Here is a 56,820-nt window from a genome sequence, read left to right as displayed (position 1 = left end):
CGCATCGCCGAGGAGAAGCCGAAGGCGGCCACCCGTGTGTCGAGCCAGAAGACCCTGGAGGTGCTGGTGCCGGCCATTCCGGAGATGATCGGCGGCTCGGCCGATCTCACCGGCTCCAACAACACCAACGTCAAGGGTGTGCCGGTCCTGTCGCCGGACAATCTGGGCGGCCGCTACATCCATTGGGGCATCCGCGAGCACGGCATGGCCGCGGCGATGAACGGCATGGCGCTGCATGGCGGGGTCATCCCCTATGGCGGAACCTTCCTGGTCTTCGCCGATTACCTGCGGCCCGCGTTGCGCCTCGCCGCCCTGATGCGTACCCGCGTCATCCACGTGCTGACGCATGACAGCATCGGCCTGGGAGAGGACGGGCCGACGCACCAGCCGGTGGAGACCCTGGCTTCTCTGCGGGCGATCCCGAACCTCTGCGTCTTCCGCCCCGCCGATGCGATGGAGACGGCGGAGTGCTGGGACCTGGCCATCCAGCGCACGGACGGACCCTCGGTGCTGGCGCTGTCGCGGCAGAACCTTCCCGCCCTGCGCGGCGAGGCGGGCGAGAACCGCTGCGCCCGCGGCGGATATGTGCTGGCCGAGGCCGAGGGGCCGCGCCGCGCCACGCTGGTGGCGACGGGGTCCGAGGTGCATCTGGCGATGGCCGCGCGCGAGACGCTGCAGGCCGAGGGGGTGCCGACCGCGGTGGTCTCCCTGCCCTGCTGGGAGCTTTTCGCGTTGCAGGATGAGGGCTACCGTGGCGCCGTGCTCGGCGAGGCGCCCCGGATCGGCGTCGAGGCCGCGCTGGACTTCGGCTGGCAGCGCTGGCTGGGCGCGGACGCAACCTTTGTGGGCATGACGGGGTTCGGCGCCTCGGCACCCGCGGACGATCTCTTCCGCCACTTCGGCATCACGGTCGAGGCGGTGGTATCGGCAGTCCGGCGCAAGCTGGCCTGAAACGCAGCGTTCAAGACCACTTTTCACAGAGACGAGGGAAACACACCATGGCTGTTAAGGTCGCGATCAACGGCTTCGGACGCATCGGGCGGCTGGTGCTGCGCGCCATCGTGGAAAGCGGTCGCAGCGATGTCGAGGTTGTCGCCATCAATGACCTCGGCAGTGTCGAGGCCAATGCCCACCTCTTCCGCTACGACAGCGTGCACGGCGTGTTCCCCGGCGAGGTCGGCGTCGAGGGCAACGCCATCACCATCAAGCACAACGGCCGCGTCTACGGCCCCATCAAGGTCAGCGCGGAACGCGATCCGACCAAGGTGCCGTACCAGGGCGTCGACGTGGCGCTGGAATGCACGGGCCTCTTCACCAAGCGGGATTCGGCGGCGCAGCTGCTGCAGGCCGGCGCCCGCAAGGTGCTGATCTCCGCCCCCGGCGACGGTGTCGATGCCACCATCGTCTATGGCGTGAACCACAAGACGCTGACCAAGGATCATGTCATCGTCTCCAACGCCTCCTGCACCACCAACTGCCTGGCTCCGGTGGCCAAGGTGCTGCATGAAAAGTTCGGCATCCTGCGCGGCTACATGGTCACCATCCACGCCTATACCGGCGACCAGCGCACCGTGGACACGCTGCACAAGGATCTGCACCGCGCCCGTGCCGCGGCGGTTTCCGCCATTCCGACCTCGACCGGCGCGGCCAAGGCCGTCGGCCTGGTGCTGCCCGAGCTGAAGGGCAAGCTGGACGGCACCGCCATCCGCATCCCGACCCCGAACGTCTCCCTCGTCTCCCTGGACTTCGTCCCGGCCAAGACCGAAGGGCTGACGAAGGAGGCCGTCAACGAGGTGATGAAGGCCGCCGCCGAGGGCGAGCTGAAGGGCATCCTCGGCTACAACACGGCGCCGCTGGTCTCCATCGACTTCAACCACAACCCGCATTCCTCGACCTTCGACGCGACGCAGACGCAGGTGGTCGATGGCGGGCTGGTCCGCGTGATGTCCTGGTACGACAACGAGTGGGGCTTCTCCAACCGCATGTCGGACACCGCCGCCCTCCTCGGCAGCCTCTGAGGGATCGGCACGGCATGGCCCGCTTCCGCACCCTCGACCAGCTGGATGCCGCCGGGAAGCGGGTCCTGCTGCGTGCCGACCTGAACCTGCCGGTGCGCGACGGCAAGATCACCGACCGCACGCGCATCGAGCGCCTGGTGCCCACCATCCGCGAGCTGGCGGAGAAGGGTGCCCGGGTCATCGTCTGCAGCCACTTCGACCGCCCGAAGGGAAAGCGGGTGCCGGAGATGTCGCTGAAGCCGATGGCCGAGGCGCTGTCCGAGGCCCTCGGCAAGCCGGTCGCCTTCGCCGACGACTGCATCGGCGCCGACGCCGAGAAGGCCGTCGCGGCGCTCGGCGATGGCGAGGTTCTCGTCCTCGAGAACACGCGCTTCCATGCCGGGGAGGAGAAGAACGACCCGGCCATGGCCGAGGCCCTGGCGAAGCTGGCGGATGTCTTCGTCAACGACGCCTTCTCCGCCGCGCATCGCGCTCATGCCAGCACCGAGGGCGTCGCGCACAGGCTGCCCTCCTACGCCGGCCGCCTGATGCAGGCGGAGCTGGAGGCGCTGGATGCGGCGCTCGGCACTCCGGCGCGGCCGGTGATGGCGATCGTCGGCGGCGCCAAGGTTTCCACCAAGCTCGACCTGCTCGGCAACCTGTCGAGGAAGGTGGATGTGCTGGTGATCGGTGGCGCCATGGCGAACACCTTCCTGGCCGCGCAGGGCAAGCCCATGGGCAAGTCCCTGCAGGAGGCGGAGATGCACGAGACGGCGCTCCGCATCCTCGACGAGGCCAAGGCGGCCGGATGCGAGGTGCTGCTCCCTGTCGACCTGGTGGTGGCGGAGGCCTTCGCCGCCAACGCGCCGCATCGTACCGTATCGGTCGACGCGGTGCCGGCGGGGATGATGGCGCTGGATGTCGGGCCGGACACGGTCGCTTCCGTCGAGGCACGGCTGAAGCGCGCCTCGACCCTGGTCTGGAACGGCCCCTTCGGCGCCTTCGAGATCCCGCCCTTCGATACGGCGACCGTGCAGGTGGCGCAGGCGGCGGCCGCGCTGACGACCTCCGCCGGGCTCAAGACCATCGGCGGCGGCGGGGACACGGTGTCAGCGCTGCGCCACGCCGGCGTGGCCGAGAGGATGACCTACGTCTCCTCGGCCGGGGGCGCGTTCCTCGAGTGGCTGGAGGGCAAGACCCTGCCAGGCGTTGCGGTACTCGAGGCCGCATGATGGAACGGGCCCCTCCCTGGAGGGGCCCTTCTTCGTTGTGCCGGGCAAAAAGCTGCGGCGCCGGGGTGGCACAGGTCACGGCATGGCGCCACATTCGGGCCAGGTTAGACTCCGAGGAGACGCTTCGATGAATCATGACGTCCTGCTTCACATCGACGGCCAGTGGCGCCCGGCAACGGGCGGCCGCACCATTCCGGTGCTGAACCCCGCGACCGAGGAGCAGATCGGCACGGTGCCGCATGCGACGGAGACCGATCTGGACGAGGCGCTGGCCGCGGCCGAGCGCGGCTTTGCCACCTGGCGACGCGTCTCCGCCTTCGATCGCTCCAAGCTGATGCGCAAGGCCGCCGATCTGCTTCGCAGCCGCGCCGATGACATCGCCCGGCTGATGACCATGGAGCAGGGCAAGCCGCTGCCGGAAGCCCGGATGGAGGTCCTGGCCGGCGCGGACACCATCGACTGGTTCGCCGAGGAGGCGCGCCGCGCCTATGGCCGCGTCATTCCGGCACGGGCGCAGGGCGTGTACCAGTTGGTCATCAAGGAGCCGGTGGGTCCGGTCGCGGCCTTCACGCCCTGGAACTTCCCGATCAATCAGGTGGTGCGCAAGCTGTCCGCGGCGCTGGCCACCGGATGCTCGATCATCATCAAGGCGCCGGAAGAGACCCCAGCCTCGCCCGCCGAGCTGATCCGCTGCTTCCTGGATGCGGGCCTGCCGAAGGGCGTGGTCGGACTGGTCTATGGCGTGCCCGCCGAGATCTCCTCCTACCTCATCCCCCATCCGACCATCCGCAAGGTGACCTTCACCGGCTCCACGCCGGTGGGCAAGCACCTGGCCGAGATGGCGGGGAAGCACATGAAGCGCGCGACGATGGAGCTGGGCGGCCACGCGCCGGCCATCGTCTTCGACGACGCCGATGTCGATCTCGCCAGCAAGACGCTCGCCGGCAGCAAGTTCCGCAATGCCGGCCAGGTCTGTGTCTCCCCGACGCGCTTCCTGGTGCAGGAGAAGGTCTTCGATCAGTTCGTCGACAAGTTCGTCGCCCACGCCAAGGCGGTGAAGGTCGGCAACGGCCTTGAGGACGGCGTGACCATGGGCCCGCTGGCCAATGACCGGCGCATTCCCTCGATCGACGCCCTGGTGGCCGATGCCCGTCAGAAGGGCGCCGAGGTCCGCACCGGCGGCAACCGGATTGGCAACAAGGGCTATTTCTACGAACCCACCGTGGTCACCGGCCTGACGCGCGAGATGCGGGCGATGAACGAGGAGCCGTTCGGGCCGCTGGCGCTGATGGTCCCGTTCAAGGACTTCGACGAGGTGGTGGAGGAAGCCAATCGCCTCCCCTACGGTCTGGCGGCCTATGCCTTCACCCGCTCTGCGAAGACGGCGAACGCCATCGCCGCCGAGGTGGAGAGCGGCATGATGACCATCAACCACCTTGGCCTGGCGCTTCCCGAGGTGCCCTTCGGCGGCATCAAGGATAGCGGCTATGGCTCCGAGGGCGGCTCGGAGGCGATCGAGGCCTATCTGATCACCAAGTTCGTCTCGCAGGCGGGGCTCTAAGCACTCCCGTGAACGGGGAGCCCGGCGCGCGCAGCGCCGCCGGGCTCCTTTCTAGAGCATTTCCATCCGATCCGGTGATCCCACCGGATCGGGATCTGCTCTAGGTGCCGGTCGCCTGCTCCCGCTGCGCCAGGACCTTGTCGATCCGGCGCCCGTCCATATCGATGATTTCGAACCGCCAGCCGGACCAGACGATGCGGTCCCCTTCGCGCGGGACTCTCTGCAGCAGGGAGAGCATCAGCCCCGCCACGGTGTGATAGCTGCCTTCGGACGGCAGCTCCGGCAGGTCGAGGCGTGCGCGCAGCTCGTCGCTGGGCATCATTCCGTCCAGCAGCAGGCTGCCATCATGCCGCTCGACGGCGCCGCCGGTCGTCGGCACGGCCTCGACGCCCAGTTCGCCGACGATGGCCTCCAGGAGATCGGAAGCCGTCACCACGCCTTCGAAGCTGCCATACTCGTCCATCACCAGGGCGATGCCGAGACGGTCGCTCCGCAGGCGGGCCAGGGCGTCCAGGGCGGAAAGATTGTCCGGCAGGATCATGGGATGGCGCAGCGCCTCGGCGGTCGAAAGCGGCTGGCCGGAGAGCAGCTGGTCCAGCAGGTCCTTGGCCGCCACCACGCCGACGACATTGTCGATCCGGCCGTCGGCCACCACCAACCGCGTCACCGAGCTGGAGCGCAGGCGGGTAGCCATCTCCTCCGCCGTCGCCGTGCGGTCGATCCAGTCCACTTCCGTCCTGGGCGTCATCAGGGCGCGCACCGGCTTGTCGGCGAGACGGAGAACGCGCTCGATCATGTGGCGTTCCTCGGTCTCGAGCGCTCCCGCCTCCGCGCCCTCGGCCACGGCGGCCTTGACCTCCTCCTCGGTGATCGTCGAGGACACCGGCCGGGAGGCGCCCAGCAGGCCCAGCACCAGCGCGGAGGATCGGGACAGCAGCCAGACCATCGGCGCGGCGATGCGTGACAGCAGCAGCATGGGCGGGGCGACCAGTGTCGCGACGGCCTCCGGATTGCGCAGGGCCAGTTGCTTGGGAACCAGTTCGCCGAGAATCAGGGACAGGTAGGTGATGCCGAGCACCACGACGCCCAGGGCGATCTGCGCGGCATAGGCCTCCAGCCCCGGGACCAGGGCGAGGACGCCGGCGAAGCGCTGGGCCAGGCCCTGACCCGCGAAGGCGCCGGCCAGGACACCCACCAGGGTGATGCCCACCTGCACCGTCGGCAGGAAGCGCTGGGGGTCCTCGGCCAGCGCGAGGGCCGCGGTCGCCCCCGCCTTTCCTCCCCGCTGCATGCCGAGCAGCCGGACCCGACGGGCGGAAACGATCGCCAGCTCGCTCATGGCGAAGATGCCGTTCAGCAGCACCAGCAGCAGAATCACGAGTATTTCTAGCGCGGCTTCCATGGCAGGCCATCCTTCGTCTCGGCACAGGGGTTTACCTGCTGGGGACAGGCGGGTCACGCGGCGCCGGCCCTATTCCGGCCATCAACTGAACCCGCCTTCGCCGCAACCGGAGGGGATAAGAGCTGAGAAGCATGCGCCTGGACCGGTTCCGCCATGAAGATCAGCCTTGTCCTGCCGATGGTCCCTTCGGGGTCTCTCACCGCCGCCGTACCCGCCGACCGGAGCACCCGCCGCGGCCGGGGTGCCTGGATGCTGCGCGGTGCGACGCTGCTCCAGGCGCTGGCCTGGTCGGGGGTGTCGGCGGGCTGGGCGGCGGCCGCGGTCGCCACGATGGCGATCCTGCTTCCGCGCTGGGTCGCGCCGCTGCCGGCGGGCCGCCGTGGCCTTGCCCTGCTCGTGTTGCTCCAGGGACTGGCCGCCGTCCTGGGATTCGCGGTGCTGCAGGCGGGAGCGGGTGCGCTGGGATCGCTGCTCCTGTTGCTGTACGCCCCGATGGTGGTGCCGCTGGCCACCTTGCTGCGGGCCCGTCTCGCGCCGGATCGGCCCGTTTCATCCGTGCCGGCGCCCTCCCCCATCCCCAGGGGCGCGAGGCTTCCCCGTATCTCCTTTCACCTGCTGATCCGGGATGCTTCCGGCCCGGAGGTCCGTTCCACGCTGAACTGGCTGGCCACCCTTCCCCCCTCGTCCTGCGAGGTGCTGGTGGTCGATTCCAGTGGCAGCCCGGCGGCCTGGGAGCCCGTGGCGGAGCACTGCGCGCGGTTAAGGCATTGCCGGTTCTTCCATCTGGGGCCGGTCGATGCGGCACAGAGCCGCGCCTTCGCCCGCGCGGAGACCCATCCCGACGCCGAATGGATCGGGTTCATCCGACCCGGAGCCGCCGGCGGGGCCGAATGGTGGCCACAGGCCGTGGCTAGGCTGGCGGAGCCTGATTGCGGAGTGCTGCACACCATCGAGAGGCGTCATCCGGATCTTCCGCGGCTCCAGGAACTGGAGGCCGCCGGCGCCCTTCCCTGGCTCGAAGGCCTCTCCCTGGTCCGGCGCGACGCGCTCGACATGGCCGCTGGCGCGGCCGCGTCCGATGATGAAGCGGCGCTACGCCCGCTGCTGTTCCGGCAGGGCTGGCGGGCCCTGCTTCTGACGCAGGATTGCCACCGGCCGCAGCCATGCCGGACGACCCTGCGGCGTGAGGCACGGCGTCTGGCGACACTCTGGCGGCGTCATGGCGATGCGCTGTCTGATGTGTCGGATCCCGCTTTCACGCCGGAGCAGCGGAGGCAACTGCTGGGCGAGGCCTCCGCTGTCCTCCTTCAGGGCTGGGCCTGGGTGGTGGGGCTGTTGCTGCCGCTGGGGCTGATCGTCGCTCCATCCGGCTGGCGGCCGGAGGAGGCATTGGTGGCGCTTGCGATCCTCGGCGGCCTGGCGGCGGCAGGGCGCCCGACGGTCTGCCTAGCGCAAGCGCCTTGGCGCGATGATCCGGCTACGCGCCGCTAGATCGCTCCGTTCTCGGCACCGATCAGCGCCAGTCCCTCGGCCACGGAGACGAACTCCCCGCCATGGGCGATTCGGTCGGCGCCGAACCGCGCTTCGAAAATGCGGCGAATGGCGGGGACGAGCGAGGAGCCGCCGGTCAGAAAGACACGGTCGATGGCGTCCTCCCGCAGCCCGGCCCGCTCCAGCGCCTCGCTGACCGTCGCGCCGATCCGCCGCAGCTCGGGCGCGATCCACGCTTCGAAGTCCGCCTGCCGGACGGTTTCGTCCAGTTCGAAGTCCTCGTGCCGGAAGCGCAGCACGGCGCTGTCCTGCGTCGAGAGGCTGGCCTTCACCTCCGATACCGCACGGTAGAGGGCATAGCCGGCCTCTTCCTCCACCAGCCGCAGCAGATGCATCAGCCGCTCCGGATGATCGGCGTTGCGGGCCACCTCGGCAATCTCCCGCATGGTCTTGGGAGCCCGCATCAGCGAGAGCCGGTGCCAGTGCGCGAAGCTGCTGAAGAAACTGGGTGGCACCGGCAGGGCGGTGCCCAGGATGCGGTAATGATCGCCCTTGCCCAGGCGGGGCGACACGACATTGTCGATGATGCGATAGTCCAGCGCATCGCCGGCGATTCCAAGCCCCGCATGGCCGAGCGCGGTCACCCGCCGCCGCTCCCCCGGCTCGAAGCGGAGGATGGAGAAGTCGCTGGTGCCGCCACCAAAATCGCCGATCAGGACATTGGCAGGCTCATCCAGCCCCGCGGCGAAGCGATAGCCCGCCGCTTCCGGCTCCAGGGCCAGGTCCACCTGGCTCCATCCCGCCGCCTGAAACGCGGACCGAAGGCGCCGCTCCGCCAGGGCGTCATCCGCCGTCTCGCCCACGAAGTGGACCGGACGCCCGGCGATCACCCTCGCCCGGAGCAGATCGCGGCCGGCGGGAAGGCTGGCGAGTAACGCGCGCAGGAAGAGCGAAATCAGCGCCTCCAGCGTCAGGGCCTGCCCGAAGACCCTGGTCTCGGTGAAGTTGCGGCTGGCCAGATAGCTCTTCATGGACATGATGAGGCGGCAGCCGAGGGGGTCATCCAGATAGGCCTCGATGGCCGCCGGCCCGGCGGCATGCTCGAGCCGGCCACGGCTGGCGCCGCTCTCCTCCATCCAGAAGCAGATCAGCGAGCGGAAGGTCTCGGCCTCTCGGGATCCCATCGCGAAGCGGAGGCTCTCGACCGATCCATCCGGCCGGTGCAGGGCGATGACGCTATTGGTCGTGCCGAAGTCGATGCCGATGATGTCGGTCATGGCGGGCGCCCTGTGCCGTGAAGGGCCGGGCGTTAGAGCAGATCGGGGCGGGAATGGAAACAACCCGCGTCGCGGGACGGTTAACGATTTTCCCACAGGCTTTACTTCGTATCATCCCGCGAGACGTCTAAGCCTGCCTTGTCGTCAACAGTTGATTAAGCAGGCAACCCCATGGCGGAAAGCGGCCTCCTCGACTTCCCTCGAACGGATTCCAGCCGGTTGCGGCTGGCATTGCGCCGGCTGGAAGGCGCTCTGGCGGAGCAAAAGGCGGCCGTCTCGGCGTTCCGCTCCGAGGTCGGCCGGCTGCGCGAGTCCACCCTCTCCCTCCACAGGAGCGTCTCGTCCTACCAGGATGGCCTCACCGAGGTCATGGGTCGCGTGGAGGATGCCCGGATCGCGGCGCGGCATCTGGAGCGCTCGGCGCAGGATCTGGCGGCCCAGGCAGGCTAGGTGCCGCCGTTCCGGCGGTCGTGCCTTCCGCCAGGCGGCGCTTCACCTCCGCGTCCCGGGCCGTTAGCCTGATGGAAAGGCAGCTGCCGGCGCGGTAACCCCACGGCGCCCGGTGTCGGCCGGCAAGCAGGATATGAGCCCGTGGCACCGCATCCTCTGATCGAGACCTTCCGCAAGGCCCGCATCGTGCCCGTGGTGCGGACCAGCACCGCGGCCCATGCCGCGCTGGCGGCATCCTGGCTGAAGGATGCGGGGGTCACCATCTTCGAGATCACACTGACCATTCCCGATGCGCTCTCCGTCATCCGTGACCTGGCCGCCGATCCGGGCCTGCTGGTCGGCGCCGGCACGGTGCCTGATGCCGCCTCGGCGGAGGCCTGCCTGGCGGCCGGCGCGCGTTTCCTGGTCTCGCCCTGGGTCGACCCCGCGCTGGCGGCACCGGCGCGCGCGGCGGGCGCCTGCCTCATGATGGGCGCCATGACACCGACCGAGGTCCGCGCCGCCCTGAAGGCCGGCGCGGATGTGGTCAAGATCTTTCCTGCCTCCTCGGCCGGCGGGCCGGGCCATATCCGCTCGCTCCGGGCCGTGTTCCCCGGTGTGGCCTTCTGCCCCACCGGCGGTGTGGATGCCCGCAATGCCGGTGACTACATCGCGGCCGGAGCGGCCTTCGTGGGCATCGGCGGCAAGCTGGTCGATGAGGCAGCCATCGCCGCCGGAAACCGTGCCGCCGTCGAGGCCGCGGCGCGCGAGGCCCTGGGGATCAAGCAGGCATGAGCGGCGCCGATCTTCTCTGCATGGGGGAACCCATGCTGGAGTTCAATCAGAGCCGGAAGGACGCGCAGGGCCGGCCGCTCTACCTGGAAGGGCACGGCGGCGATACCTCCAACGCCGCCATCGCGGCGGCGCGGGCCGGGGCCAGCGCCGGCTACATCACGGCCATCGGGCAGGATACGCCGGGCGACAGTTTCATGGCGCTCTGGGCGTCCGAAGGCGTGGACACCGGCACGGTGGAGCGGCGCGGGGACGCCCCCACCGGGATCTACTTCGTGACTCACGGCGAGGCCGGCCATCAGTTCACCTTCTACCGCCGTGACAGCGCCGCCAGCCGCATGACCCCGGAGAGCGTGCCGGAGGATGCCATCCGACGGGCGCGGATCCTGCACCTTTCCGGCATCAGCCAGGCGATCTCGACCAGCGCCTGCGACGCCTGCTTCCGGGCCATCGAGATCGCCCGCGATGCCGGCGTCATCATATCCTACGACACCAACCTCCGCCGGGCGCTGTGGCCTCTGCCAAGGGCGCGCGCCATCATGCACGCCGCGCTCGGCATGGCCGACATCGCCCTGCCGAGCGAGGAGGACGCCGTCGCGCTGACCGGGCTGACGGAGCCGGACGCCATCGCCGACTTCTATCTGAAGCTCGCGCCCCTGGTAGTGCTGAAGCTCGGCCGGCGCGGCGTCATGGTCGCGACGTCGGAGCGCCGCGTCATCCTGCCCGGCCGTCAGGTGGAAGCGGTGGACGCAACGGGAGCCGGCGACACCTTCGCCGGCAACTTCCTGGCGCGACGCCTTCTCGGGGACACGGCGGAGGAAGCCGCGGGCTATGCCAATGCCGCCGCGGCCCTGGCGACCACCGGTTACGGCGCGGTGGCCCCCATGCCCGGTCAGGAAGCCGTCCGCGCCTTCATGAACCAGGCCGGCTGAGAAGCCGGCCCGGCTTGGTTCCCGTCACCCCGTCACTGGGCCGGACCCAGTGGCCTGCGCCGGACGCCGGGGCGGACGTGCTGGAACGGCAGGGAGGATGGATCCGCGACAACCGGGCCCGGCGCCGCGACGACGATGACCTTCTCCGCGATGGGCTGGAAGTCCGCGCGGAAGTGCACGCTGCTCTTCAACGCCAAGATCTTCTCGCGCGCCGGCTCCACGCCGAGGTGACGGAACAGGGCCTGGTCATGGGCCTGCATCTTGCGGCTGACCACCACCACCCGCACCCGCCCGATGGCGATCAGCGCGGAGGGGCCCAGATTCGCGGGATTTCCGGCGCTCATCGGACCCGTGCAGGTGAAACGACCATCCGACAGACGCAGCACCCGGGCCTGTGCCTCGAAGGGGGCGCCATCCGACTTTCCGCCCAGCCTGAGCGCGAGTTCCGCGCCCTCACCCGCCGCATGGCAGAGCGCGGCGCTTTCGGCATCGTTGATCAGGCCGAGAACCGCATCCGCATCCTGGTGCACCAGTTCCGCCAGCAGGCCCGTGGTGTCGCCATGTCCGCCGCCTCCCGGATTGTCCTGGGTGTCGGCCAGGACCACAGGCCGGCTGGCCGACACGACCAGGGCACGGGCCTCGGCGACACCCTCCGCGGCAGGAACGGCAGCGCCGGCAAACTCCGCCTCCCGCTCCGCCAGGCAGGCCAGCAGGGCCTCGGCGGCGGCATCGGCGGCATTCTGATCCGTCGCGTAGCAGGCCAGCGCCACGCCGCAATCGCGGAAATCCGCATAGGGAAAGCCGAAGCAGAAGGCGAGTTCGACAACACCCTCACGCTGCGACAAGGCGGTCCGGCGCTCCATGACGCCCCGCATCGGCTCGACCAGCGTGCATTGCGTGGTGAGCGGCATCCAGTAGTCGAGCTGCCGGTAGGCCCGGGCAAAGGGAGCGCCATGCCCGATGCGCCGCAACAGCAGCGCGAGCGCACGTTCCCCCGCCGCCTTCATGTCGACATGGGGGTAGGTGCGGAACGGCACCAGGACATCGGCCATCTCGACCATCCGGGCCGTCAGATTGCAGTGCGGGTCGAGGCTGGCCGCGACCGGGATGTCCGGCCCGACAACGGCGCGAACCCGGCGCAGCAACTCGCCCTCGGCATCGGGATAGCCTTCCGCGACCATGGCGCCGTGCAGGTCGAGATACACCCCGTCCAGCGGCGCGGCCTCCATGGCCGAAGCCAGATCGGCGACGATGCAGGCGCTGATCCGCTCGAAAGCCTCCTCCGTCACGGGCCCGGCCGGATTGGCGAAGGCCCAGGCCAGCGGCACGATCTCGGCCCCCTCGCCCTCCGCCCGGGCGATCGCGCCGGCGGCGGGCACGGAGGTCGGGCGCAGCGCATCCAGCAGGCCCGCGCCACGCTGGAACGGGGGGAAGCCGCCCGGCTGCTGAAAGTCTGCCCAGGCGGTCGATCTCGGCGCGAAGGAATGGCTTTCATGCAGGAAGCCACCGATGGCGATGCGCATGCTCCTCACTCCTCCCGCACCGGCCGGGCGGTGGCCAGCACCGCATCCGCCAGAACCACGAGCCCGGCTTCGGCCCATTCGGGCGAGATGGCCTCAGCCTCGTTGTGACTCACGCCGCCCTCGCAGGGGACGAAGATCATGGCGGTCGGAACCCGCCGCGCCACATAGACGGCATCGTGCCCGATTCCTGTGGGCATGGTCCTGAAGGGCAGGCCACGGCCGGCCGCGGCCTGGCGCAGTCTGTCCACCAACGCCGGGTCGAACGGTATCAGCGGGGATTCCCAGAAGAGATCGACCCGCGCGGAGACCTGGCGGGCGGCCGAGATCTCCTCCGCGCGCCTCCGCACCGCCTCGCTCATGGCCGACAGCGCAGCGGGATCGCCATGCCGCAGATCCACGCTGAACCAGATGCGCGACGGCACGACATTCCGGCTGTCCGGCGAGACCAGCAGGCGGCCGACAGTGGCGCGGCCATCTCCGCCGGCCTCCAGCGCGATCTCCTCGACAGCCTGAATGAGTTGCGCCGCGGCCATCATGGCGTCCCGGCGCGGTCCCATGGCCGAGCCGGCATGCGCCTCCTCGCCCTCCACGGTGACATCAAGCCAGATCTGCCCCAGCGCCTTGTCGACCACACCGACGGGAATGCCTTCCGCCTCGAGCAGCGGACCCTGCTCGATGTGCAATTCGAAATAGGCGCCGAGGCGTTGCAGGGACCGGGGATCCTCCTCCCCCCGCCAGCCGATCCGCCGCAGTTCCTCACCGAAGATGGCGCCGGACGGGTCGCTCTTGGCCAGCACCTCCTCCTCGGAGAACAATCCCATCGCGACACCGCTGCCCATCATCGGTGGCGAGAAGCGCGCCCCTTCCTCATTCGTCCAGTTGATCAGGACGACCGGCGCCTGGGTTTCGATCCCCGCCTCGTGCAGGGCCCGTAGCACCTCGAGCCCGGCCAGCACGCCCAGCACACCGTCGAACCGGCCGCCCGTAGGCTGCGTGTCGAGATGGCTTCCCATGGCCACGGCCGGCAGGGACGGCTCGCGCCCTTCCCGCCGCACCACCATGTTCCCCACCCGGTCGAGCGTGACGCTGCAGCCGATCTCCCCGGCCCAGCGCCGCAGCAGCGCCCGCCCCTCGCCGTCCAGATCGGTCAGGGTCTGGCGGTTGCAGCCGCCCTTGGGCGTCGCGCCGATGCGTGCCATCTGCATGAGACTGTCCCACAAGCGAGAGCCGGAGACCGGCAGGTTGCCCGCGCTCATGCCTTCTCCACCCCGCACCATTCGGCCATGGTCAGCGCGATGGTGCGCGTGATGGCATGGAAGCTCTCCAGCCCGACACTTTCGTCGATGCCATGGATGGCATCCGCGTCCGGGCCGAAGCAGGCCACGGGCGTGCCCTGGTAGAGCGTGAAGAAACGCCCGTCGGTCAGGCCCGAGGCCGGATAGTCGCGCAGTTCGCGGCCCGCCACGTCGATGAAGTTGCGGCGCGCCATCTGCACGATGGGGGCCTGCTGATCGAAGATGCAGGGATCGGCCATGAAGCCGCCGAACTCCAGCGTGAGCCGCGCCCCTCTGAGCCTCTCGTCGCTCGCGGCCTCCGCCACGATCCGCTCGATCTCGGCCTTCACGCGGGCGGCCGTGTTGCCCACCATGATGCCGACCCGGAGGCCGATCCGCGCCCGCGTCGGCACGGAGCTGTTCCACTCGCCGCCCTGCACGGTTCCGAAGTTCACGTTGACCGGGTGATTGACGCCGAAGAAGGAGGAATGGACGTTCTCGGCCCGGTTGGCCTCGGCCTCGTAGTCCTTGAAGTGCTGGGCGACGACATAGGCCGCCTCGATGGCGTTCACGCCCGCCTGCATCTCGCGGACATGCGTCGGGCGGCCCGTGACGACGACCCAGGCCCAGATCACGCCGACCTCGGCGGTATAGATGCCCTCGATGCCGGGCCCCGGCTCGGGGATGATGACGGCATCGCACTTCGGCAGCGCCTGCATGCAGGCCAGGGCGCCGTTGCCCGTGCATTCCTCCTCGATGACGGAATGGAACTGGACCTCGGCGGCCGGTCGAAGCCCCGCGAGCTGCAGCGCGCGGAAGGCCATCACGTTGGAGATGTCGCCGGCCTTCATGTCTCCGGCGCCGCGGCCATACATGCGGCCGCCCCGGATGGTGGGCTCATAGGGCGGCGTGGTCCAGAGATCAGGTGCGCCTTCCGGAACGACGTCGACATGGCCCTGAAGGACCAGGCTGCGTCCCTTGCGCTCCCGCGGCCTGTGGACCGCCACGACATTGTCGCGCCCCTCATAGGAGATCAGCGGGGGCGAGAAGCCGGGATGCGCCGCCAGCTCCGCCGGCACCGTCGGCACGCGGACCGGCTCCAGGCCGAGGGTGGCGTAGTTCCGGGCCATCTCCTCCAGGGCGGAGGCCTCGTTGCCCAGGGTCGAGGGGCAGCGGACGAGGCGTTCCAGCGCGGCGATGGCGTCCCCCTCCAGGGTCTTGACGGCGTCGAGAATGGCGCGGCGGGCGCCGGGATCGAGGGTCGACATGACGTATCCTTCAGGCGAGTTCGGAGGAGACCGGTGGCGTCCAGCTGCGGCCGGGAATGCTGTCCAGCAGGGCGCGGGTGTAGCCGTGACGCGGCGCGCCGAAGACGCTGGCCGTCGGGCCCTGCTCGACGATGGCGCCGCGCTGCATGACCGCGATGCGGTCGCAGATCTGCGCGGCCACGCGAAGATCATGCGTGATGAAGAGAAGCGTAAGGCCGAGACGCTGGCGGATCTCCGCGAGGAGGTTCAGCACCTGCGCCTGGACCGAGACGTCGAGCGCGGAGACGGGCTCGTCGGCAATGAGCAGTTCGGGATCCATGGCGAGGGCGCGAGCCAGCCCGATGCGCTGGCGCTGACCGCCGCTGAACTCATGCGGATAGCGCTCGATCGCCGAGGGATCGAGCTTGACCAGCTCGAGGAGCTCGACCGCCCGGCGCCTCGCCTCCTTCGGGTCCGCGCCGTGCGCGACAGGCCCCTCGGTGATCGCATCGCCCACCTTCCGCCGCGGATTGAGCGAGGCATAAGGATCCTGGAAGACCATCTGGATCCGCTTGCGATAGGGCCGCCATCCCTGGCGCGACAGGGGGCGCAGATCCTCGCCGTGGAACAGGATCTCGCCCGCTTCCGGCTCGACCAGCCGGACCACGCAGCGTGCGAGGGTCGACTTGCCCGAACCGCTTTCCCCGACCAGGCCCAAGGTCTCGCCCTTGTTCAGGACGAAGTCGGCGTCGTGGATGGCCTTCACGGCCACCTTGGCGCCGAACCAGCCGCCCCGACGATAGGTCTTGGTGACCCCTTTCATCTCCAGCACCGGAGCCGGGCGGATGGCCTGGCCCTGGGTTGATCTGCCATGCGGAACGGCGGCGATCAGCGCCCTGGTATAGGGGTGTTGCGGGGCGTTCAGCACATCCCTCGCGGGGCCCTGCTCGACGATCCTTCCGTACTGCATCACCGCGACGCGATCGGCGATCTCGGCGACCACGCCGAAATCGTGCGTGATGAACATCACGCCCATCCCGCGCCGCTCCTGGATCTCGCGGATGAGCTTCAGGATCTGCATCTGCGTGGTGACGTCGAGCGCGGTCGTCGGCTCGTCGGCGATCAGCAGCGCTGGCTCCAGGGCCAGCGCCATGGCGATCATCACGCGCTGGCGCTGTCCGCCGGACAGGCGGAAGGGATGCATCCGAGCGATCGAGGCGGGATCCGGCAGGTTCACCGCTGCCAGCAGCTCGGGCACCTTCTGCCGGGCCTCGCCACCTCGGCCATGCACGGCCAGCGCCTCGGCGATCTGGTCGCCCACGCGCATCAGTGGGTTGAGGGCGGTCATGGGTTCCTGGAACACCATGGCCATCCGCCGGCCCCGACGGGAGCGCAGCGCTTCCGCCGAAAGGCCGAGAAGCCGCTCGCCCTCGAAGAGGATGTCGCCGCCGAGGACCGGCAACTCACGCGGCAGCAGGCCCATGATGGTGTTCGCGGTGATCGACTTCCCCGATCCGCTTTCCCCGACGATGCAGAGGATCTCGCCGGCATCGAGATGCAGCGAAATCCCGTCCACGGCGTGCGGTCTGTCGGCGCCTTGCGGCAGCCCGATCGTCAGGTCTCTGACCTCCAGGAGATGCGTCATGGCTTTGCCCCGCGATTGCGCGCCAACCTGGGATTCAGGGCGTCGGACAACCCCTCGCCCACGAGATTCAGGGAGAGAACGGTGAGGAAGATGGCAATGCCGGGAAAGACGCTCATCCACCAGGCCAGGCGGATGACGCTGCGGCCGGATCCGATGAGAAAGCCCCAGGACATCAGATTGGGATCGCCGAGCCCGAGGAAGGACAAGGCGCTTTCGAGCAGGATGGCGGAAGCCACCATGAGGGACGACAGGACGACGATCGGGGAGAGGGTGTTCGGTAGGATGTCCCCGATCACGATCGAGAAGCGCGACTTCCCGAGCACCTCGGAGGCCTGGACGAACTCGCGCGAACGCAGGGACAGGAACTCCGCCCGGACGACACGCGCGACCGGGGGCCAGGAGACGATGGCGATGGCGAAGACGATGGAGCCGATGGTCGGCGTGAAGATGGCCACCAGCAGGATGGCCAGGACGAAGCTCGGGATGGTCTGGAAGAACTCGGTGAAACGCATGACGAGATCGTCGACGATGCCGCCGAAGTAGCCGGCGACAGCGCCGAGCGTGACGCCGATGAGCAGCGCGGCTGCGGTGGAGACCGCCCCGACGAGCAGGGAGACCCGTGCGCCATGCGCGATCCCGGCGGCGACGTCGCGTCCCAGGCTGTCGGAACCGAGCAGAAGCCCCATCTCACCCGGCGGCATGAAGGGCGCGCCCACCATGTCCCACGGGCTGCCGGGAAAGATGACCGGCGCCAGGAGGGCGAGCATGGCCACCCCGACCAGGATGACCATCCCGAACACCGCGCCGCGGTTGCGGGAGAAGTTGCGCCAGAAAATTCTCATCCGGCCATCTCCACGCGCGGATCGACGACGGCGTAGAGAAGATCGGTCAGCAGGTTGAAGATCACGACCATGACGCTGGTGCAGAAGAAGACGCCCATCAGGACCTGGTAGTCGCGGGCCAGCAGCGCATCGAAGGCCAGCCGGCCGATGCCGGGCCAGGCGAAGACCGTCTCGACCAGGATGGAACCACCGATGACCTGACCGGCCTGGATGCCGGCGAAGGTGATGATGGGAAGGAGGGCATTGCGGAGCACGTGCCGCCGCTGGATGCGGCCTTCAGGCACGCCCTTGGCCCGGGCCGTCCTCACGAAATCCTGGTCGGCGACCTCCAGCATGGTGGCCCGTGTCAGACGCGCATAGACGGCGACATAGAACAGCCCCAGCGTCAGCCCCGGCAGGATGAGGTGCCTGCCGACATCCAGCGCCGCCTGGAATCCGCTCAGCTCGACGCCCACCGAGGCCATGCCGAAGGAGGGCAGCCATTCCAGCGCCACGCTGAACAGAAGGACGAGCATCAGGCCCACCCAGAAGAGCGGCGTGGCGTAGAAGACGAGGGCGAGGACGGTGATGATGCTGTCCCACCACGTGCCGACGCGCTTGGCCGCCAGCGCTCCCATGCTCACGCCCACCACGAGGGCGAAGACGAAGGCGCTGCCGGTCAGCAGGAGGGTGGCCGGAAGCCGCTCCCAAAGGAGCGTGGACACGGGCATCTGCTGCCGGTGGCTGAAGCCGAGATCGAGCGTCAGCACGCCCTTCAGATAGAGCCAGAGCTGGACGTAGAGCGGCTGATCCAGGCCGAACTGGGCCCTCAGCTGCTCCAGGAACTTGGCATCCGCCGCGCCGGACTGGCCGGCGATGATGCTGGCGGGATCGCCGGGCGCGGCGTGGATCAGGAAGAAGTTGCAGATCACGATGGCCAGGACGACGATCGCCGCCTTGACCAGCCGCGCCGCCAGATAGGCCGGTAGCTTGGAGACTTCCATGCTCAGGCCAGGAAGACATCGTCGAAGCTGGCATGCACGCCGGCGCCGCTGGTGATCACATTGTGCAGCCGCTTCTCGTGAATGGTGGGAAAAGCCATCTCCAGCAGCCAGACCAGCGGCACGTCCTCCACCAGGATCTTCTGGACGGCCGTGAAGTACTCCTGGCGTTTGGCAGGCTCGGCGGCGTCGCGCGCCTGGGTGAAGAGCTCGTCCACCTTCGGATTGGCGTAGCCCGAGACGTTGGAGAAGAGGATCTTCTTGATGTTGGTGGAGACGTAGCTCCTCTCCACGCCCAGGGTCGGGTCGCCGTACTGGTAGAGATAGTTGATGGTGGTATCGAACTCCCAGTTGGCGGTCCGCTGCGCCCAGGTTCCGACATCCACGCTTTCCAGCTGGAGGTCGACGCCGACCTGCCGCAGCGACTGACGCAGGAACTCGCCCAGCCGGGTGAAGACCTCGCCATAGGGCAGGCTCAGATGCCTGATCGTGAACCGGACCCCCTGCCCGTTCGGCTTCAGCCCCGCCTCGTCCAGCAGCTTCTTCGCCGCGTTGACATCGAAGGACGGCATCCTGGCCGTGGCATCATGGAAGCGCGTGGAACTCGCCACAGGACCGGTGGCCGGCTTGCCGATGCCGAACCAGAGCCGCTGCGCGATGAAGTCGCGGTTCACGGCCTGCGCCAGAGCCTTGCGCACGCGCACATCATCCAGAGGCTTCACCCGGTGGTTGAGCTCCAGCCACATGAGCGGACCGAAATACTCCCAGCCCGTGGTCTGCACCTCGAGATTGGGCCGGGCGCGCATCTGCGGCACGTCGAAAGGCTCGATGTCGTTCGACTGTGTGAGCTGAACCTGCCCGCTCTCCAGGGCCAGGCGGCGCGATTGGCTGTCCGGAATCACCCGGTAGATGATGGCGTCGAGATAAGGCTGGTTGGGCTTCCAGTAGCCGTCGAAGCGCTCCAACCGGATGAAGTTGCCACGCTGCCATTCCACGAAGCGGAAGGGGCCGGTGCCGATCGGCTTCTGGACGACGGGTGCCTGCCGATAGTCCTGTCCTTCGAAGTGATGCTTGGGAACAATTGCCGAGACCGTCACATCGAACATGAGGAGGAAGGGCTCGAACGGCGCGGACAGTACGAACCTGGCGGTGTTCCTGTCCACCGCCACGCCCTCCTTGATGCGCGAGAACACGCCGCGCGCACGGGGCGAGACTTCCATGTGGAACTTCATGATGGAGAAGACGACGTCTTCCGCCGTCATCGGCTGCCCATCATGGAACTTGACGTTCTCCTGCAGGTGGAAGGTGTATTCGAGCCCATCCGGGCTGATCTCCCAGCTCTTTGCGAGCTCAGGGAGGGGCTCCAGCTTGCTGCTGTAGCGGAGCAGGCCCTGGAAGATCTTGCCGCCGACGATCAGCGTCGGCGCCTGATTGTTGACGCCAACATGGAGAATGGGCGGCTCCGGGTTGACGATCGAGTTCAGGGTTCCGCCTCGTTTGGGCTGGATGCCCTGGGCCAGGGCGTCGTCCACGCGCATCAGCAAAGGCGCGGCGGCCGCGCCGGCCAGAAGGCCACGACGTGAAAGGCCCATCTTTGTCTCCCGTTGATGCATCCCAGACTGCGACGCTAACCCTGGGAAAGCCGCATCGACAAGGGCGTCCGTCCGGCATAGCCTGAGTTCATGCGCGCCTTTGCCCATCCCGATCAGACGCGGCATTCGCCGCATTTCTTCCTCCAGAGAGGGTCGGTCCGCCGCAACTTCGAGATACCGCAGCGGGCGGAGGCGCTCCTTGCCGCGCTTCGAGGCAGCGGGACCGCCGTGGAGACGCCGCCGCTGGTCGAGCCCGCGGCGCTGCTCGACATCCACGACGCCGGCTATGTCGCCTTTCTGGCGGAGGCCGCGAAAGCCTGGGCGGCCCTTCCCGAAAAGGGGCCGGAGGTGGTGGCCAACATGCACCCCTCCCCTGAGATGCTGGCGCAGGGGGCCCGCCTGACCTCCTCGATCCTGGCGCGGACCGGCTGGTACACCGCCGATACGGCATGCCCGATCGGGCCCGGCAGCTGGGAGTCGATCCTCTCCGCCGCCTCCTGCGCTCTTGCCGCCGCCGGCTCCGTGAGCGCCGGGGGCGGCCTGGCCTATGCGCTGAGCCGGCCGCCCGGCCACCATGCCTATGCCGCGCGGGCCGGCGGGCACTGCTACGTCAACAACAGCGCCCTGGCAGCTGAACGCCTGCGCCGTGGCGGCGCAGCCAGGGTCGCCATCATCGATATCGATGCCCATCACGGCAACGGAACGCAGGGCATCTTCTGGGAGCGGGAGGATGTCCTGACGGTGTCCCTGCACGGCGATCCCGCGGGCTACTATCCCTGGTATGTCGGGTATGACGAGGAACGGGGCGGTGGCCGGGGGCTGGGGCACAACCACAATCTCCCCCTCCCGCGCGGGTCGGGCGACGAGGCGTGGCTCGCCGCGCTTTCTCATGCCATCGAACGCAGCCAGGCCTTCCGGCCGGACGCGCTCGTCATCCCCCTCGGCTTCGATGCGTCCGAGCAGGAGCCGTTGAGCTTTCTCAAGGTCACGCGGGACGGCTTCGCGCGCGCCGGGGCGCTGTTGGCAGGCCTCGGCCTTCCCACCGTGCTTGTCCAGGAGGGCGGCTACAACGTCGATCTCATAGGAAGCCTCCTGTTGAGCTTCCTCGATGGCTGGCACGGGCGATAATCCATTAAGTTGATGATCTGGGGGTGGATCTGTAATCTGCCGCCATGAGCATCGTCCGTCTGGCCAGCTTCGCCTTCTCCGGTATCGAAACTGTGCCGGTGGAGGTGCAGGTCCAGATCACCGGCGGACTGCCCGCTTTCATCCTGGTCGGCCTGCCGGACAAGGCGATCACCGAGAGCCGCGAGCGGGTGCGCGCCGCCCTGAACGGCATGGGGCTGAGCCTCCCCCCCAAGCGCATCCTGGTCAATCTCGCGCCGGCAAGCCTGCAGAAGGAAGGTTCGCATTTCGACCTGCCGATCGCCCTCGCTCTTCTCGCGGCGATGGACATCGTGCCTTCCGAGGAACTGGAGGGCTTTGCCGCCCTGGGCGAACTGGCCCTGGATGGGGCCATCGGTCCCGTGGCCGGCATCCTTCCGGCCGCTCTGGGCGCGGCGGAACGGGAACTGGGGCTGATATGCCCCTTCGCCCAGGGTGGCGAAGCGGCCTGGGCCGGCTCCGTCGAGATCCTGGCGGCCCGCGATCTCCCGCAGATCATCGCGCATCTCAACGGAAAGCAATTGCTCTCCGCGCCACAGCCGCCAGCCCTGGAGACCCCGACGGCAGGCCAGGCGTGCCTGTCCCAGGTGCGCGGCCAGGAGGCTGCCAAGCGCGCCTCGGAGATCGCCGCCGCGGGCAACCACAACCTGCTGCTCTCCGGGCCTCCAGGCGCCGGCAAGTCCATGCTGGCCTCCCGCATCGCCGGCCTTCTGCCGGATCTGACCCCCGCACAGGCCCTGGAGGTCAGCCTGATCCGCAGCGTTGCCGGGCTTCTCGAGGGGGGACGGATATCATCGAGGCCACCCTTCCGGAGTCCGCACCACTCCGCCAGCCAGGCCGCACTGGTCGGCGGGGGGCCAAAAGCGCGTCCCGGCGAGATCAGCCTCGCGCATCATGGGGTGCTGTTCCTCGACGAGCTTCCGGAGTTCGGCCGCCCTGCCCTGGAGGCGCTGCGCCAGCCTTTGGAGACCGGCTTCTGCACCATCAGCCGGGCCGCGGCCCATGTCAGTTATCCGGCCCGGTTCCAGCTGATCGCGGCGATGAATCCGTGCCGATGCGGTCACCTGGGCGAGGCGAGCCGGGAATGCGGCTCCGCGCCCCGCTGCGGCGAGACCTATCAGCAGAAGCTCTCAGGGCCCCTGCTCGATCGCATCGACATGGTGATCGGGATGGCGCCGATATCGCCGGGCGAGATCGCACAGGTGCCGCTGGGAGAGAGCAGCACGACGGTGGCAGCGCGGGTCGCTCAGGCCCGCACGCGGCAGCGTGAACGCGGCGTCGGCAACGCCGAGGAGGCGCTGGACACACTCGTCCCGGCTCTGTCGCAGGAGGCGCTGGCTCTTGCGGACCGTGCCACCACCCAGCTCGCCTTGTCCAATCGCGGCTATGTCCGATGCCTCCGGGTCGCGCGCACCATCGCGGACCTGGAGGAAAGCGATGTGGTGGAACGCCGCCACATGGCCGAGGCCCTCACCTACCGGCACCGCAGCCGGCTCGCCGCCCTGGTCTGAGACGGCGGTCCGCCGTTCACCGGCTCCGGTATCGCCGGGCCATGGCCTCGAAGCGCAGGCTCTCGCCGTTCCGCCGCGCTCGCCACCACAGGGTGCCGAAGGCCACGAGCCCGGCGATTAGGGCCACAGGCAGGGCAATCGCGAAGAACGCCACGGCGATCCCCGCCACCACCACGCCAAGCGCCACCAGTGCGACAAGCGCCGCCACGCCACCCAGCCTCAGCAGGAGCCTGTCCAGCCATGTCGTGGGGCGAGGTGCCGGCCCCTTGAATTCGCCGTCGGGCGTCATGTCCAGGACAGGGCGGTGGTCTTGACCGGATTGCATGGCGGACATGTTGGAGATTCCATTCCCGCCTTCAAGCCTCACGGAGCTTGGAGACGATTGGTAACATGATGCTTCCCACCGAAACGAAAAACGCGGGCCAGTCTGGCCCGCGTTCGAAAGAAGCTGACGGATCGGAACCCCGATCAGGTGTCAGGCGCTCTGCTTCATGATCTCATCGGCGACGTTGCGCGGCACCGGATCGTAGTGGTGGAACTGCATCGAGAAGGAGGCGCGGCCCTTGGTCATGCCCCGCAGGTTGGAGATGTAGCCGAACATCTCCTTCAGCGGCACATGAGCGCGGACGATGACCGAAGTGCCGGCCATATCCTGGCTCTGGATCACGCCACGGCGACGGTTGAGGTCGCCCACCACGTCACCGACATGATCCTGCGGCGTCGTCACCTCGACGTCCATGATCGGCTCCAGGATCACCGGGCCGGCCTTCTTCATGCCCTCGCGGAAGCAGGCCTTGGCGGCGATCTCGAAGGCCAGGGCCGAGGAGTCGACGTCGTGGTACTTGCCGTCCGTCAGGGTGTACTTGAAGTCCACCGTCGGGAAGCCGGCCAGCACGCCGGTATCGGCCTGGACCTTGATGCCCTTCTCGACCGCCGGGATGTATTCCTTCGGCACCGAGCCGCCGACGACGGCATTGACGAACTCGATGCCCTCGTTCCGCTCCTTGGGCTCGAAGGTGATCTTCACCTCGGCGAACTGGCCCGAACCACCCGACTGCTTCTTGTGGGTGTAGGTCTCGGTGTGCGCCTTCGTGATCGTCTCACGATAGGCCACCTGCGGCGCGCCGATGTTGGCGTCCACGCCATACTCGCGCTTCAGGCGGTCGATGATGATCTCGAGGTGGAGCTCGCCCATGCCGGACAGGATGGTCTGGCCGGTCTCCTGGTCGGTCTTCAGACGCAGGGAGGGATCCTCGCCGGCCAGCTTCTGCAGGCCCAGCGTCATCTTCTCCACGCCATCCTTGGTCTTGGGCTCGACGGAGATGTCGATGACCGGCACCGGGAAGGCCATGCGCTCGAGCACGACGGGGTCCGCCGGGTCGGCCAGGGTGTCACCCGTCAGGGTGTCCTTCAGGCCCACGATGGCGACGATGTCGCCGGCGAACACCTCCTTCACTTCCTCACGCTTGTCGGCATGCATCTGGAACATGCGGCCGATGCGTTCCTTGTTGCCCTTGGCGGTGTTCAGGACGGTATCGCCCTGGCGCACCACGCCGGCATAGACGCGGATGAAGGTCAGGTTGCCATACTTGTCGTTGATCATCTTAAAGGCGAGCGCGGAGAACGGCGCGGTCTCGCTCACCTCGATGATACGGCGCGGGGTGTTCTCGTCCTGGCCTTCCTCGGGGGCGACCATGATGCCCTCGACTTCCACCGGGCTCGGCAGGTAGTCGCAGACGGCATCCAGCAGCGGCTGCACACCCTTGTTCTTGAAGGAGGAGCCGCAGACGACCGGACGGAAGGCGCCGGAGATCGTGCCCTTCTTGATGCACTTCTTCAGGGTCTCGACGGAGACGTCGCCCTTGTCGAAATACTCTTCCATCGCCGCGTCATCGACGGACAGGGCGGTGTCGAGCAGGAGCTGGCGGTACTCGGCCGCCTTCTCCTTCAGGTCGTCCGGGATCGGGGCCTCGTGGTACTTGGCGCCGAGTTCGTCGCCTTCCCAGATCAGGGCCTTCATCTCGACCAGGTCGACGACGCCCTTCAGGGTATCCTCGATGCCGATCGGCAGCTGCAGGGCCACCCAGTTGATGCCGAGCTTCTCGGTCAGGGTCGCGGCGGCGCGGTAGAAGTCGGCGCCCGTGCGGTCCAGCTTATTGATGTAGATGATGCGCGGCACGTTGTAGCGGTCGGCCAGGCGCCAGTTGGTCTCGGACTGCGGCTGCACGCCGGCCACGCCCTCGATCACGAAGACGGCGCCATCGAGCACGCGCAGCGAGCGGTTGACCTCGATGTTGAAGTCGATGTGGCCCGGGGTGTCGATGACGTTGATCCGGTGGCCCTTCCACTCGGCCGTCACGGCAGCGGAGGTGATCGTGATGCCACGCTCACGCTCCTGCTCCATGTAGTCGGTGGTGGTGTTGCCCTCGTGGACCTCACCGATCTTGTGGGACTTGCCGGTGTAGTAAAGGATCCGCTCGGTCGTCGTCGTCTTGCCGGCGTCGATATGCGCCGTAATGCCGATGTTGCGGATCTTCTCGAGCGGTGTGCGCGCCACGGGGGGCCTCCATACGCGTCGCGGCGCGAGCCGCGCGGGAAATCTTCATACGAGATCGGCGCGGCTTCCCGTACCGCGCGCTCGCTGGATTGGGTGTCAGTCCAGCCGGACCGCGAGATCATCCCCTGAGCCGGAACCGCCCTGGCCAGGCGGCCGGGACGCAAGGGAGGAAGATGATCAAACCATCCGCCAGAATCGATGGCGGCAAACCGCAGGGGTTCTGCCGCAATCACCGTCGCGGCGGCAGATGCACCGGATCGCACGGCATTGCAAGCAATAAGAAGCTGGTTCCCGCCAGGGCCGAAGGGCCGGGGAAGATCGCGGAAAAGACGCCGCCTTCTCCACGTCCCGCCGCTCCGCCCGCCGGCAAATCAGTCGTCGCGGTGAATGCGCTCCATCTTCTCGTGCCGCTCCTGCGCCTCGATGGAAAGGGTCGCGATCGGGCGCGCCTCGAGCCGACGCAGACCGATGGGCTCCCCGGTCTCCTCGCAATAGCCGTATGTGCCGTTCTCGATACGTTCGAGGGCCTGATCAATCTTCGAGATTAGCTTCCTGGCGCGGTCGCGGGTGCGCAGTTCGAGAGCGCGATCCGTCTCCACGCTGGCGCGGTCGGTCAGATCGGCTTCGGATATCCCGCCTTCGCTGAGGCTTGCCAGGGTATCTCCCGCTTCCCGAAGGAGATCCTGCCGCCACTTCAACAACTTCTGGCGGAAATACTCCTGCTGCAAGGGAGACATGAACTCTTCGGCATCGGACGGCCGGTAGTCAGGCGGCACGGTAATCAACATCGTCATCGATCTCCGACCGAAAGGATCATCCGCAAAATTCCTGCCTCCCGGAAACGGCCGGAACATAACGGCAGCAATACCGAAAAGCCAGCCCGACCACCAAGGCGTAGGCATATGAATTTTTTACGGAACTTCGGAATTGCCGCATTCGGCGTCAAGCCTTTCGGCCATCGCACCTTTTACCGGCACTCCCTGAAACAGCGGCGGCAAGGCCTTTCTTCGGAACCGGACCCAGGCACCGGGTTCGCCATCCAGGCTATAGGTCCTTGCGGCAGGAAAGCAGTATCAAAAAACCGTTTTCTCTCGATATTCCGACAGATCAGAACCGAGCCAGCGCGGCGCCCCAGGTCAGACCTCCACCGATCGCCTCCATCAGGATCAGATCGCCGCGCTGCACACGCCCGTCCCGCGTCGCCTCCGCCAGAGCCAGGGGAATGGAGGCCGCCGAGGTATTGGCATGGCGGTCCACCGTCATGACCACGCGCTCCGGCGGCAGTCCCAGCTTGCGCCCCATCGCGTCGATGATGCGGGCATTGGCCTGGTGCGGCACGAGCCAGGAGACCTCGGACTTGTCCAGGCCGTTCGCCGCCAGGGCCTCGTCAACCGCGGCGGCCAGCTTGCTCACGGCGTGCCGGAACACCTCGCGCCCCGTCATGCGCAGGAGCCCGACCTCCTGCTCCACATACAGAATATCGCCATGCCGGCCATCCGCGTGCAGATGGCAGGAGAGGAGCCCCCGATCCCCCGGCGTCTCGGTGGCCTGGAGCACCACCGCGCCGGCGCCATCGCCGAAGAGGACGCAGGTCCCCCGGTCCTTCCAGTCCATGAGCCGGGAAAAGACTTCGGCCCCGATGACAAGGGCGCAGCGCGCCTGCCCGGTCCGCAGCATGGAATCCGCGATCGACAAGGCATAGACGAAGCCCGCACAGGCCGCGGAGACATCGAAAGCGAAGCCCCGGCTGATGCCGAGCTTGGCCTGAAGCCGGGCTGCCGTGGAGGGAAAGGCGGCGTCCGGTGTCGCGGTCGCGACGATGATCGCATCCACCGCCCCGACATCGAGCCCGGCCTGCTCCAGGGCCGCCCGGGCCGCCGCCGCGCCCATGTCGCTGGCGGATTCCCCCGGCGCCGCCAGATGGCGCTGGCGGATGCCAGTCCGTTCCCGGATCCAGGCATCCGATGTGTCCAGCCCGTAGCGCGCGGCCAGAGCCTCGTTGTCCAGCACCGTCTCGGGCAGGTAGCCGCCGGTACCGAGAATCAGGCTGCGAGGAGTCATGGGGATCGATCCTGAAGCCACGGTCACCGACCGGGAAGATGGGCGTCGGCCACGGCCGTCTTGGTTCGCGGCGGCAGGGCGGAGAGGCCCTCGCGAATCCGCTGGTTGAAGCCATGTGTCACCATGTCCATGGCGACATCGACGGCATGGGCGAAGCCGATGGCATCGGTGCCACCGTGGCTCTTCACCACCACGCCGTTCAGGCCGACCAGGACCGCGCCATTGTAGCGCCTGGGGTCCATCCATTCCCGAAGCCGGTCGAGCGCGCGACGGGCCAGGAGATAGCCGAGCTTGGCCGAGAGGGAGGAGGTGAAGACCTGCTTCAGCAGAGAGCCGACCAGCTTGAAGGCCCCTTCCCCGGTCTTCAGGGCGATATTCCCCGTGAAGCCGTCGGTGACGATGACGTCCACGGTTCCCGCCGTGATGTCATGCCCTTCGACGAAGCCATGGAAACTGGAAGCCAACGGGCTTTCCCGGAGAATGTCGGCGGCCTGCCGAACCCGGTCGTCGCCCTTCAGCTCCTCGCTGCCGACATTCAGCAGCCCGATGCTGGGCTTCGACAGCCCCAGGACGGCCCTGGCGAAGGCATCGCCCATTACCGCGAACTCGACCAGATTGCGCGCATCGCAGGTGACGTTCGCGCCCAGGTCGAGCAGCACGACATCGCCGCGGGCGGAAGGGCCGATGGCCGCCAGGGCGGGACGCTCAATCTCCGGGAGCGTCTTCACGACGATCTTGCCGAGCGCCATCAACGCGCCCGTATTGCCGGCCGAGACCACACCCGCGGCCTCGCCGCCGGCGACGGCGTCGATGGCGATTCGCATCGAGGAGTGGCGGACGCGAAGCGCGGCGGTCGGCTTCATATCCCCGGGAATGGCGTCCGCGGCATGGCGGATCGAGCAGAGTCGCGCCGCCTTGGGGCGGCGCGCCAGCAGAGGCGTCAGCCGGGTCTCATCGCCCACCAGGAGAAAACGGGCCTGGGGATGCCGCTCGGCGGCAAGCTCCAGGCCGTCCAGCACCGCCTCGGGTGCGTGGTCACCGCCCATGGCGTCGATGGCGAGGGAAAAGACTTCCGCAGGACGGACCTGAGAGGCTTCGCCCTGCGGCATGGTCGCCTGCGACAAGGTGTTGTTTTCTCGCTCGACGCTCAGGAAATCAGACGCGGACCGCGGCCTTCAGGGCCTTGCCGGCCTCGACGACCTCGCGGCCGTCATAGTGGCCGCAGGAGGCGCAGATATGGTGCGGGCGCTTCAGCTCGCCGCAGTTCGGGCACTCGTGATGGGCGGCACCCACCAGCGCCTCATGGCTGCGGCGCATGCCGCGGCGGGAGGGCGAAACCTTCTTCTTCGGAACGGCCATGGCGCCGGGCCTCTCTCTCGTCGTGCTGTCGTAGTCAGCGGTAAATCAGGAAGGCGCGGCCATTACCACCCTCCCCCCACCCGCGCAAGCTTTTGGGGGAGCGGCGGCGTCCCGGGCGCCGCTATTCCAGCCGGACCGCGTAGCGATGGCGCTCCGTGTCGATCATCGAGAGCCGCACCTCGACCGGGCGATGCGCGACGTCATAGGCGATTCTCTGCACCATCAGCAGCGGCGTTCCGGCGGGCTTGCCAATGGCCTGGGCCGTCTCCTCATCCGCCGCGCCCGCCGAAAGTTCCTCCTCGGCCGCCGCGATGGTCACGCCATGGGCGCGCTGGAAGTGGACATACAGCTCCGAGGCCAGCTCGCCGGGTGGAAGCCTGAAATCCGGCAGCATCGCGGCCGAGAGGGTGCAGCGCTCGAAGATGCGCGGGCTGCCATCGAGCAGGCGAATCCGCCGCAGGTGATGGACGGGGGCCCCGGCCTCGATCGCCAACGCCTGGGCCTCCCAGGGCTCCGCCGCCCCCTCGTCGCACGAGACCACGATGATCCTGGAGACGACCGCGCGCCCACTCAGGTCCCGCACCCGGAAGAAGTGCCGGCGCGCCGTCTCGCCCGTGTGCCGGGCGACCGTCGTACCACGCCCCTGCCGCCTGTTGATAAGATTGCGCTGCTCGAGCGAGGTCAGCGCCTTGCGCACCGTTCCCTGGGATACGCCCAACTCCGTCGCCAGCTCCGGCTCCGAGGGCAGAAGATGACCGGGCGGCCAGATGCCGCCCACGATCCGCCCCAGCAGGATCTCCTCGACCTGCCTGTAGAGAGGCCGAGCATCCAGCCTGGCATTCGCAGCGGAGATGTCGGTGGCCATGGATGGATGAAACCTTTGTGCGGCGCGGAAGGACAGCGAGGGTGTTCCCTATCCCGCGACGGCAATCAAGGCGTCTGAAGGATTAGACTTGTGTCTTATACAAGACCTGCTAAACAGGGCGCCTCGGAGTTGCTCTGCAGGCCGAGTTTGGGGAGGAATGGTTCCGCAAAGGAACCCCCGCGTTGACGGCGCCCGGCCGAGAGGCCAAGGGCGCCGTCCGCTTTATTGCCCCCTTTCCCGGATTTACGGACCAGGCTTGGCCTAGGCGGCCTGCGGCCTGAGGCGCTGCGCGAAGCGCTTCCGGAACTTGGCAACCTTCGGAGCGATCACGGCCCGGCAGTAGCCGGACCACGGATTGTTCCGGAAATAGTCCTGGTGTTCCGCCTCGGCCGGCCAGAAGCGGCCGGCGGCCGCGATCTCCGTCACGAGGGGCGCGGGCCAGAGCTCCTCGCGCGTGACCTCCGCCATCACCTCCCGCGCCGTCCTCTCCTGTTCGGGGGAGAGGGTCAGGATGATGCTGCGGTATTGCGGCCCGATATCCGCGCCCTGGCGATCCTTTGTCGTGGGGTCGTGCAGAGTGAAGAAGATGCGCAGAACATCCGCATAGGAGATCTCGGACGGGTCGAAAGTGACCTTCACCACCTCCGCGTGGCCGGTCTGCTTGCCGCAGACCTGCTCATAGGTCGGATGCTCCGCATGGCCGCCCGCATAGCCCGACACAACCTCCTTCACGCCCTGCAGATCACGGTAGGCCGCGTCCAGACACCAGAAGCAGCCTCCGCCCAGGATCGCCGTCTCGCCACCTTCCATCCCGAAACCCTCCATTGACCGGATCCTGCAGATGGGGTCGGCCCCGCCGGCCGTCCATGCCTCCGCTTGCCGGGACTCGCTGTCGCGTTCAGGCTGGGCGTCATGGAAGCTTTGCCCTTTGCCGGCGCCCCGGCGCCCGCGTCGAATTTCGATCCCGCCCGGCTCGCCGGCGCCGTTGCCTTCGCCCAGTCGCGGGAGACACCGTTCCCCCGCGACCTGCTCGCGCATCTGCGAAGCGGCTATTTCGAGCCTCCCCCGGACAATGAGGTCCTGGGCAATACGGCGCCCCGCGGCGCGCCCAACGGCCTGCTGCTGCTGCATGGCCGCCCGGTGGCCCGGTGGGGGGACACACAGCAGGTCGACATGACCTTCAGCGTGGCCAAGAGCTACCTGGCCCTGCTGGCAGGCCTGGCCTGGGGCGACGGCCTCATCGCCGATCTCGACGCGCCTGTCCGGGACACTGTCCGGGATGCGGCTTTCGAGGGCGACCACAACGGCCGCATCACCTGGCGCATGCTGCTGGAGCAGACCAGCGAATGGGAAGGCACGTTGTTCGGCAAGGCGGACCGGATCGACCGGGGCCGCGACCTGAAGCGGGAGGGCAAGGCCGAGAAGGGGCTGGACCGGCCGCTGGAGGCGCCGGGCAGCTACTGGGAATACAACGACGTGCGCGTCAATGCGCTGTCCCTGGCCCTGCTGCACCGCTTCCGCGCGCCCCTGCCCGAGGTCTTCGCCGAGCGGATCCTGAAGCCCATCGGCGGCAGTGGCAGCATGCGGTGGGAGGGTTACTGCACCAGCGACGTCGAGATCGAGGGACGCCTCATCCAGTCGGTGTCCGGCGGCGGCCATTGGGGTGGCGGCGTCTTCACCCATGCCGAGGATCAGGCCCGGATCGGGCAGCTGATGCTGAATGATGGCCTCTGGGACGGCCGGCGCATCCTGCCGGAGGGATGGGTCCGGGCCTGCACCACGCCATGCCGCCTCAATCCGGACTATGGCCTGCTCTGGTGGCTCAACGGCAATGGCCGCTACCCGGGCGCCAGCCGCGAGAGCTTCCTGGCGCAGGGAGCGGGCGGCAACTACATCTGGGTCGATCCGCGGCACGGGCTGGTGGGCGTGTTCCGCTGGCTGGATCCGGCGGCGCTGCCCGACATGCTGGAGCAGGTGACGGCCGCGCTGGAAGGCGCCGCCGCCGGTTGACGCCTTGCCCCCCAACCGGCGAGGCTTTCCGCCCTGCCAGGTCGTCCGGACGCGATATGCAACCTTCTCCGCCTTCCGCCGCCATCCATGCCGCGACGCTCACGCTGGACACCCATGTGGACATCCCCTGGCCGGCCCCGCCCGACCCGAGAGGTCCGACCCAGCGGTGCGTGGACTTCGCGAGGATGGCGGCGGGCGGCCTGAAGGCCGTGGTCTTCGCCGCCTATCTGCCCCAGGGGCCGCGCACGCCGGAGGGACATGCGGCGGCCAGCCGGCGTTGCGAGGCCATGCTGCGCGCCATCCGGGCGACGGCCGGCGGGCAGGAGCGGAGAATCGTCGGTCGCGCCGCCGAGCTGGAGGCGTTGCGCTCCGGCGGCACCGGCATCCTGCTGGCGGTCGAGAACGGCTACGGCATGGGGGAGGATCTGTCGCGGCTGGCGTTGTGGCGCGGACTCGGCGCCTGCTACGTGACGATCACCCACAATGGCCACAACGCCCTGGCTGATGCCGCGATCCCCCGGCCCGACCTGGGGGACGGGCCGGTCCTGCACGGGGGCCTTTCAACGCTGGGCCGCGCGGCGATCGCCGAGATGAACGCCCTGGGGCTGCTCGTCGATGTGTCCCATGCGGCGAAGAGCACGATGCTGCAGGCCGTCAGCCTGTCCCGGGCCCCCGTGGTGGCCACGCATACCTGCTGCCGCGCCCTGCGCGACCATCCCCGCAATCTGGATGACGAGCAGATGGATGCCCTGCGCGCCGCGCACGGGCTGATGCAGATCACGGCGGTCCCGGGCTTCCTGCGGGGCCCGGATGCCGATGGCAGGGCCCGGGCGAGCATCAAGGACATCGTCGATCACGTGGATTATGCCGTGCAGCGCATGGGCATCGCCCATGTCGGCCTGTCCTCGGACTTCGATGGCGGCGGCGGCGTGGACGGCTGGATGAGCGCTGCGGACAGCCCCAACCTGACGGCCGAGCTGTTGCGCAGGGGCTATGACCGGGACGCGATCGGCCTGCTCTGGTCCGGGAACTTCCTCCGCCTGATGCGGGCCGCCGAGGCGGTGTCCGCCGCCGGCTGACGCTGGCTTCCGGATCGGCGGACGACGCAGACCTCGATCATGCCGCCAGCCTCGCCATGGCCTGGCGGAAGTGGGCAAGAATGCGCTCCGCATCGACGTGCCGGCCCTGGCGCACCACCTCCCGGCCCCCGGCGATGACCTGACGCACCGGATTGCCCTGCCCGCTGAACACCCAGGCGTCGAGCAGTTCGTCTCCCTGCCGGCCGCAGAGAGCGGGGTGATCCGGGTCGAGCACGATCACGTCGCAGCGCTGGCCGGGCGCGATGCCGCGGATCGGGCGCCCGCTGGCCTGAGCGCCGCCGGCGAGGGCCGCGTCCAGCAGCACGCGGCCGGGATGCGGGTTGGCCTCGTCCGTGGCCACGGAGCGCTGCCGCCGCGCCAGGCGCTGGCTGGTTTCCAGCTGGCGCATCTCGTCGCGGGGGGAGGTGCCGACATGGCTGTCCGTCCCGAAGCCGTATCGCCCGCCCGCGGCGCGGAAGGCGGGCAGATCGAAGATGCCGTCGCCCAGTGAGGCCTCGGTGCTGGGGCAGAGGCCGGCCACGGCGCCGCTGCGGGCCAGGCCGGCCGACTCCGCCTCGGTCATGTGCGTGCAGTGGATCAGGCACCAGCGGGCATCCACCGGAAGGTGATCAAGCAACCATTGCACGGGCCGCGCGCCGGTGGCGGCCAGGCATTCGGCCACCTCGCGCGGCTGTTCGGCGGCATGGATGTGAATTGGTCCGTCATGCCGGGCGATCTCGGCGAGCATCGCCGGCGTCACCGCCCGCAGGGAATGGGGGGCCAGACCGATCCCGGCCTGTGGATCGCCGGCGATGGCGCCCCGGATGCCCTCGACGATGCGCCAGAAGCCATCCAGGTCATTGAGGAAGCGCGCCTGGGCCGGAACCGGCGGTTGGCCGAAGATGCCGCCATGCCGGTACAGGCTCGGCAGCAGGGTGATGCCGATGCCGGTGGCGCGGGCGGCGGCATGGTGCCGCAACGCCATCTCCGCAGGTTGCGCATAGGGTGTGCCGTCCGCCTGGTGATGCAGGTAGTGGAACTCGGCGACGCTGGTGAAGCCCCATTCCAGGCATTCGGCATAGAGTTGCGCCGCCACGGCCTCTGCGTCCTCCGGCGTGAAGCGGCTGACGAAGCGATACATGGTCTGGCGCCACGTCCAGAAGGAGTCCGCCCCACCCTCGCTGTCACGCGCCTCCGGCGGGGAGCGGCGCTCGGCATGCCCCGCCATGGCGCGCTGGAAGGCATGCGAATGCAGATTGGCCAGGCCGGGCAGGACAAGGCCCGGAAGCCTGTCCGCCCCCTCCGGCACGGCATCGGTCGTGACCGAGGCTATGCCGCCCGCGGCCGACACCTCGATCAGCACGTCACGCGCCCAGCCTTCGGGAAGCAGTGCCTGCGGGGCGAAATAGCGGGGCATGCCGGACCTTTCTCCATGGGACGGGCGCATCGTCTTTCAGGTTGACGAAACTTGTCAAGACAACCAATCTGCCCGCATGTCCGTGACGATATCTCCTCCACCGACGCCTAGCCCCACGACACCGCGCTACCAGCAGATCAAGGCTTTCATCCTGTCCCGCGTGGCCAGTGGCGAATGGGCCGCCGAGGATCGCGTGCCGTCGGAGAACGAGCTGGTGAAGCTGACCGGGGTCTCCCGCGTCACCATCAACCGGGCCCTGCGGGAGCTGGCGGATGCCGGGCTCCTGGTGCGTGTGCAGGGCGTCGGCACCTTCGTGGCGCCGAGCAAGCCGCAGTCCAGCCTGCTGGAGCTGCGCGACATCGCGGAGGAGATGCGGGAGCGCGGCGGCACGCATTCCGTCCGGGTGCTGGCGCTGGACCGCTGCCGGCCCGGCGCGGAGCTGACGCGGAGCTTCGGCCTGCCGGACGGGGCCGAGCTGTTCCGCTGCAGGCTGACTCACCTGGAGAATGGCCTGCCGGTCCAGTTCGAGGACCGCTACGTCAATCCGGTCATCGCGCCGCGCTTCCTGGAGCAGGATTTCACCCGTGTCACCCCCTATGGCTACCTGACCTCCTGCGCGCCGCCCGAACGGATCGAACATGTGGTGGAGGCGATCCGGCCGGAGGCGGAAGCCGCCGCCGCGCTGGGCATCCCCGCCGACGAGCCCTGCCTGCTGATCCACCGCCGGACCTGGTCCTGGGGGCTGGTCGCCACGCGCGCATGGCTCACCCATCCCGGCTCGCGCTACCGCCTCGGCGGCGCGCTGGACTGACCCCCCCCTCACCCCCCCTTTCCCAGGGATCGGCCTCATGTCGCAAACCCGTCTCCGCAACGCCCCGGCCATCCGCGCTCCGCGAGGCAGCACCCTGCACGCCCGGCAATGGACCACCGAGGCGGCCATGCGGATGCTGATGAACAACCTGGACGACGAGGTCGCCGAGCGCCCGGGAGAGCTGGTGGTCTATGGCGGCATCGGGCGCGCCGCGCGGGACTGGCGCAGCTACGAAACCATCCTTGCCGTGCTGAAGCGCCTGAAGGACAACCAGACCCTGCTGGTGCAGTCCGGCAAGCCGGTTGGCGTCTTCGAGACGCATGCCGATGCGCCGCGGGTGCTGATCGCCAATTCCAACCTGGTGCCGCGCTGGGCCAACTGGGACACGTTCAACGAACTCGATCGTGCCGGGCTGATGATGTACGGCCAGATGACGGCGGGGTCATGGATCTACATCGGCTCGCAGGGCATCGTGCAGGGCACCTACGAGACCTTCGTGGAGGCCGGGCGCCAGCATTTCCGCGGCGACCTGGCGGGACGCTGGATCCTGACGGCCGGGCTGGGCGGCATGGGGGGCGCGCAGCCCCTGGCCGGCGTCTTCGCCGGCGCCTCCGTCCTGGCCGTCGAATGCCAGCCCTCGCGCATCGAGAAGCGGCTGGAGACCGGCTATCTGGACCGGCGCGCGGAGAGCCTGGATGAGGCCCTGGCCATGATCCGCGCCGCCTCGGCGGCGCGGGCGCCGCTCAGCATTGGCCTCCTGGGCAATGCGGCCGAGGTCTTTCCCGAACTGGTCCGCCGTGGCGTGACGCCGGATATCGTCACCGACCAGACCAGCGCGCACGACCCGTCCAACGGCTATCTTCCCGCCGGCTGGACGCTCGCCGAATGGGAGGAGAAGCGGCAGACCGATCCCAGGGCCGTGGCGGCCGCCGCGCGGCGGAGCATGGTCGGGCATGTCCAGGCGATGCTGGACTTCAAGGCCATGGGCAGCGCCGTGCTCGACTACGGCAACAACATCCGGCAGATGGCGCGGGACGAGGGGCTGGAGAATGCCTTCGGCTTCCCCGGCTTCGTGCCGGCCTATATCCGGCCGCTCTTCTGCCGGGGCATCGGCCCGTTCCGCTGGGCCGCCCTCTCCGGCGACCCGGAGGATATCCGCCGGACCGACGACAAGGTGCGGGAGCTGATCCCGGACGACCCCCATCTGCACCGTTGGCTCGACATGGCGCGCGAGCGGATCCGGTTCCAGGGACTTCCGGCCCGGATCTGCTGGGTCGGCCTCGGGCAGCGGCACCGGCTCGGCCTCGCCTTCAACGAGATGGTGGCCCGGGGTGAACTCGCGGCGCCGATCGTGATCGGCCGCGACCATCTCGATTCCGGCTCGGTGGCCTCGCCCAACCGCGAGACGGAAGCCATGCGCGACGGGTCCGACGCGGTCTCGGACTGGCCGCTGCTGAACGCCCTGCTCAACACCGCCTCCGGCGCCACCTGGGTCTCGCTGCATCACGGCGGCGGCGTCGGCATGGGGTATTCGCAGCATGCCGGCATGGTGATCGTGGCCGATGGCACGGAGGATGCGGCCCGGCGCCTGCGGCGCGTGCTGTGGAACGACCCAGCCACGGGGGTGATGCGGCATGCCGATGCCGGCTATGACATCGCGCTCGATTGCGCTCGGGAGCAGGGCCTCGATCTGCCGATGCTCGGCATCGGCCCGGAGGCCCGCCGATGATCGTCACGCCCGGCGGGATCACCCTTCCCGCGTTGCGCGCCATCATGGCGGGCGAGCCCCTCGCGCTCCCGGCCGGCTGGGAGGCGGCGGTGGAGACCTCGGTCGCCGCCCTGGCCGAGCGCATCGCGGAAGGCGAGGCGCTCTATGGCGTCAACACCGGCTTCGGGAAGATGGCCAGCACCCGCATTCCCCCCGCCGAGCTGGTCAGGCTGCAGGGCAATCTGCTGCGCAGCCACGCGGCCGGCATCGGCTCTCCCCTGCCGGCGCCCGTGGTGCGGCTGATCCTGGCGCTCAAGGCCCTGTCGCTCGCGCGCGGCGCCTCGGCCGTGCGGCCCGTCGTCATCTCCCACCTGCTGGGCCTGCTGAATGCCGGGATTCTGCCGGTCATTCCCTCGAAGGGCTCGGTCGGCGCCTCCGGCGATCTGGCGCCGCTCGCCCATCTCTCCCTGGTGCTGATCGGCGAGGGCGAGGCCATGCTGGGAGAGGCGCGCCTGCCGGGGGCCGCGGCGCTCCGTCACGCGGGGCTGGAGCCCCTGAAACTCGGACCCAAGGAGGGCCTGGCGCTGCTCAACGGCACCCAGGTCTCCACGGCCCTGGCGCTGACGGGCCTTTTCGGGGCGCAGGCGCTGCTGGGCAGCGGGCTCGTGGCCGGCGCCCTGAGCGTCGATGCCGCGCGCGGCTCCGACACGCCCTTCGATCCGCGCATTCACGCGCTGCGAGGCCAGCCGGGACAGATCCGCGTCGCCGCCACGTTGCGCCGCCTGCTGGCCGGTAGCGCCATCCGCGAGAGCCACCGGCGCGACGACCCCCGGGTGCAGGATCCTTACTGCCTGCGCTGCCAGCCGCAGGTCATGGGCGCCTGCCTCGATCTTCTCGATCAGGCCGGCGGCGTGCTGGAGCGCGAGGCCAATGCGGTGACGGACAATCCGTTGGTGACGCCGGAGGGCGAGGTGCTCTCGGGCGGCAACTTCCATGCCGAACCGGTGGCCTTCGCGGCGGATACCATCGCCCTGGCCCTGGCCGAGATCGGCGCCCTGTCCGAGCGCCGCATCGCCCTGCTGATCGACCCCGCCCTCTCCGGCCTGCCGGCCTTCCTGGTGCGGGAGGGCGGGCTGAATTCCGGCTTCATGATCGCCCAGGTGACGGCGGCGGCCCTGGCCAGCGAGAACAAGGCCCTGGCGACACCCCGAAGCATCGACAGCCTGCCGACCAGCGCCAATCAGGAGGATCATGTCAGCATGGCCACCGGCGCCGGGCTCAGGCTGGCGGAGATGGCGGACAACACCGCCGCCATCCTGGCCATCGAACTGCTGGCGGCGGCGCAGGGCGTCGGCTTCCACCGCCCCGCCGCCACCTCCGCGGCGCTCGAGGCCGTGCTGGCAGAGGTCCGCGCCGTCGCCGCGGCCTGGGATGAGGACCGTCACATGGCGCCCGACATCGTCGCCGTGAAGGCCCTGGTCGAGGCCGGAGCCTTCTCCACCCTGGCGGGGATCGTCTGACATGTTCGATCGCGTCTGGCTCAATGCCAGCCTGGCCACCATGGATGGCCCGCCGGAGGCCCCGCTGGGCATCGTCACCGACGGCGCCCTGGCGGTGCGGGATGGGATGATCGCCTGGCTGGGACACCGCCGTGACCTGCCGGGACCGGCACAGCACAGTGTCGACTGCGACGGCGCCTGGATCCTGCCGGGGCTGATCGACTGCCACACCCATCTGGTGTTCGGCGGCGACCGGGCCGCCGAGTTCGAGCAGCGCCTCGAAGGCGCGACCTATGAGGAGATCGCCCGCGCCGGCGGCGGCATCTTCTCCAGCGTGCGCGCGACACGCGGGTCGAGCGAGGAGGATCTCCTCGCCTCGGCCCGCCCCCGGCTGCGCGGCCTGATGGCCGAAGGCGTCACCACGGTGGAGATCAAGTCCGGCTACGGGCTGGACAGGGACACCGAACTCCGGATGCTGCGGGTGGCGCGCCGGCTCGGCGCCGAGTGGCCGCTGAGCGTGCGCACCTCCCTCCTCGCCGCCCATGCCGTGCCGCCCGATTTTCCGGGTGGCGCCGAGGGCTACACGGAGTTCGTGGCGCGGGTGATCATTCCGGAGGCGGCGCGGCTCGGCCTCGCCGATGCCGTGGATGCCTTCTGCGAGCGCATCGCCTTCTCTCCGGCCCAGACCGGACGGATCTTTGACGCCGCCCGTGCCGCCGGCCTGCCCGTGAAGCTGCACGCGGATCAGCTTTCGGATCTTGGCGGCGCCACGCTGGCGGCGCGCCACTCCGCGCTGTCGGCCGATCACCTGGAGTACACCGGCGCCGACGGCTTCCGGGCGATGGCGGCGGCCGGGACCGTCGCGGTTCTGCTGCCGGGCGCGACCTACTTCATCCGCGAGACCCGCCATCCGAATATCGCGGCCATGCGGGAGTCGGGACTACGCATGGCGATCGCCACGGACATGAATCCGGGCTCCTCACCTGCCCGGTCCCTGATCCTGATGCTCAACCTGGCCTGCACCCTGTTCCGGCTCACCGTCAACGAGGCGCTCCTTGGCGTGACGCGACAGGCCGCCGCGGCGCTGGGGTTGCGGGACCGCGGACGCCTCCGCGCGGGGTTGCGCGCCGACCTCGCCTTCTACCGAATCGGCCGGCCGGCGGAGCTCTGCTACTGGATCGGGGGCAATCCGTGCTGTGGCCGCGTCGTCGCGGGCCGCGACGCCGGGGAGGAACCCACCGGTTGAGGAGGGAATGAATGAGGGCTGGCCGGACGCGGCGAGCCGTCCCGCCATCAACGATCCGTGACCCCGCAGGCGCGCACTCTCGATTCGAATTCGGAATAAGCTTGATTTCGGTTAATCTTTATATTGCAATGCAGCATCAGTGACTTAGCGTGAGCAAGGAACTTGCAGGACCGGCGCGGGACACGTATCTCGACGATGACGCCGCGATCAATTCCGAGCGGCGGCCGACAAGATGGAGCAGCCGGATGGTCCAAAGCGCCGAAGCGGGCACCAGCAAGCGTCGCGGCAGGAGGGCTCCGCCGGCATCCGAGGCCTCATTGGCACAGGAGCAGCTGCTTCGGGCCTACCAGGACATGTTGTTGATCCGCCGCTTCGAGGAGAAGGCCGGGCAGCTCTATGGCATGGGCCTGATCGGCGGCTTCTGCCACCTCTACATCGGCCAGGAGGCGGTGGTTGTGGGTATGCAGCTCTGCCTGCAGCCCGGTGATCAGGTCATCACCTCCTATCGCGACCATGGACACATGCTGGCCACCGGCATGGAAGCGCGCGGCGTGATGGCGGAGCTGACGGGGCGCAGCGGCGGCTATTCGCGCGGCAAGGGCGGCTCCATGCACATGTTCAGCCGGGAGAAGGGATTCTACGGCGGGCACGGCATCGTCGGCGCCCAGGTCTCGCTCGGCGTCGGACTCGCCTTCGCCAACATGTACCGCGACAACGGCAATGTCAGCCTGACCTATTACGGCGACGGCGCGGCCAACCAGGGCCAGGTTTTCGAGAGCTATAATCTCGCGGCGCTCTTCAAGCTGCCCGTCGTCTTCATCATCGAGAACAACAAGTACGGCATGGGCACCAGCGCCGACCGCGCCTCGGCCTCCAAGAACCGTTCGAAGGACGGCGCGCCCTGGGGTATCCCCGGTGAGCAGGTGGACGGCATGGACGTCGTGGCGGTGAAGCAGGCCGGCGAGCGGGCCGTGGCGCATTGCCGCGAGGGGAAGGGTCCGTACATCCTGGAGATGCAGACCTATCGCTATCGCGGCCACTCGATGTCCGACCCCGCGAAGTACCGCACGCGGGAGGAGGTGCAGAAGATGCGCGAGCAGCATGACTGCATCGAGACGGTGCGCAAGCGGCTTCTGGATGGTGGCCTGGACGAGGCGGAACTGAAGAAGGTGGACGATGAGGTGAAACGCATCGTCGCCGATGCCGCCGAGTTCGCCCAGACCTCGCCGGAGCCCGATGAGAGCGAGCTCTGGACCGACATCCTGCTGGAGGCCCGCTGATCCATGGGTGCCACGATTCTGATGCCCGCCCTTTCCCCGACGATGACCGAGGGGAAGCTGGCGCGCTGGCTCAAGAAGGAAGGCGATACCGTCGCCGCTGGTGACGTGATCGCCGAGATCGAGACCGACAAGGCCACCATGGAGGTCGAGGCGGTTGATGAGGGTGAGCTGACCAAGATCCTGGTGCCCGAGGGGACCGAGAATGTCGCGGTCAATTCGCCCATCGCCGAGATCGATGGCGGTGACGGGCAGAAGGCCGCATCCGGCCCGCAGGAGCCGGTGTCGAACGCGACCCAGGCCGGCGGCGAAACCGCCGAGGTCGCGAAGGTGGCGGAAAACAACGCCGCCATCGCCGCCCGGGGCGCGGAGGAGCGCGAAGGCGTGCCGGCGCAACCCAAGGCGCCCGCCGTCGAGCCCGAGAAGGACTGGGGCGAGACCAGGAGCATCACGGTGCGTGAGGCGCTGCGCGACGCCATGGCGGCCGAGATGCGCGCCGACGACAAGGTGTTCCTGATCGGCGAGGAGGTCGCGCAGTACCAGGGAGCCTACAAGGTCTCCCAAGGGTTGCTGGACGAGTTCGGCCCGAAGCGCGTCGTGGACATGCCGATCACCGAGCACGGTTTCACCGGCATGGCGGTCGGCGCGGGCATGACGGGGCTGAAGCCGATCGTCGAGTTCATGACCTTCAACTTCTCGATGCAGGCCATCGACCAGATCATCAACAGCGCCGCCAAGACGCTCTACATGTCCGGCGGCCAGCTCGGCTGCCCGATCGTCTTCCGCGGACCCAATGGCGCGGCCGCCCGCGTCGCGGCGCAGCACTCGCAGTGCTATGCCTCCTGGTATGCGCATGTCCCCGGCCTGAAGGTGCTGGCGCCCTGGTCGGCCGCCGATGCCAAGGGCCTGTTGCGCGCCGCCATCCGCGACCCCAATCCGGTGATCTTCCTCGAGAACGAGATCCTCTACGGCCAGAGTTTCGAATGCCCGGTGGACGAGGACTTCGTTCTGCCCATCGGCAAGGCGAAGATCGAGCGCACTGGCAAGGACGTGACCATCGTCGCCTTCTCCATCGAGGTCGGGCTGGCGATGCAGGCGGCGGAGAAGCTGGCGGCGGACGGTATCGAGGCCGAGGTGATCAACCTGCGCAGCCTGCGCCCGCTCGACACCGACACCATCGTCGCCTCGGTGAAGAAGACCAATCGCCTGGTGACGGTGGAGGAGGGCTGGCCCTTCGCCGGTATCGGTGCGGAGGTGGCCATGCAGATCATCGAGCATGCCTTCGACCACCTGGATGCGCCGCCGGTGCGCGTGGCGGGCAAGGATGTGCCGATGCCCTATGCCGCCAATCTGGAGAAGCTGGCCCTGCCGACGATCGCGGACGTGGTCGAGGCCGCCAAGCAAGTCACCTACCGGAAGTAAAGGGGAAGCGGGACCATGGCCACCAACATCCTGATGCCCGCCCTCTCCCCGACCATGACCGAGGGGACGCTGGCGCGTTGGCTCAAGAAGGAAGGCGAGGCGGTCAAGTCCGGCGATGTGCTGGCCGAGATCGAGACCGACAAGGCGACGATGGAATTCGAGGCCGTGGATGAGGGCATCCTTGGCAAGATCCTGGTCCCCGATGGCACCGAGGGCGTGAAGGTCAACGCCCCGATCGGCATCATGGTCGAGGATGGCGAGGAGGTTCCCGCCGACGCGGCCGCCGGACCGAAGGCGGCGCCGAAGCAGGAAATCAGCCCTGACAGCAAGCCCGCCTCGGGCCCCGGCGAGCAGCAGCCCAAGGCAGCGACGGCGCCCGAGAACAAGGTGCCGGAGAATAGGATGCCCGAGAACAGGGCGCCGGAGAGCGGGGCACCCGAGAACAAGGCCGCGGCGGCCGGGAAGGAGGGCGAGCGCGTCTTCGCCTCCCCCCTCGCCCGCCGCATGGCGCAGCAGGCCGGCCTCGATCTGGCGGGCATTCAGGGTTCGGGCCCGAATGGGCGGATCGTGAAGGCGGATGTCGAGGCCGCCGCCGGCCAGCCCCGGAAGGCGGCGGCGGCCCCGGCCGCCGCGCAGCCCGCCGCGGCACCGGCACCGGCACCTGTCCCGGCCAAGGCTCCGGCCGCCGCACCCGCCATCACGGCCCCGCACACCGCCGTGCCGAATTCCTCCATGCGCAAGGTCATCGCCAAGCGCCTGGCGGAGAGCAAGGCGACGGTACCGCATTTCTATGTCTCGATGGACATCGAGCTGGATGCGCTGTTGAAGCTGCGGGCCGACCTGAACGCGCGCGCGCCGAAGGACGGTCCCGGCGCCTTCAAGCTTTCGGTGAACGACCTCATCATCAAGGCGGCGGCGCGCGTGCTGCGGCAGTTCCCGAATGTCAATGCGAGTTGGACCGATGACGCCATCATCCAGTACCAGGATGTGGACATTTCGGTCGCCGTCTCGATCCCGGACGGGCTGATCACGCCGATCGTCCGCAAGGCCGATCAGAAGGGCCTGGCGGCCATCAGCACCGAGATGAAGGATCTGGCGGCCCGCGCCAAATCCGGCAAGCTCAAGCTGGAGGAGTTCCAGGGCGGCGGCTTCAGCATCTCCAACATGGGCATGTACGGGGTGAAGGACTTCGCCGCGATCATCAATCCGCCGCAGGCCGGCATCCTGGCGGTCGGCGCGGGTGAGCAGCGCCCGGTGGTGAAGGATGGCGCCCTGACCATCGCGACGGTGATGACCTGTACCCTCTCCGTCGATCATCGCGTGGTCGATGGCGCCCTGGCCGCGGAATGGATCGCCGCCTTCAAGAAGGTGGTCGAGGACCCGCTGAGCCTGATGCTGTGAGCGAAGCCTCCGGCTTCACGCTGCGCGGCCTCCGTCCCCGGGACGCCGAGGCGGTCCATCGCCTGATCCTGGCCCTGGCCGCTTACGAGAAGCTGGAGCATGAGGTGACCGCCAGCGCGCAGGACTATTATGGCGCGCTGGCGACCCGCAGGATCCAGGGCCTGCTGGCGGAGGCCGAGGGCGAGGCCATCGGGATCTGCCTCTGGTATGAGACTTTCAGCACCTTCGCCGGCAGGACAGGCCTCTGGATCGAGGATGTCTATGTCGAGCCGGAGTTCCGCCGGCATGGCATCGGCCTCGCCTTCTTCCGCGCCGCGGCCCGCCATGCGCTGGAGGCGGGGCATGCCTGGATGGAATGGAATGTGCTCGACTGGAACGAGCCGGCCCTCGCCTTCTACCGACGGATCGGCGCGATCCCGCGCAGTGAATGGACCGATCAACGGCTCTCCGGCGAGGCGCTGCGCGCCCTCGCAGGCTGAGTGACCTCGAAGGAACCGGACGACATGGCCGAGCAGTTCGACCTGGTGGTGGTGGGCGGCGGCCCGGGCGGCTATGTCGCCGCCATCCGCGCCGCGCAGTTGAAGATGAAGGTCGCGCTGGTGGAACGCGAGCATCTCGGCGGCATCTGCCTGAACTGGGGTTGCATCCCGACCAAGGCCCTGTTGCGCGCCTCCGAGATCAACCACCTGCTGCACAGCCTGGATCAATACGGCTTCGCGGCGGACAATATCCGCTACGACTTCGCCAAGGTGGTGAAGCGGTCGCGGCAGGTGGCCTCGCAGCTCTCCTCCGGTGTCAAGGGACTGCTGAAGAAGAACAAGGTCACGGTGTTCGACGGGCACGGCAAGCTCGCCGGCCCCGGCAGGCTCGCGGTCAGCAAGGACGGCAAGGCCGTGGCCGAGATCCAGGCGAAGCACATCATCCTGGCCACGGGCGCCCGCGCCCGCGTCATCCCCGGCATCGAGCCCGACGGCAGGCTGATCTGGTCCTACCGCGAGGCCCTGCAACCGGACATCATGCCGAAGAAGCTAATCGTGATCGGCTCCGGCGCCATCGGCAGCGAGTTCGCCTCCTTCTTCCTGAACATGGGCGCGGAGGTCACGCTGATCGAGGTGATGGACCGGATCCTGCCGGTCGAGGACGCCGAGGTCTCCACCTTCGTGCAGAAGTCCTTCGCCAAGCAGGGCATGAAGGTCATCACCGGCGCCCGGGTACAGGGCGTGCGCAAGTCCGGCGACGGGGTGATCGCTGTCATCGAGGCGGCCAACAAGGTCACGGAGATCCAGGCCGACCGCCTGATCTCGGCCGTCGGCATCGTCGGCAATGTCGAGAATCTGGGCCTCGAAGGCACCAAGGTGAAGGTCGAGAAGACCCACGTCATCACCGATGAATACGGCCGCACGGGCGAGGATGGCGTCTACGCCATCGGCGATCTCACGGGGGCGCCGTGGCTGGCGCACAAGGCCAGCCATGAGGGCATCGTCGTCGTCGAGGCCATCGCCGGACAGCATCCGCACCCCGTGGAGATCTCCAACATCCCCGGCTGCACCTACTGCCGCCCGCAGGTTGCCTCGGTCGGCCTGACCGAGGCCAAGGCCAGGGAACTCGGCCACGAGGTCCGGGTCGGGCGTTTCCCCTTCATCGGCAATGGCAAGGCCATCGCCCTCGGCGAGCCGGAGGGCTTCGTCAAGACGGTCTTCGACGCCAGGACCGGGGCGTTGCTCGGGGCGCATATGGTCGGCCCCGAGGTGACCGAGATGATCCAGGGCTACACCGTCGCCCGGACCCTGGAGACGACCGAGGCGGAACTGATGCACACGGTCTTCCCCCACCCCACCGTCTCGGAAGCCATGCATGAGTCGGTGCTTGATGCCTATGGCCGGGTGATCCACATCTAGGGGCAGGACAGCCGGAAGCGCCTCGCAATGGGGCGCGGCCTGGCTTTATAGAGGGCGGTCGCGGCGGCTTGGCCGCGGCCGTCGTTACACAACCGGGATTCCCGAATGGCTACGCGCATCCTGATCGATCACCGGGCCGGCGGCGCGGTCTCCAATGCCGAAAGCGCCCCGGCGCCGGTCGGAAAGCCCCTGCGGCATCCGGAGAAGGCGCACCGGCCGGACAATCCCATCAAGCGCAAGCCGGACTGGATCCGCGTCAAGGCGCCGACGCACCCCGTCTATCACGAGACGCGCAACCTGATGCGCGAGAACAAGCTCGTGACGGTCTGCGAGGAGGCGGCCTGCCCGAATATCGGGGAATGCTGGTCGCAGCGCCATGCCACCATGATGATCATGGGGGAGATCTGCACCCGCGCCTGCTCCTTCTGCAACATCACCACGGGCATGCCTAAGCATCTGGACGCCGATGAGCCGCGCCGCGTCGCCGATGCGGTGGCGCAGCTGGGCCTCCGCCATGTGGTCATCACCAGCGTGGACCGGGACGATCTGCCCGATGGCGGCGCCGCGCATTTCGCCGCGGTGATCGGCGCCATCCGCCTGGCCGCGCCGGACACCACCGTGGAGATCCTGACCCCGGACTTCCTGCGCAAGGATGGCGCGCTGGAGGTTGTCGTGGCGGCGCGCCCCGATGTCTTCAACCACAATCTCGAAACCGTCCCCAAGCTCTATCCCACCATCCGGCCCGGCGCGCGCTACTATCATTCGCTGCGCCTGCTGGACCGGGTGAAGCATCTCGATGCCGGGATCTTCACCAAGTCCGGCCTCATGGTCGGGCTGGGCGAGACCCGGCTCGAGGTGCTGCAGGTGATGGACGACATGCGCAGCGCCGAGATCGACTTCCTGACCATCGGCCAGTACCTGCAGCCGACGGTCAAGCATGCCGCCGTCGACCGCTTCGTCGAGCCGGCCGAATTCGAGGACTATGCGCGGATGGCGCGCGGCAAGGGCTTCCTGCTGGTCTCCGCCACGCCCCTGACCCGGTCCTCCTATCACGCCGACCGCGACTTCGCCGCCCTGCGTGACGCACGCCATGCCAAGCTGCGGGCCAGCGCCGCCTGATGCCCACCCATGCCGAGAAGCGCATCCTGCGCTATACGCCCGAGCAGTTGTTCAACCTCGTCGCCGATGTCCGGCGCTACCCTGAATTTCTGCCCTGGTGCGTCGGGGCGAGGGTCGTGTCGCAGACCGAGACGGAGCTTCTGGCCGACCTGACCATCGGCTTCAAGCTGTTCCGCGAGACCTTTCGCTCCCGGGTGGAACTGGAGAGGCCCGGCGAGATCCGCGTCCGGTACGAGAACGGCCCCTTCCGATATCTGAACAACACCTGGAAGTTCAGGCCCGTGGAGGCAGGGACCGAAGTCGACTTCTTCGTCGACTTCGAGTTCCGCAGCGCCCTGCTGCAGGCGGTGATCGGTGTTGTCTTCAATGAGGCCGTGCGTCTCATGGTCCGGGCCTTCGAGCGGCGCGCCATGGTGCTGTATGGCCGTGACGGCCTGAACCGCGCCGCCGCAGGGCCACTGGGCGAGAAATCCCCGGCGGGGGGCTGACGCCGGGGCACCACCCTGGCAGTCTCCGACTGTCATGAGCCCTGCCCGCCTCCTCGCCCGCGAAGCCGGACGCCATGGTTCCCGGGCCTGCAGCCGGCCGGACGAACCGCATTGCTGAGCTGAAAGGCAACCCATGGTCCATGTCCCCGCCCGCCCGCCGGCCGGCGCTCCGCCGGTGCGCATCAACCTCTATTCGGACACGCAGACCCGGCCCAGCCCTGGCATGAAGGAGGCCATGATGGCCGCCGAGGTGGGTGACGAGCAGCATGGCGACGATCCCACCGTGCATGCCCTCTGCGACAGGATGGCCGCGCTCCTCGGCAAGCAGGCCGCGGTCTTCCTGCCTTCAGGGACGATGTGCAACGTCATCGCCATCCTGACCCATTGCCGCCCCGGCGATGAGATCCTGGCCCATGAAACAGCGCATATCCTGAGCAGTGAAGGCGGCACCCATGCCGCCCTGGCCGGAGCGCAGATCCACCCTCTGCAGGGCGCCAGAGGCATGTTCGACGCGGAAACCCTCCGCGCCGCCATTCGCCCCCGCACGCGCCATGCCCCGCCGCAGAGCCTTCTGGAGGTCGAGCAGACGGCCAATATCGGCGGCGGCGCGATCTGGCCGCAGGCGGAGCTGGATGCCGTGGTGGCCATTGCCCGCGAGCAGGGCTGGGCCACCCATATGGATGGCGCGCGCCTGATGAATGCCGTGGTCGGCGCGGACATCCCGGCGGCGGAGATGGTCGCCGGCTTCGATTCGGTCTGGCTCGACTTCACCAAGGGCCTGGGCGCGCCGCTCGGCGCTGTCCTGGCCGGCTCGCAGGAGTTCATCGACACGGCCTGGCGCTGGAAGCAGCGGCTGGGCGGCGCCATGCGGCAGGCCGGCATCTGCGCCGGCGCCTGCCTCTACGCGCTGGACCACAACGTCGATCGCCTGGCCGACGATCACGCCAATGCGAAGGCCCTGTCGCGCGGGCTGCGGCAGATCCCCGGAATGGTCGTCGAGGAGCCGGACACCAACCTGGTCTTCTTCGAACCGTCCGGCGCCGGCATCGAGGCCGGGGCCCTGGTGAAGGCCCTGCGCCTGCAGGGCATCCAGCTTTCCATGCTGGGCGGCCGCATCCGCGCCTGCCTGCACCTGGACGTCTCCGCCCCGATGATCGACGAAACCCTGGCCGCCATCCGGACCGCGGTGAACCGCTGACCTGGCGTGGCCGGGCGGGCCATGGCGTCGCCCGGCCGCTCCCCTACCACGCCCCGGCCAGCGCCGCCAGAAGGCGGGCGTGGCTCCGCCCGCCAGCATGTAGGCAGGCGAGTTCGAACTTCTCGTTCGGGCTGTGGACCTGATCGTCGTCCAGTCCGAAGCCCATCAGCAGGCTGTCCAGGCCCAGGATACCCTTGAGGCTGGAGACCACCGGAATGGATCCCCCGCCCCCGGCCAGCACGGCGGGGCGGCCGAACTCCTCTTCCAGCACCTCCCGCGCCGCTGTCATCCAGGGCGAGTCCGTGGCCATGGCGATCCCGGGCGCCAGGCCAAAGACCTGAAGATCGAAGCGCGCATCCGCCGGCAGGCGCGCCTGGACGAAGGCCCGGATCCCCTCGACGATCTTCTGCGGGTCCTGTCCCGGCACGAGGCGGCAGGACAGCTTGGCATGACCCTCACAGGCGATGACGGTCTTGGACCCCTCGCCCATATAGCCGCCCCAGATACCGTTGATATCGGCCGTCGGGCGGGCCCAGAGGCGTTCCAGGGCGCCACGGCCCGCCTCGCCGCCGGGAACGGAGAGGCCCTGAGCGGCCAGGAAGGCGGATTCGTCGAAATCCAGCGCCGCCCAGGCGGCCCGCTGCGCCGCATCGGGCTCGGCCACGCCGTCGTAGAATCCGGGGATCTGAACGCGCCCCTCGGCGTCCTTAAGCTCCCCCAGGATCTCGGTCAGCAGGTTGAGGACATTTCCCGCCGAACCGCCGAACAGGCCGGAATGAAGATCCCGCTCGCCCCGCCGGAGGTCGATCTGCACATAGGCGAGGCCGCGCAGGCTGACCGTCAGGGCGGGCGTCCGCGGATCCCACATGTTGGTGTCGCTGATCACGGCGATGTCGGCCGAGAGAAGCTCCCGCTCCTCCCGCAGCACCCTGTCGAGGTTGGGGCTGCCGATCTCCTCCTCGCCCTCGACCAGCACGGTGACACGGACCGGAGGGCCGCCGGCGGCGCTGTTCCAGGCCCGCAGCGCCGCCAGCCAGGTCATCACCTGGCCTTTGTCGTCCACCGCTCCGCGCGCCACGATCCGCTGACCCCGGGGGCCCGGTACGATCGCCGGATCGAAGGGGGGGCTGGTCCAAAGCTCCAGCGGCTCGGGCGGCTGGACATCGTAGTGTCCGTAGATCAGGACGTGCGGCGCTTCGGGGCCCGGGCCGGGATGGGTCGCGATCAGCACCGGATGGCCCGGCGTCTCCCGCAATCCCGCCTGGAAACCCAGTGCGACAAGTCGCTCACCCAGCCATTCGGCCGCCTTTCGGCAGTCCGGCGCGTGGGCAGGCTGTGCGCTGACACTCGGAATGCGCAGCCATTCGATGAGGCTGGCCTCCGTTTCGGCGCGGGCGGAATCGAGCGCGGTCAGAACCCGCGCGGTGAGGTCGTTTGGCATGGCGCGCCAGTCTCGCGCCATGCCTTCCCCAAGGGAAGTCCCAAGGGAGGTCCCAGAGGCGGTCCCGACCGCGGGAATCAGGGCCGCCGGACCTCAGACGGCCCCGGCAATTCCCAGGAAATCCTCCGCCTTCAGGCTGGCGCCGCCGACCAGGGCACCATCCACATGCGGCAGAGCCAGGATGGCCTGCGCGTTGCCGGGCTTCACCGAGCCGCCATAGAGAATGCGCAGCGCCGCGCCGGCCTCGCCGAAGCTCCGCTCTAGCTCGGCGCGGATGCGGGCGTGCATGGCGGCGATGTCGGCCTCTGTCGGGGTACGACCGGTACCGATGGCCCAGACCGGCTCATAGGCCACCACGCCGCCCGCCGCGGCGAAGCCGGCGGGCAGGCTGCCGGCGAGCTGGCCGGCCACGACCGCTTCCGCCTCGCCGGCGAGCCGCTGCGCCTCGCTCTCCCCGACACAGACCACCGGCACCAGCCCCTCGGCCAGCGCCGCCTCGGCCTTGGCCTTCACCACCGCGTCGCTTTCGCCATGATCGGCACGGCGCTCGGAATGGCCCAGGATGACGAAGCGGGCGCCGACATCCTTCAGCATGGGCGCGGAGACGTCGCCGGTATGCGCGCCCTTGGCGGCCGCATGACAGTCCTGGGCGCCCAGCGCGACGTGGCTGCCGCGCAGGGCCTCCGAAACCGCCGCCAGATGCGGAAAGGGCGGACAGACCAGGAGGTCGGCCCCGGCGGCAGGACCGGCGGCCACGCCACGGGCCAGGGCGGTGGCCTCGGCCAGGGTGCCGTGCATCTTCCAGTTTCCCGCGATCAGCGGCCGCACGCCTGGGGTCATGTCCTGCTTTCCTCTCCGGTCCAGCGTCGTGGAATTATGCCCTGCCGCGCTACAGGGGCCGGCGGCGTTTGGCAACCGGGCGCCTTTTGCCTATGGTCCGCCGGCCTCCACCGCTGCGGAATACGATGCTCACTGCACTGCGCCGCCTCGCCGGCACCTGGTTCGCCAAGGGTCTCTTCGTCCTTCTGATCCTCTCCTTCGCCATCTGGGGCATCGAGGACGTGGTTCGGAACTTCGGCAACGACACCGCCGTCGCGCGTGTCGATGGCGAACCCATCGAGCTTCCCGAAGCTCAGGAAACCGCCCGGCGGCAGCTCGCGCAGATGCAGCGCCAGCTCGGCAGCGGCTTCGACATCACCCCGCAGATGGCGCAGGCCGTCTCGCGCCAGGCCGTGGAAAGCCTGGTGATGCAGCGGGTGCAGTTGCGGGAGGCGGAGCGGCTGAGCATCGCCGTGCCCGAAGAGGCGGTGCGCGACTACGTCTTCGGTATTCCCGCCTTCCAGGGCACGGATGGCCGGTTCAGCCGCGCCCTGCTCGACAACTTCCTGCGGAGCAACGGCCTGACCGAGCCGGCTTTCCTCTCGTTGCTGCGCGCCGATCTGCGCCGCCAGCAGCTCGTCGGCGCCGTCCGTGCCGGCGCCGCCGGCCCCGACGCGCTGACCAGGCCCCTCCTGGCCTGGCAACGGCAGGAACGCGTGGCGCAGGTCGTCCGGCTGCCGCTCGCCGCCGCCGCCGAGCCGGCCGAGCCGGATGAGGCGCAACTCCGCCGCTTCCATGAAACCCATCCCGAGCGCTTCTCGGCGCCGGAGTATCGCCGCGCGGTGATCGCCGTCCTGTCTCCCGATGTCCTGGCATCGGAGATCGACCCGACCGAGGAGGAACTTCAGGCGGCCTTCGAGACACGGCGCGGCCAGTACGAGAAGGCGGAGCGGCGGAGCATCGAGCAGGCGCTCCTGCCCAGCCGCGAGCAGGCTCTGGCCATTGCCGGCGTCTGGCGCGCGGGCGCGGACCTTCCGGCGATCGAGGCGGCCGCGCAGGCCGATGGCGGCCAGGCCCTGGCGCTGGGCGAGGTCGACCGGGCCGGGCTGCCGGTGCCCGAACTGGCCGAGGCCGCCTTCGCCCTGCCGGAAGGCGGCATCAGCGAGCCGGTGCAGAGCGCCTTCGGCTGGCACGTTCTCAAGGTGACCGCCATCGTGCCGGGCGAGAGCGTCACCCTGTCCCAGGTGCGCGATCAGCTTCGCCGCGAATTGCAGCACGAGCGGGCGGCGGACCTCGCCTATGACCGCGCCAACCAGGTCGAGGACGCCCTGGCCGCCGGCACCTCCCTGGCGGACGTCGCGCGCCGCTTCGGCCTCTCGGTGACCGAGGCCAGGCTGGACGCCAATGGCCGTGACCCGGACGGCACCTCCGTCGCCCTGCCGCTCGAGGGAGGCCCGAAGGACATCGTCCTGCGCGCCCTCTTCGCCGCCGAGCAGGGCCAGCAGCCCCGGCTGGCCGAGGCCGGTCAGGCCGCCCTCTTCGCCTTCGATCTCCAGGAGGTGACGCCGGCGGCGCTGCGCCCCTTCGAGACGGTGCGCGATGCGGTCCATGCCGCCTATCTCGTGGATGCCCGCCGCCGGGCGCAGGAGGAAAGGGCCTCCGCCCTGCTCGTCGCGGTCGAGGGCGGCAAGCCCCTGGCCGAGGCCGCCCGGGAGGCCGGCCTGGCCTTCCAGACCGTCGGCCCCTTCGGGCGCGATCCGCAGCGCGCGCCGCAGACCTTGCCGCCGGAGCTGTTGCAGCCGATCTTCGCCGCGGGACTGAACGGCGGCACCATGGCCGAGACCATCGACGGCTTCGCTGTGGCGCAGGTGCAGCGCATTCTGCCCTATGACCCGGACAGCGACGCCCTGGCTCTGGGCCAGGTCCGCAGCGCGGTGGAACAGGCCATGCTGGGCGATCTGGAGGCGCAGTTCCTGGATGCTTTGCGGGCCCGGACCCCGGTGTCCTACAACGAAGCCGTGGTGGGACAGGTCAGCGCCCGATGAGCCTTTCGGCCAACCCGGATTTCGAGGAGTTCGCCGCGGCCCTGGCGGCTGGGAGAGGTCAGGTGCTGTCGCGCGAGCGCGTCGCCGACCTGGACACGCCGGTCGGGGCCTATCTCAAGCTGGTGCAGGGTCAGGCCCCCGCATTCCTGTTCGAGAGCGTTGAGGGCGGCGCGGCACGCGGCCGCTACTCGGCGATCGGCCTGGCACCGGACCTGATCTGGCGTTGCCGCGACGGCAAGGCCGAGATCAACCGGCACGCCCTCTCCGCGCCGCATGCCTTCCAGCCTGACGACAGGGCGGTGCTCGACAGCCTGGAGAATGCCATCGGCCAGGCGCGGCTGCCGCTGCCGCCGGCGCTGCCGGCCATCGCGGCCGGTCTCTACGGCTATCTCGGCTATGACATGGTCCGACACATGGAGGCCCTGCCGGCCCTCAAGCCGGATGTGCTCGGCATTCCCGATGCGGTGATGATGCGGCCCACCCTCACCGTGGTGTTCGATCACGTGCGGGACACGCTGACATTGTGCGCACCGGTCTATCCCGGGCAGGATCCGCGCGATGCGTGGAACGCGGCCATGGCCCGGCTCGACGAGGCCGAGGCCGCGCTGGACCGCCCCCTGCCGCGCCCCGCCCCCGCCGCCCGCCTGCCGGCGCTGCCGGAACCGGCCAGCAATTTCAGCCGCGAGGATTTTCTGGCCGTCGTGGAGCGGGCCAAGGAGTATATCCGCGCCGGTGACGTCTTTCAGGTCGTTCCCAGCCAGCGCTTCTCGGTGCCCTTCGGCCTGCCGCCCTTTGCGCTCTATCGGGCGCTCCGGCGCATCAACCCCGCGCCCTTCCTCTTCTTCTTCGATTTCGGCGGCTACGCCGCGGTCGGCGCCAGCCCCGAGATCCTGGTCCGCCTGCGGGACGGCGAGGTCACCGTTCGCCCTCTGGCGGGCACCCGCCCGCGCGGTGCCACACCGGAGCAGGACCGGGCTCTGGAGGCCGAACTGCTGGCGGACGAGAAGGAGCGGGCCGAGCATCTGATGCTGCTCGATCTCGGCCGCAACGATGTGGGCCGGGTGGCGCGCATCGGCTCCGTCCGCGTCACGCAGAGCTTCACCATCGAGCGCTACAGCCAGGTCATGCACATCGCCAGCGAGGTCCGCGGCAACGCGCGGCCGGAGGTCGGCCCCCTGCAAGCCCTGGCGGCGGGCTTCCCCGCCGGCACCCTCTCCGGCGCGCCCAAGGTCCGTGCCATGGAGATCATCGAGGAGCTGGAGCCCTCGCGCCGTGGCCTCTATGCCGGCGGGGTCGGCTATTTCAGCGCCGGCGGCGGCATGGACACCTGCATCGCCCTTCGCACCGCCCTGGTGAAGGATGGGGTCATGCATGTCCAGGCGGGTTGCGGGGTGGTGGCGGATTCCGATCCGGTCGCGGAGTTCGAGGAAACCCGCGCCAAGGCGCGCGGCCTGTTCCGCGCCGCCGAGGAAGCCGTCCGATTTGCGGCGGATCGGCGTTAGCGATGGCCGGTAGAGCTATGTTTTTTAAGCAAACCCGATGGCCATAGCCGGGGCGAACAGCGCGCCCCGGCCGTCCTTTCCGCGCGCGGGGCGCGCATTTGTCGCGGATTGTCCGGAGCGACCACCTCTTCGAGGTGGCGCCCGGACCGCAGAACGGGTCGCGAAGACATGATCCTGCTGATCGATAACTATGACAGCTTCACCTTCAATCTCTATCACTTCCTGGGCGATCTTGGCGCCGAGGTCGAGGTTCGCCGCAACGATGCGGTGACGGTGCAGGAGGCGATGGCCCTGCGGCCGGAGGCCATTCTGCTCTCGCCTGGCCCCTGCACGCCGAACGAGGCGGGCCTTTGCCTGCCGCTGATCGACGCCGCCGCCGCGGCCCGGCTACCGCTCCTGGGAGTCTGCCTCGGGCACCAGGCCATCGGCCAGGCCTTTGGCGGCGTCGTGGAGCGCGCCCCGGCTCCCATCCATGGCAAGGTCTGGCCGATGCACCACCGGGGCACGGATGTCTTTGCCGGCCTGCCCAACCCCTTCCCCGCGACGCGCTACCACTCCCTGATCGTGCGCCGCGACGGGCTGCCCGCCGCGCTCGAGGTCACCGCCTGGACCGAGGACGGGCTCATCATGGGCCTCGCTCATCGTGACCTGCCGATCTGGGGCGTGCAATTCCACCCCGAGAGCATCGCCAGCGCGCACGGGCATGACCTGTTGCGGAACTTCATCGACATGGCCGGCATCCGCCTGCCGCCCCGGCACCAGGCCGCGTGATGACGCAGTCCCTCAAGCCCATCCTGGCCCGGCTGGCGCTGGGCGAGCGTCTCGCCGAGAGCGAGGCGGAGCAGGCCTTCGGCATCATCATGGAAGGCGAGGCCACGCCCGCGCAGATCGCCGCCCTGCTGATGGCGATGAGAGTCCGCGGCGAGACCGTCGCCGAGATGACCGGCGCGGTGCGCGCCATGCGGGCCCGCATGATCGCCGTCGAGGCCCCCGCGAATGCCATCGATCTGGTGGGAACGGGCGGTGACGGCGCCGGCACGCTGAACATCTCGACCGCCGCCGCCATGGTGGTCGCGGCCTGCGGCGTCCCGGTGGCCAAGCATGGCAACCGCGCCCTCTCCTCGCGCTCCGGTGCCTCCGATGCCTTGTCGGCGCTGGGGATCAATCTCGATGCCCCGCTCGCCGCCCTGCCCGCCATTCTGCGCGAGGCCGGCATGGTGTTCCTGATGGCGCCCCGTCATCATGCGGCCCTGCGCCACGCCGCGGGTCCGCGAATGGAGCTCGGCACCCGCACGATCTTCAATCTGCTGGGCCCCCTCACGAGCCCGGCGCGGGTGAAGCGCCAGATGACCGGCGCCTTCGCGCCCCAGTGGTTGCGCCCCATGGCGGAAACCCTGCTGCGGACCGGCAGCGAGCGGGCCTGGCTGGTCCATGGCCAGGGGCTGGACGAGCTGACCCTCTCGGGCCCCAGCCAGGTGGTGGAGCTGAAGGATGGACACATCCGCGAGTTCGCCCTCGCGCCCGCCGATGCGGGACTTCCGGAAGCGCCGGTGGAGGCCCTGAAAGGCGGCGACCCGGCCGAGAACGCCGTGGCGCTGGAAGGGCTGCTGCGGGGCGCCACGGGCGCCTACCGGGACTGCGTGTTGCTGAATGCCGCGGCGGCGCTCATCGTCGCGGGCGTCGAGACCGATCTGCGGGAGGCCGCAGCCCGGGCCGGCCGGGCGATCGACGACGGATCGGCCCTGCAGGTGCTGGAACGCCTGCGCCGGGCGACGGCCATGCCCGAAACCCGGCCGGACTGAAGGGCCTTCCCTGTGACGATCTCCGACCAGCCCCCTGGCCTGCCCCCTGGCCCGCCACGCCCGCCTTCGAGGAAAGCTCCATGAACACCGAGGCCCTGCCCGACACCCTGCTGCGCATCCTCTCCGACAAAACGTCGGAGATCCGCGAGCGGGCGGCCAGCACGCCGCTTTCCGAACTGGAGGGGCGCGTGCGTGACGTGGGCAAGCCGCGCGACTTCACGGGCGCGCTGTTCGCGGCGGTCGCGGAGGGGCGCATCGGCCTGATCGCCGAGATCAAGAAGGCCTCGCCCTCCGGCGGCCTGATCCGGGATCCCTTCGATCCGGTCGGCCTGGCCAGGGCCTACGAGTCCGCCGGGGCGGCCTGCCTGTCGGTGCTGACCGATGGCCCCCACTTCCAGGGCAGCCCGGCCGACCTGGTCATGGCGCGCGGGGCCTGCGGACTGCCGGTGCTGCGCAAGGATTTCATGATCGACCCCTATCAGGTGTTCGAAGCACGGGCGATGGGCGCGGATTGCATCCTGCTGATCCTGGCCGCCCTGTCCGACGAGCAGGCCAGGGAGCTGGAGGACGCGGCGCGCAGCCTGGACATGGCGGTTCTCGCCGAGGTGCACGACCGCCACGAGCTGGAACGGGCGCTTGGCCTCCGCACCCAGCTGATCGGCGTGAACAACCGGAATCTGCGCAGCCTGAAGACTGATCTGGCAACGGCGGAGGAGCTGGTTCCGCTGATCCCGCCCGACCGCATCCCGGTCGCCGAGAGCGGGCTGCGCGACGCCGCGGATGTCCGCCGCATGGCGGCGGCGGGTGCCCGCTGCATTCTGGTGGGCGAGCATCTGCTGCGCCAGGCGGATGTCGCCGCGGCCGCCCGTGCCATGGTCCAGGCCTGATGCTGCCCCCGCCCGCCC

49 protein-coding genes and 1 pseudogene (2 of these 50 running past the window's edge) are annotated in these 56,820 nt (G+C 69.0%); 30 read left to right on the top strand and 20 right to left on the bottom strand.

Annotated features, from left to right (window positions below):
- The 4 genes from tkt to ACF3NH_RS15570 form a co-directional block, all read left to right on the top strand.
- Positions 1-951, top strand: partial view of a transketolase gene (gene tkt, locus ACF3NH_RS15585; protein ID WP_422923997.1) — the end only. Its footprint begins 1,113 nt before the window's first position; the window shows 951 of its 2,064 coding nt (coding positions 1,114-2,064); its start codon lies beyond the left edge, outside the window; the stop codon is at positions 949-951.
- Positions 952-998: 47 nt separating this feature from the next.
- Positions 999-2,018, top strand: a complete 1,020-nt coding sequence (gene gap / locus ACF3NH_RS15580) for a type I glyceraldehyde-3-phosphate dehydrogenase (RefSeq protein WP_198367801.1) — start codon at positions 999-1,001, stop codon at positions 2,016-2,018.
- A gap of 14 nt (positions 2,019-2,032) precedes the next feature.
- Complete coding sequence (locus tag ACF3NH_RS15575) at positions 2,033-3,229, top strand: phosphoglycerate kinase (RefSeq protein ID WP_422923994.1); 1,197 nt, start codon at positions 2,033-2,035, stop codon at positions 3,227-3,229.
- Between the two features lie 127 nt (positions 3,230-3,356).
- Positions 3,357-4,790 carry an NAD-dependent succinate-semialdehyde dehydrogenase gene (locus ACF3NH_RS15570; protein ID WP_422923992.1) on the top strand — a complete coding sequence of 478 codons (1,434 nt, stop codon included), beginning with the start codon at positions 3,357-3,359 and terminating at the stop codon, positions 4,788-4,790.
- 100 nt (positions 4,791-4,890) lie between these two features.
- Here ACF3NH_RS15570 and ACF3NH_RS15565 read toward each other — a convergent pair whose 3' ends face one another.
- Positions 4,891-6,192 carry a hemolysin family protein gene (locus tag ACF3NH_RS15565; RefSeq protein ID WP_422923990.1) on the bottom strand — a complete coding sequence of 434 codons (1,302 nt, stop codon included), beginning with the start codon at positions 6,190-6,192 and terminating at the stop codon, positions 4,891-4,893.
- 153 nt (positions 6,193-6,345) lie between these two features.
- On the opposite strand from ACF3NH_RS15565, the gene ACF3NH_RS15560 reads away from it, so the two are divergent.
- Positions 6,346-7,683 (top strand): glycosyltransferase family protein, encoded by a 1,338-nt coding sequence (locus tag ACF3NH_RS15560; RefSeq protein ID WP_422923988.1) that lies wholly within the window; start codon positions 6,346-6,348, stop codon positions 7,681-7,683.
- On the opposite strand, the gene ACF3NH_RS15555 is transcribed toward ACF3NH_RS15560, so the two are convergent.
- A complete protein-coding gene (locus ACF3NH_RS15555; protein ID WP_422923986.1) occupies positions 7,680-8,960 on the bottom strand; it encodes an Hsp70 family protein in 1,281 nt (426 codons plus the stop codon). The genes ACF3NH_RS15560 and ACF3NH_RS15555 overlap by 4 nt on opposite strands.
- 171 nt (positions 8,961-9,131) lie before the next feature.
- Here ACF3NH_RS15555 and ACF3NH_RS15550 point away from each other — a divergent pair, with 171 nt between their 5' ends.
- The 3 genes from ACF3NH_RS15550 (at position 9,132) to ACF3NH_RS15540 (ending at position 11,113) form a co-directional block, all read left to right on the top strand.
- Positions 9,132-9,410, top strand: coding sequence for a hypothetical protein (locus ACF3NH_RS15550; RefSeq protein ID WP_422923984.1), 279 nt, complete (start codon positions 9,132-9,134; stop codon positions 9,408-9,410).
- A gap of 141 nt (positions 9,411-9,551) precedes the next feature.
- Positions 9,552-10,184, top strand: coding sequence for a bifunctional 4-hydroxy-2-oxoglutarate aldolase/2-dehydro-3-deoxy-phosphogluconate aldolase (locus ACF3NH_RS15545; protein ID WP_422923982.1), 633 nt, complete (start codon positions 9,552-9,554; stop codon positions 10,182-10,184).
- Positions 10,181-11,113, top strand: coding sequence for a sugar kinase (locus ACF3NH_RS15540; RefSeq protein ID WP_198367793.1), 933 nt, complete (start codon positions 10,181-10,183; stop codon positions 11,111-11,113). Before ACF3NH_RS15545 ends, ACF3NH_RS15540 begins: the two co-directional genes overlap by 4 nt.
- Before the next feature lie 32 nt (positions 11,114-11,145).
- Here ACF3NH_RS15540 and ACF3NH_RS15535 read toward each other — a convergent pair whose 3' ends face one another.
- The 7 genes from ACF3NH_RS15535 to ACF3NH_RS15505 are packed head-to-tail and all read right to left on the bottom strand — an operon-like array spanning position 11,146 to position 20,492.
- Positions 11,146-12,636 (bottom strand): M81 family metallopeptidase, encoded by a 1,491-nt coding sequence (locus tag ACF3NH_RS15535; protein WP_422923980.1) that lies wholly within the window; start codon positions 12,634-12,636, stop codon positions 11,146-11,148.
- Between the two features lie 5 nt (positions 12,637-12,641).
- Complete coding sequence (locus ACF3NH_RS15530) at positions 12,642-13,892, bottom strand: Zn-dependent hydrolase (RefSeq protein ID WP_198367791.1); 1,251 nt, start codon at positions 13,890-13,892, stop codon at positions 12,642-12,644.
- Entirely contained in the window at positions 13,889-15,178 is a 1,290-nt protein-coding gene (locus ACF3NH_RS15525) for an ArgE/DapE family deacylase (protein WP_422923978.1), read from the bottom strand. Before ACF3NH_RS15525 ends, ACF3NH_RS15530 begins: the two co-directional genes overlap by 4 nt.
- 10 nt (positions 15,179-15,188) lie before the next feature.
- Positions 15,189-16,802 carry an ABC transporter ATP-binding protein gene (locus ACF3NH_RS15520; protein ID WP_198367789.1) on the bottom strand — a complete coding sequence of 538 codons (1,614 nt, stop codon included), beginning with the start codon at positions 16,800-16,802 and terminating at the stop codon, positions 15,189-15,191.
- Positions 16,799-17,644, bottom strand: coding sequence for an ABC transporter permease (locus tag ACF3NH_RS15515; RefSeq protein WP_198367788.1), 846 nt, complete (start codon positions 17,642-17,644; stop codon positions 16,799-16,801). Before ACF3NH_RS15515 ends, ACF3NH_RS15520 begins: the two co-directional genes overlap by 4 nt.
- The gene (locus ACF3NH_RS15510) at positions 17,641-18,627 is read right to left on the bottom strand and encodes an ABC transporter permease (protein ID WP_422923975.1); all 987 of its coding nucleotides are present in this window, start codon (positions 18,625-18,627) and stop codon (positions 17,641-17,643) included. Before ACF3NH_RS15510 ends, ACF3NH_RS15515 begins: the two co-directional genes overlap by 4 nt.
- Before the next feature lie 2 nt (positions 18,628-18,629).
- A complete protein-coding gene (locus tag ACF3NH_RS15505) occupies positions 18,630-20,492 on the bottom strand; it encodes an ABC transporter substrate-binding protein (protein WP_422923973.1) in 1,863 nt (620 codons plus the stop codon).
- Here ACF3NH_RS15505 and ACF3NH_RS15500 point away from each other — a divergent pair.
- Together ACF3NH_RS15500 and ACF3NH_RS15495 are read left to right on the top strand one after the other, a co-directional pair.
- The gene (locus tag ACF3NH_RS15500; protein ID WP_422923971.1) at positions 20,445-21,344 is read left to right on the top strand and encodes an arginase family protein; all 900 of its coding nucleotides are present in this window, start codon (positions 20,445-20,447) and stop codon (positions 21,342-21,344) included. The genes ACF3NH_RS15505 and ACF3NH_RS15500 overlap by 48 nt on opposite strands.
- A gap of 44 nt (positions 21,345-21,388) precedes the next feature.
- Positions 21,389-22,891 (top strand): YifB family Mg chelatase-like AAA ATPase, encoded by a 1,503-nt coding sequence (locus ACF3NH_RS15495; protein ID WP_422923969.1) that lies wholly within the window; start codon positions 21,389-21,391, stop codon positions 22,889-22,891.
- A gap of 16 nt (positions 22,892-22,907) precedes the next feature.
- On the opposite strand, the gene ACF3NH_RS15490 is transcribed toward ACF3NH_RS15495, so the two are convergent.
- The 8 genes from ACF3NH_RS15490 to msrA form a co-directional block, all read right to left on the bottom strand.
- Entirely contained in the window at positions 22,908-23,225 is a 318-nt protein-coding gene (locus tag ACF3NH_RS15490) for a hypothetical protein (protein WP_232477384.1), read from the bottom strand.
- 141 nt (positions 23,226-23,366) lie between these two features.
- Positions 23,367-25,448: an elongation factor G gene (gene fusA, locus ACF3NH_RS15485; RefSeq protein ID WP_198367784.1), complete on the bottom strand. Its 2,082-nt coding sequence runs from the start codon at positions 25,446-25,448 to the stop codon at positions 23,367-23,369.
- A gap of 371 nt (positions 25,449-25,819) precedes the next feature.
- Positions 25,820-26,233, bottom strand: coding sequence for an RNA polymerase-binding protein DksA (dksA, locus tag ACF3NH_RS15480; protein WP_198367832.1), 414 nt, complete (start codon positions 26,231-26,233; stop codon positions 25,820-25,822).
- Positions 26,234-26,555: 322 nt separating this feature from the next.
- Entirely contained in the window at positions 26,556-27,509 is a 954-nt protein-coding gene (locus ACF3NH_RS15475) for a beta-ketoacyl-ACP synthase III (protein ID WP_198367783.1), read from the bottom strand.
- Positions 27,510-27,532: 23 nt separating this feature from the next.
- Complete coding sequence (gene plsX, locus ACF3NH_RS15470; protein WP_370592072.1) at positions 27,533-28,555, bottom strand: phosphate acyltransferase PlsX; 1,023 nt, start codon at positions 28,553-28,555, stop codon at positions 27,533-27,535.
- A gap of 109 nt (positions 28,556-28,664) precedes the next feature.
- A complete protein-coding gene (gene rpmF / locus ACF3NH_RS15465) occupies positions 28,665-28,868 on the bottom strand; it encodes a 50S ribosomal protein L32 (RefSeq protein WP_198367782.1) in 204 nt (67 codons plus the stop codon).
- Between the two features lie 121 nt (positions 28,869-28,989).
- Positions 28,990-29,733 carry a GntR family transcriptional regulator gene (locus ACF3NH_RS15460; RefSeq protein ID WP_198367781.1) on the bottom strand — a complete coding sequence of 248 codons (744 nt, stop codon included), beginning with the start codon at positions 29,731-29,733 and terminating at the stop codon, positions 28,990-28,992.
- 261 nt (positions 29,734-29,994) lie between these two features.
- Positions 29,995-30,558: a peptide-methionine (S)-S-oxide reductase MsrA gene (msrA, locus tag ACF3NH_RS15455; protein WP_232477382.1), complete on the bottom strand. Its 564-nt coding sequence runs from the start codon at positions 30,556-30,558 to the stop codon at positions 29,995-29,997.
- An 87-nt stretch (positions 30,559-30,645) separates the two neighbouring features.
- Between msrA and ACF3NH_RS15450 the strand changes: the two genes are divergently transcribed.
- A complete protein-coding gene (locus ACF3NH_RS15450) occupies positions 30,646-31,743 on the top strand; it encodes a serine hydrolase domain-containing protein (protein ID WP_422923965.1) in 1,098 nt (365 codons plus the stop codon).
- A 56-nt stretch (positions 31,744-31,799) separates the two neighbouring features.
- The gene (locus ACF3NH_RS15445) at positions 31,800-32,822 is read left to right on the top strand and encodes a dipeptidase (RefSeq protein ID WP_422923963.1); all 1,023 of its coding nucleotides are present in this window, start codon (positions 31,800-31,802) and stop codon (positions 32,820-32,822) included.
- Between the two features lie 37 nt (positions 32,823-32,859).
- Here ACF3NH_RS15445 and ACF3NH_RS15440 read toward each other — a convergent pair whose 3' ends face one another.
- The gene (locus tag ACF3NH_RS15440; RefSeq protein ID WP_422923961.1) at positions 32,860-34,239 is read right to left on the bottom strand and encodes a formimidoylglutamate deiminase; all 1,380 of its coding nucleotides are present in this window, start codon (positions 34,237-34,239) and stop codon (positions 32,860-32,862) included.
- 76 nt (positions 34,240-34,315) lie between these two features.
- Here ACF3NH_RS15440 and hutC point away from each other — a divergent pair, with 76 nt between their 5' ends.
- From hutC to ACF3NH_RS15380, 12 genes are all read left to right on the top strand, one after another.
- Positions 34,316-35,050: a histidine utilization repressor gene (gene hutC, locus ACF3NH_RS15435; RefSeq protein WP_198367777.1), complete on the top strand. Its 735-nt coding sequence runs from the start codon at positions 34,316-34,318 to the stop codon at positions 35,048-35,050.
- 37 nt (positions 35,051-35,087) lie between these two features.
- Complete coding sequence (gene hutU / locus ACF3NH_RS15430; protein ID WP_422923959.1) at positions 35,088-36,779, top strand: urocanate hydratase; 1,692 nt, start codon at positions 35,088-35,090, stop codon at positions 36,777-36,779.
- Positions 36,776-38,278 carry a histidine ammonia-lyase gene (hutH, locus tag ACF3NH_RS15425; protein WP_422923957.1) on the top strand — a complete coding sequence of 501 codons (1,503 nt, stop codon included), beginning with the start codon at positions 36,776-36,778 and terminating at the stop codon, positions 38,276-38,278. Before hutU ends, hutH begins: the two co-directional genes overlap by 4 nt.
- Position 38,279: 1 nt before the next feature.
- Positions 38,280-39,503, top strand: a complete 1,224-nt coding sequence (gene hutI / locus ACF3NH_RS15420; RefSeq protein ID WP_422923955.1) for an imidazolonepropionase — start codon at positions 38,280-38,282, stop codon at positions 39,501-39,503.
- A 245-nt stretch (positions 39,504-39,748) separates the two neighbouring features.
- Positions 39,749-40,783 carry a pyruvate dehydrogenase (acetyl-transferring) E1 component subunit alpha gene (pdhA, locus tag ACF3NH_RS15415; protein ID WP_422923953.1) on the top strand — a complete coding sequence of 345 codons (1,035 nt, stop codon included), beginning with the start codon at positions 39,749-39,751 and terminating at the stop codon, positions 40,781-40,783.
- Between the two features lie 3 nt (positions 40,784-40,786).
- Positions 40,787-42,202 (top strand): pyruvate dehydrogenase complex E1 component subunit beta, encoded by a 1,416-nt coding sequence (locus ACF3NH_RS15410; protein ID WP_198367772.1) that lies wholly within the window; start codon positions 40,787-40,789, stop codon positions 42,200-42,202.
- 15 nt (positions 42,203-42,217) lie between these two features.
- Entirely contained in the window at positions 42,218-43,603 is a 1,386-nt protein-coding gene (locus tag ACF3NH_RS15405) for a pyruvate dehydrogenase complex dihydrolipoamide acetyltransferase (RefSeq protein WP_422923951.1), read from the top strand.
- Positions 43,600-44,082, top strand: coding sequence for a GNAT family N-acetyltransferase (locus ACF3NH_RS15400; RefSeq protein ID WP_422923949.1), 483 nt, complete (start codon positions 43,600-43,602; stop codon positions 44,080-44,082). Before ACF3NH_RS15405 ends, ACF3NH_RS15400 begins: the two co-directional genes overlap by 4 nt.
- A gap of 24 nt (positions 44,083-44,106) precedes the next feature.
- A complete protein-coding gene (lpdA, locus tag ACF3NH_RS15395) occupies positions 44,107-45,501 on the top strand; it encodes a dihydrolipoyl dehydrogenase (protein WP_422923947.1) in 1,395 nt (464 codons plus the stop codon).
- Between the two features lie 105 nt (positions 45,502-45,606).
- Positions 45,607-46,620, top strand: a complete 1,014-nt coding sequence (gene lipA / locus ACF3NH_RS15390) for a lipoyl synthase (RefSeq protein WP_232477379.1) — start codon at positions 45,607-45,609, stop codon at positions 46,618-46,620.
- Entirely contained in the window at positions 46,620-47,108 is a 489-nt protein-coding gene (locus tag ACF3NH_RS15385; RefSeq protein ID WP_198367769.1) for a type II toxin-antitoxin system RatA family toxin, read from the top strand. Before lipA ends, ACF3NH_RS15385 begins: the two co-directional genes overlap by 1 nt.
- Before the next feature lie 133 nt (positions 47,109-47,241).
- Complete coding sequence (locus ACF3NH_RS15380) at positions 47,242-48,306, top strand: threonine aldolase family protein (RefSeq protein ID WP_422923944.1); 1,065 nt, start codon at positions 47,242-47,244, stop codon at positions 48,304-48,306.
- Positions 48,307-48,349: 43 nt separating this feature from the next.
- Here the strand turns inward: ACF3NH_RS15380 and ACF3NH_RS15375 are convergent, their stop codons facing one another.
- Together ACF3NH_RS15375 and tpiA are read right to left on the bottom strand one after the other, a co-directional pair.
- Complete coding sequence (locus tag ACF3NH_RS15375; RefSeq protein WP_422923942.1) at positions 48,350-49,747, bottom strand: dipeptidase; 1,398 nt, start codon at positions 49,745-49,747, stop codon at positions 48,350-48,352.
- A 93-nt stretch (positions 49,748-49,840) separates the two neighbouring features.
- Complete coding sequence (gene tpiA / locus ACF3NH_RS15370) at positions 49,841-50,575, bottom strand: triose-phosphate isomerase (RefSeq protein ID WP_422924808.1); 735 nt, start codon at positions 50,573-50,575, stop codon at positions 49,841-49,843.
- A 137-nt stretch (positions 50,576-50,712) separates the two neighbouring features.
- On the opposite strand from tpiA, the gene ACF3NH_RS15365 reads away from it, so the two are divergent.
- From ACF3NH_RS15365 to moaC, 6 genes and pseudogenes are all read left to right on the top strand, one after another.
- Positions 50,713-52,611 carry a peptidylprolyl isomerase gene (locus ACF3NH_RS15365; RefSeq protein ID WP_422923940.1) on the top strand — a complete coding sequence of 633 codons (1,899 nt, stop codon included), beginning with the start codon at positions 50,713-50,715 and terminating at the stop codon, positions 52,609-52,611.
- Positions 52,608-54,113, top strand: coding sequence for an anthranilate synthase component I (gene trpE / locus ACF3NH_RS15360; protein WP_422923938.1), 1,506 nt, complete (start codon positions 52,608-52,610; stop codon positions 54,111-54,113). Before ACF3NH_RS15365 ends, trpE begins: the two co-directional genes overlap by 4 nt.
- A gap of 168 nt (positions 54,114-54,281) precedes the next feature.
- A complete protein-coding gene (locus ACF3NH_RS15355) occupies positions 54,282-54,884 on the top strand; it encodes an anthranilate synthase component II (protein ID WP_422923936.1) in 603 nt (200 codons plus the stop codon).
- Complete coding sequence (gene trpD / locus ACF3NH_RS15350) at positions 54,884-55,915, top strand: anthranilate phosphoribosyltransferase (protein ID WP_422923934.1); 1,032 nt, start codon at positions 54,884-54,886, stop codon at positions 55,913-55,915. The genes ACF3NH_RS15355 and trpD overlap by 1 nt, the downstream gene beginning before the upstream one ends.
- An 80-nt stretch (positions 55,916-55,995) precedes the next feature.
- A complete protein-coding gene (gene trpC / locus ACF3NH_RS15345) occupies positions 55,996-56,802 on the top strand; it encodes an indole-3-glycerol phosphate synthase TrpC (RefSeq protein WP_422923932.1) in 807 nt (268 codons plus the stop codon).
- Positions 56,803-56,804: 2 nt separating this feature from the next.
- Positions 56,805-56,820, top strand: a pseudogene (moaC, locus tag ACF3NH_RS15340) (cyclic pyranopterin monophosphate synthase MoaC) (it continues 466 nt past the right edge of the window).

Origin of the sequence: Pseudoroseomonas sp. WGS1072, assembly GCF_049340465.1 — a bacterium.
In the GTDB taxonomy this organism is placed as follows: domain Bacteria; phylum Pseudomonadota; class Alphaproteobacteria; order Acetobacterales; family Acetobacteraceae; genus Pseudoroseomonas.
The sequence above is the reverse complement of the archived record's forward strand: the minus strand, read 5'-3'. Positions and strand labels throughout refer to the sequence as shown.

Excerpts from the sequence above, each read along its gene's own strand:
- gap (WP_198367801.1), top strand. The coding sequence starts at position 999 with ATGGCTGTTAAGGTCGCGATCAACGGCTTCGGACGCATCGGGCGGCTG.
- ACF3NH_RS15575 (WP_422923994.1), top strand. The coding sequence starts at position 2,033 with ATGGCCCGCTTCCGCACCCTCGACCAGCTGGATGCCGCCGGGAAGCGG.
- ACF3NH_RS15570 (WP_422923992.1), top strand. The coding sequence starts at position 3,357 with ATGAATCATGACGTCCTGCTTCACATCGACGGCCAGTGGCGCCCGGCA.
- ACF3NH_RS15565 (WP_422923990.1), bottom strand. The coding sequence starts at position 6,192 with ATGGAAGCCGCGCTAGAAATACTCGTGATTCTGCTGCTGGTGCTGCTG.
- ACF3NH_RS15560 (WP_422923988.1), top strand. The coding sequence starts at position 6,346 with ATGAAGATCAGCCTTGTCCTGCCGATGGTCCCTTCGGGGTCTCTCACC.
- ACF3NH_RS15555 (WP_422923986.1), bottom strand. The coding sequence starts at position 8,960 with ATGACCGACATCATCGGCATCGACTTCGGCACGACCAATAGCGTCATC.
- ACF3NH_RS15550 (WP_422923984.1), top strand. The coding sequence starts at position 9,132 with ATGGCGGAAAGCGGCCTCCTCGACTTCCCTCGAACGGATTCCAGCCGG.
- ACF3NH_RS15540 (WP_198367793.1), top strand. The coding sequence starts at position 10,181 with ATGAGCGGCGCCGATCTTCTCTGCATGGGGGAACCCATGCTGGAGTTC.
- ACF3NH_RS15535 (WP_422923980.1), bottom strand. The coding sequence starts at position 12,636 with ATGCGCATCGCCATCGGTGGCTTCCTGCATGAAAGCCATTCCTTCGCG.
- ACF3NH_RS15530 (WP_198367791.1), bottom strand. The coding sequence starts at position 13,892 with ATGAGCGCGGGCAACCTGCCGGTCTCCGGCTCTCGCTTGTGGGACAGT.
- ACF3NH_RS15525 (WP_422923978.1), bottom strand. The coding sequence starts at position 15,178 with ATGTCGACCCTCGATCCCGGCGCCCGCCGCGCCATTCTCGACGCCGTC.
- ACF3NH_RS15520 (WP_198367789.1), bottom strand. The coding sequence starts at position 16,802 with ATGACGCATCTCCTGGAGGTCAGAGACCTGACGATCGGGCTGCCGCAA.
- ACF3NH_RS15515 (WP_198367788.1), bottom strand. The coding sequence starts at position 17,644 with ATGAGAATTTTCTGGCGCAACTTCTCCCGCAACCGCGGCGCGGTGTTC.
- ACF3NH_RS15510 (WP_422923975.1), bottom strand. The coding sequence starts at position 18,627 with ATGGAAGTCTCCAAGCTACCGGCCTATCTGGCGGCGCGGCTGGTCAAG.
- ACF3NH_RS15495 (WP_422923969.1), top strand. The coding sequence starts at position 21,389 with ATGAGCATCGTCCGTCTGGCCAGCTTCGCCTTCTCCGGTATCGAAACT.
- ACF3NH_RS15490 (WP_232477384.1), bottom strand. The coding sequence starts at position 23,225 with ATGTCCGCCATGCAATCCGGTCAAGACCACCGCCCTGTCCTGGACATG.
- ACF3NH_RS15475 (WP_198367783.1), bottom strand. The coding sequence starts at position 27,509 with ATGACTCCTCGCAGCCTGATTCTCGGTACCGGCGGCTACCTGCCCGAG.
- plsX (WP_370592072.1), bottom strand. The coding sequence starts at position 28,555 with ATGGGCGGTGACCACGCACCCGAGGCGGTGCTGGACGGCCTGGAGCTT.
- rpmF (WP_198367782.1), bottom strand. The coding sequence starts at position 28,868 with ATGGCCGTTCCGAAGAAGAAGGTTTCGCCCTCCCGCCGCGGCATGCGC.
- ACF3NH_RS15460 (WP_198367781.1), bottom strand. The coding sequence starts at position 29,733 with ATGGCCACCGACATCTCCGCTGCGAATGCCAGGCTGGATGCTCGGCCT.
- msrA (WP_232477382.1), bottom strand. The coding sequence starts at position 30,558 with ATGGAGGGTTTCGGGATGGAAGGTGGCGAGACGGCGATCCTGGGCGGA.
- ACF3NH_RS15450 (WP_422923965.1), top strand. The coding sequence starts at position 30,646 with ATGGAAGCTTTGCCCTTTGCCGGCGCCCCGGCGCCCGCGTCGAATTTC.
- ACF3NH_RS15445 (WP_422923963.1), top strand. The coding sequence starts at position 31,800 with ATGCAACCTTCTCCGCCTTCCGCCGCCATCCATGCCGCGACGCTCACG.
- ACF3NH_RS15440 (WP_422923961.1), bottom strand. The coding sequence starts at position 34,239 with ATGCCCCGCTATTTCGCCCCGCAGGCACTGCTTCCCGAAGGCTGGGCG.
- hutC (WP_198367777.1), top strand. The coding sequence starts at position 34,316 with ATGTCCGTGACGATATCTCCTCCACCGACGCCTAGCCCCACGACACCG.
- hutU (WP_422923959.1), top strand. The coding sequence starts at position 35,088 with ATGTCGCAAACCCGTCTCCGCAACGCCCCGGCCATCCGCGCTCCGCGA.
- hutH (WP_422923957.1), top strand. The coding sequence starts at position 36,776 with ATGATCGTCACGCCCGGCGGGATCACCCTTCCCGCGTTGCGCGCCATC.
- hutI (WP_422923955.1), top strand. The coding sequence starts at position 38,280 with ATGTTCGATCGCGTCTGGCTCAATGCCAGCCTGGCCACCATGGATGGC.
- pdhA (WP_422923953.1), top strand. The coding sequence starts at position 39,749 with ATGGTCCAAAGCGCCGAAGCGGGCACCAGCAAGCGTCGCGGCAGGAGG.
- ACF3NH_RS15410 (WP_198367772.1), top strand. The coding sequence starts at position 40,787 with ATGGGTGCCACGATTCTGATGCCCGCCCTTTCCCCGACGATGACCGAG.
- ACF3NH_RS15405 (WP_422923951.1), top strand. The coding sequence starts at position 42,218 with ATGGCCACCAACATCCTGATGCCCGCCCTCTCCCCGACCATGACCGAG.
- lpdA (WP_422923947.1), top strand. The coding sequence starts at position 44,107 with ATGGCCGAGCAGTTCGACCTGGTGGTGGTGGGCGGCGGCCCGGGCGGC.
- lipA (WP_232477379.1), top strand. The coding sequence starts at position 45,607 with ATGGCTACGCGCATCCTGATCGATCACCGGGCCGGCGGCGCGGTCTCC.
- ACF3NH_RS15385 (WP_198367769.1), top strand. The coding sequence starts at position 46,620 with ATGCCCACCCATGCCGAGAAGCGCATCCTGCGCTATACGCCCGAGCAG.
- ACF3NH_RS15380 (WP_422923944.1), top strand. The coding sequence starts at position 47,242 with ATGGTCCATGTCCCCGCCCGCCCGCCGGCCGGCGCTCCGCCGGTGCGC.
- ACF3NH_RS15375 (WP_422923942.1), bottom strand. The coding sequence starts at position 49,747 with ATGCCAAACGACCTCACCGCGCGGGTTCTGACCGCGCTCGATTCCGCC.
- ACF3NH_RS15365 (WP_422923940.1), top strand. The coding sequence starts at position 50,713 with ATGCTCACTGCACTGCGCCGCCTCGCCGGCACCTGGTTCGCCAAGGGT.
- trpE (WP_422923938.1), top strand. The coding sequence starts at position 52,608 with ATGAGCCTTTCGGCCAACCCGGATTTCGAGGAGTTCGCCGCGGCCCTG.
- ACF3NH_RS15355 (WP_422923936.1), top strand. The coding sequence starts at position 54,282 with ATGATCCTGCTGATCGATAACTATGACAGCTTCACCTTCAATCTCTAT.
- trpD (WP_422923934.1), top strand. The coding sequence starts at position 54,884 with ATGACGCAGTCCCTCAAGCCCATCCTGGCCCGGCTGGCGCTGGGCGAG.
- trpC (WP_422923932.1), top strand. The coding sequence starts at position 55,996 with ATGAACACCGAGGCCCTGCCCGACACCCTGCTGCGCATCCTCTCCGAC.